We start from the raw sequence: 57,671 nt of genomic DNA on the forward strand, positions 1-57,671 counted from the left end.
CCACTGCTGCCTCCCGTAGGAGTTTGGACCGTGTCTCAGTTCCAATGTGGCCGATCACCCTCTCAGGTCGGCTACTGATCGTCGCCTTGGTAAGCCGTTACCTTACCAACTAGCTAATCAGACGCGGATCCATCCTATACCGCCGGAGCTTTGATATTTCTACCATGCGATAAAAATATGTTATCTCGTATTAGCGTACCTTTCGGTACGTTATCCGTGTGTATAGGGCAGGTTACCCACGCGTTACTCACCCGTCCGCCGCTCACTTCCGAAGAAGTTCGCTCGACTTGCATGTGTTAGGCACGCCGCCAGCGTTCATCCTGAGCCAGGATCAAACTCTCAAATAAAATTCACTTTCGTTCATTTCGCCATCGTCTATTCTCTACGAGAATATCCCGATGTTCAAAAGTTGTCCATCGCTCAGCTAATCATTATCTGAATATCTGGCTTGGTTGTTTGTGTTTAATTCTTAAATAAGAATTAGTTATATAAATTAACCTACTGTTTAATTTTCAAAGTTCATTGTTTCGACTTACTTATCTTAACAAGTTATTTCAATCTTGTCAACATTTTCTTTCGTTTTATTTTTCGTCCCTATCTCTTGGACAAGTAATACTTTACCATCATATCCTTTATTGGTCAATACCTTTTTTTATTTTCTATGTTAAATAATAAAAATTTGAATACTTAAAGATATATTTTGTAAAAATATATATAAGTATTTTAAGGAGATGAATAATATGGCCAAATTCAATCATATTAAAGATTTATACGAAGACGGATATAGATGTATATACTACGACTGTGCCCAAAATAATCATACCGTCTATTTAAAAAACTTTGATACAGAGAGTTCTGAAGTAATTGAATTAGATGATGATCAAGATTTTTCTGAATTTAAAAGCTATATTGGTGGCCTTAGAATGTCTTAAAAATAAAATAGAGAGCTAAGTGCTCTCTATTTTGTCATTACAATTTGCTTTATAAGTTTCAAAAGTTCTACTCTATTAATCTCAGAATTTGATTTTTTATTTTTATACTCTACAAAATCGATAACCTTACCTATGTTTTCTTTCATAAACTCACATCCCATTAATATTACTTACTTAATTTTAATCTAAATAATAATTCTATATATTTTCTGCTTTTCCTTCTAAATTTAATACAAATTTTGTTAAATATATTCACTATTCTATTATTACTTATCAAAATAGCATAAAATATTTCATATATACTTTTTTTTAAAATTAAATTTTAATTTATTTTATATATATTTTTACCTCTAATAAAAATTATTATCATAGATTATAAGTTTATACATAATTTATAAAATTCTTATGAAAAAATGGCATAATCTATATAAATAAATTATGCCATTCTCACTTTTACTTAAGTTGTTGTTTTATCCACTCCACTGCTACATCTAATTGTTTTCTTTCATCTTCTTCTACTATTTTAGGCTCAATTCCTTTTCCATTTATATAATCTCCATTTGGAGTAAAATATTGAGCTGTTGTTAACTTATATCCTGTTCCATCTTTTAGTTCTCTAACACTTTGAACTAATCCTTTACCAAATGTAGTAGTTCCTATAGCTATACCTTCATTATTATCAACTATTGCTGCTGTAAGTATCTCTGATGCAGATGCACTTCCTCCATTAACCAATACAGCTATTGGTAAACCTAGTTTATTTTTATCAGATTTCAAATATTCTTTATCATCTTTATTATCTTTTGTATATACTATTGTTCCTTCTCCAATTAGATCATCTGCTATATCAGCACATATGTCTAATAATCCTCCTGGGTTGTTTCTAAGATCAAGAACTAATCCTTTTATATTTTTTTCTTTTAATGATTCTAAATCTTCTTTAAATTCATCATAAGTATTTTCATTAAATGATGTTATCTTTAAATATCCCATATTATCATCTAACACTTTACTTTCAACACTCTTAGAAACTATTTCTTCTCTTTTAATTGTTAATTCGAACTCTTCTTCTCCTCTTTTCACAGTCAATTTAACATTAGTTCCAGCTTTCCCTTTTATCATACTAATAGCTTTATCGGACTCATTAGCATATACATTTTGGTCATCAACCTTTATAATTTTATCTCCTGACTTAATTCCACCCTTTTCTGCCGGAGAACCTTCAATAGGAGCTATTATTGTTATGTAATCATCATCAGATGTAGCACTTATGTAAACACCTATTCCAACAAATGACCCACTTGTCTGCTCTTTTAATTGTTCGAATTCCTCTTTCGTATAATATTGAGAGTATATATCGTCTAAACCTGAAAACATACCCTTTATAGCACCTTGTACTAAATCATCTTCTGAAACTTCTTGATAAAAGTCTTCTCCTACTATTTGTTGCAATCCAATCAACTTATTGTACTTTTTGTAACTTTCATATAAATCTTTAGATATTACAACCTTATTTCCTAATGCCAACTGAACCGTAGATGTAAGTATAGCCGTAACCACAACTAGTACAATAGAACCTATAATGGCCTTTTTTTTAGATATCATTCAACGCATCTCCTTTAAATAATCTACTATTTATTATATGACTAGCTATCCATTTTATTACCCATTTATCAATTATGTTGCCCACACCATATCTATATACTAGAATTTATGTAGGCATACAATATTAATTTGTATATCCACATTATACCATAATATAAAGGGGTAGATTTTAATGAAAAAAGATTTTCGAAAAAAGGTTATATTAGATAGAAAAAATCAAACAAAAGAATTCATTTCAAAAAACTCATCAATTATAACAGAAAAAGTATTGCAAATGGAATGTATAAAGGAAGCTAAGACTATTATGCTTTACTTAGACTTTAATAACGAAGTACAAACAGATGACTTAATCAATAAGTTAATAACTTTAAGAAAAACAGTAGCTTCTCCTATAACATTAAAAGAAGAACGAAAATTAATTCCTGCTCAAATTACAGATTTAAAAAATGGAATTAAATTTGGTGCTTATAATATAAGAGAACCTAAACCAGAATATTCCCCTACTATAGATATTAAAAACTTAGATATTGTTATAGTCCCAGCTGTTGCTTATGATAAAAACTGTTATAGACTCGGATATGGAGGTGGATTTTATGATAGATTTTTAGAAAATTTAAGACCAGATGCAAAAACAATAGGTATTGCATTTGATATGCAGATTTTTGATGAAATACCCAGAGAGCCACATGATGCTCAACTAGATTTTATAGTAACAGAATCTAAGATAATAACAGCTTATAACTAATTTATACTTAAAAATAGTAAAGCTGTAGCGATATATATAACTACAGCTTTACTAAATAACTAAATACCATTTACTTTATCTCGTTTTATATTATCTTTTTCACTTTTTAGATACTTACGTTCCTTATTATTCTCTTCTTCCTTATCTAATTTTCTATACTTATCCAAAACTTTATTAACTTCTAAATCTATTTCTTCTTTATTTTTATTTGTAAGTATTTCTAACCCTTCATCAATACTTGAAATAGCATATATATTAAATACACCTTCTTTTACAGCTTCTACTACTTCATCTTTTAATACTAAATTTCTTACATTTTGTATAGGTATTATTACCCCTTGTTTTCCTGTAAGACCTTTTATTTTACAAACATCAAAAAAACCTTCTATTTTTTCATTAACCCCACCTATAGGCTGTATCTCACCTTTTTGACTAACTGATCCAGTTACGGCTATATACTGTTTTATTGGTATATTTGCTATACTCGATATTACAGAATAGAGTTCTGTACTAGATGCACTATCTCCATCTATTCCGTTATAGTTTTGTTCAAATGTTATAGATGTTGATATTGATAACGGTCTTTCTTTTCCATATCTAGCACCTAAATAACCACTTAAAATTAATACACCTTTATCATGTATACTTCCGCTTTTCTTTATTTCTCTCTCTATATTTATAATACCTCTTCTACCTCTATATGTAGAAGCTGTTATTTTAGAAGGTTTTCCAAATGAATATTCTCCAGTACCCATTACTGCAAGTCCATTTATCTGACCAATCTTTTCACCTTCTAAGTCAATTAATAATGTTCCTTCTTTAAACATCTCATTTAATTTTTCTTCATATTTATTGTTTCTATATCTTCTTTGATTTATAGCTTTATCTACATCATCTCTTGTTACATATGGTTTATCATCATCTGTAACGGCATCTGATTCATATATCATATCTATTATTTTATTAAACCTAGCACTTAGTTTTTCTTTATCATCACTTATCCTTGTACTATATTCTATCAATCTCTCTACAGCTGATTTATCAAAATGTTTTAAATTTGATTCCTTGCATATATTTGATATAAGTTGAATAGTCTTATAAATATTTTCTTTATTTTTATATATTTCAACATCAAAATCGGCCATTATTTTAAATAAATTTCTAAAATCATCCTCATATGAATAAAGCATACTATAGTAATAATAATTTCCAATCAATATTACTTTTAAGTCTAAATCTATAGGTTCTGGTTTCAATGTTGATGTAACTAAATATCCATACTGTTTATTTAAAGATTCTATAGTTATCTTTCCTGTTTTAAGTGTTCTCTTTAAGCACTCCCAAGAAAAAGCATTAGATAATAAATCTCTTGCATTTATTATTAAAAATCCACCATTAGCTTTATGTAATGCTCCTGGTTTTATCTCCATAAAGCTGGTAGTTAGTGATCCCATTTCATTTTTATACTCTATAGAACCAGTTAAATTATAATAAGTCGGATTACTTTCTACTATAATTTTACAATCTTTACACTCACTATTATCTATAAATAAATTAACCTTATACTTATTTAAAAATTTCTCATCCTTTTTACTTGATACTATGCCAAATAAAGCCATAGCATTTTTCTTTTCATCTTCAGACTCCTTTTTAAATTTAGATATATTATTTACAATATCATTACATAAAGCATTTATATAATTACTTACCTTTTCATCATCTCCATATTTTTCTAACAAATATTGACCATAAAATCCAACTAAGCTTCTCCCAACATTTCTATCTAGTTCATTACATTTATTTTTATACATATCTTCAGATAACTTTATTTTATCTATATATTCTTTACTATCCTGATTTAATTTTAATCCTCGCTCTCTTAAATCTCGTACTTGTGATGCTGTAAGGTTTCCTAGTTCAGATTCATCTAAAACACTCCCATCTTCTTTAGTAGGAATACTCATTAAACCTCTTTCTGTTATTTGAAATTTAAATCCTCTCGGTTTTGCAAATTCATTTAATTCTTCAACTATATTATGTATATTATTTTCAAGCTCTGTCATTAGAAGCCTATTATGGCTTTCATATTCTTTAGAATCAAATATTTTAGGTATCTCAACTTTTAATTTATCAATAATATCATCCACATCATTCTTAAATTCTCTTCCTATACCAGCTTTAAAAGATAATGCTACTGGTTCATTCGCATTTTTAAAATTATTTACATATATCCAATCTTTAAGATTGTCATTAAGTTTAACATTTTTTTTTATTAAAGATTTTGCATAACTCGTTCTTCCTATTCCACTATCTCCTGCTATATATATGTTATATCCCTTATGTTTCATTTTTAGTCCAAATTCGATAGAACTAACAGCTCTTTCTTGTCCTATAATACCACCTATTGGTTGTACATCTTCTGTCGTGTTAAAATCCATATCATCTAAGCAACATTTATACTTTAATTTATCTATATCTACTTTATATTTATCTATATTTATCATATGTTCACCTCAAAGTTATATTTGAAATATATTTTTCCCTACTTCTTATTAAATAACCAAAATAAGCGATTGTTTTCATATAATTTTCACTAAAAACAATCGCTTATTAATATTCCATATTATTTAATTCATAAACTATGTAAGTAATATTTACTTTTCTTCTTCAAGAGAGTTTAATTCTATTCTATCTGGCAAGTCAGTTAAGTTCGTCTCAGCTATAACAAAAGGATATGATTTCATCTTGTCTTTATAAGTTGCACTAACCTTCATTATATTTTTATCTTCTTCTTTAACTATACTTATTTTATCTATCTGTATTCCCTCTTCTTTCCCTTGTGCTCTAGTTACTATAACATATATTTTATTGTCCAATTTTACCGCTAAAGCTCTTTCTTCATTTGTATATTTATCCATTATATTTAATATTTTTTCTGGAATAGCATCCCTTTGTAGCATAGTATAGTCTACTGGTGTAGAATCTTCCATGAACATTTTAGGTAAAACTAAAAAGCCTCCAATAACTAAAAATAATAATACTACCCCTATAATTACACCCTTCATGTTAAACTTTATATTCACAATATCACCCCCATATATTTTAATATATGAAAGTAATCCAAGCATTAGAAGATTATTATTATAATAAATTTACAATAAAAAAGACTTTGCATATAATTTTATATACAAAGTCTTTTTTATTATTTTAAAGAATCCTTTACTGATTCTACTATATCTTTTGATGTTAATCCATATTTCTTTAATAATTCAGATGGTGTTCCAGACTCTCCAAATACATCTTTAACCCCAACTCTTTTTACCTTAACTGGATATTCTTCAGATACTACCTCACTTACTGCAGACCCTAATCCACCCATTATACTATGTTCTTCAGCAGTTATTATCGCCTTAGTTTCTTTAGCTGCTGATATTATCAATTCTTTATCTATAGGTTTAATTGTAGACATATTTATTACTCTAACATTTATACCTTCAGACTTTAGCTCTTCATGAGCTAATATCGCTTCATTAACCATAATACCGCAAGCTATTATTGTAGCATCATTTCCTTCTCTAAGAACTGTTCCTTTTCCTATTTCAAACTTATAATCCTCATTGAATAAAGTTGGAACTGCACTTCTTCCAAGACGAACATACATTGGTCCATTAAACTTAGCCGCTTCTAATATAACCTTCTCTGTTTCTATTCCATCAGCAGGAACAACTACAGTCATATTAGGTATTGCTCTCATTATAGCTATATCTTCTATACTTTCATGAGATGCTCCATCTTCTCCTACTGTTATACCAGCATGAGTAGCACATATTTTCACGTTTAATTTAGGATAGCATACTGAGTTTCTTATAACTTCAAATGCTCTACCTGTAGCAAACATTGCAAATGTACTTGCAAAAGGAATTTTTCCAGCTGTAGCTAAACCACAAGCTGCTCCTATTAAATTTTGCTCTGCTATCCCCATGTTGAAAAATCTATTTGGGAATGTTTTAGAAAAATCATTTGTCTTTGTTGATTTAGATAAATCCGCATCTAAAACAACAACATTATCATATATTTCCCCTAACTTTAATAATGTTTTTCCATATGCATCTCTAGTAGCAATCTTACTCATGGAAAGCACCTCCTAATTCCTCTAAAGCAATTCTTAAATGTTCATCACTAGGAGCATTTCCATGCCATCCAGCTTGGTTCTCCATAAATGATACACCTTTTCCTTTTATAGTTTTAGCAACTATCATAGTCGGTTGACCTACAGTTGATTTAGCCATATCAAGTGCAGCAAATATTTGATCAAAATCGTGTCCATCTATTTCTATAACATTCCATCCAAAAGCTTTGAACTTGTCTACTATAGATCCTAGACTCATTACATTATCAGTGTTTCCATCTATTTGAAGTCCATTATAATCTAAAAAGGCTACCATATTATCTAATTTATAATGAGCAGCACTCATTGCAGCTTCCCAAATTATCCCTTCTTGACACTCCCCATCTCCAAGTAATGCATATACTCTCCATGGAGCATTGTCTAATTTAGATGCCATAGCCATTCCACATGCTACTGAGAATCCTTGACCTAATGATCCTGTTGACATTTCAATACCTGGAGTTCCCTTCATATCTGGATGTCCTTGTAACATTCTTCCTGTTTTTCTTAAACCCTTTAACTCTTCTCTATCAAAATATCCTTTTTGAGCTAAAGTTGCATATAAAACTGGAGCAGCGTGTCCTTTAGATAAAACAAATCTATCTCTATCTTCCATCTTTGGATTCGTTGAATCTATATTCATTTCATCAAAGTAAAGTGCAGTCAATATTTCAACTGCTGATAAAGATCCTCCTGGATGTCCTGATTTTGCTCCGTGTATCATAGAGACTATATCTGTTCTTATTCTACGCGTAATTTCATTTAATCCTTTATGGTCTCTCATGTAATTACCTCCCTGGTTTGTAAACATTTTTATACCAATCTCATATTATTATACCACTTCTCACCAATTTTTTACTCTATTTTTAAAATAAAATCTATGTTTATATAATAAATTTATTTTTTACTTGGTGCTAAAAAACTAATTATCTCATATAAATAAAAAAAATTATTGATATTTAAACTAATATCAATAATTTTAAATATTAAATAGCCCTAAACTTATTTGAAGACCATTATCTACTTTTAACATTACGTTATTATCTAGACAACCTATTTTTTCTCTTATTCTCTTTTTATCAATAGTTCTTATTTGTTCTAAGAGAATTACAGAGTCCTTGTTAAGCCCATATTCATTGGCACTTATCTCTATATGAGTCGGTAATTTAGCTTTATTGATTTGAGATGTAATTGCAGCTATAATAACTGTCGGGCTATATTTATTCCCTATATCATTTTGTATTATCAAAACCGGCCTCACTCCGCCTTGTTCTGAACCTACAACTGGGCTTAAATCTGCATAATACAAGTCTCCTCTTTTTATTTCTAAGTTTGAATTACTCAACTTTAGCTATATTCCCTTCAGAATCGACATCAGAAGATACTTCATTCGTCATACCTAGTTCAGCTAATGATAAGTTTATTTGACCCATTTCTTTATAACCCTTAATCATACACTCTTTTAAGTCAATTTTTTTCTTTTGAGTTATATAGAATTGAAAAGCAGCTTTTGCAAAATCTTCTCTATTACTATTTTCCATCTGAACAATATGATCTACTTCAGATATAAGAGAGTCAGGTAAAGTAAACACAATTTTTTCCTTGCTCTTATTATGCACAAAATCGCCTCCCAGAGTATCCTATCCCTTTTATTTTACCAAATAACTGGTTGAATGTAAAATTGCATTTCTTTCCATATATACACGTTCAATACGCCTTGATATCATACATAGAATCTCATAATTTATGGTATCTATATCTTTCGCAATTGCTTCTACCGTTGCATCGCCTTCTCCAAATATTATAACCTCATCACCAATTTTTATGTCTATATCTTTATCTATTTTTACCATACATTGATCCATACATATTCTTCCTACTACATCAAAAGCAATATTTTTTATATATACCTTAGGATTTCTTTGTATTCTAGTAAACCCGTCGGCATATCCAATAGGTATAGTTGCTATTTTTTCTTTTCCATTGGTTTTATATTTCCATCCGTAACTTATTCCAACTCCAGAATCCACTTCTTTCAAATATGCAATTCTAGATTTTAACTTCATAGATGGTTTAAGTTCTATATTTTTTTTATTAACTTCATCAGATGGGTAATGTCCATATAGTATTATTCCACATCTAACCATATTAAATTCTAAATCAAGCAACTCCATTATAGCGGCACTATTAGAAGTATGTTTTATAGGTATATTTACATTCCTTTTATCAAGCTCATTTACAATATAGTTATATCTTTTTGCTTGAAGATAAGTATACTCTTTATCTTCTTCATCAGCTTTTGCAAAGTGAGTATATATTCCTTCTATTCTTATATACCTCATCTTACTAATAGATTCGATTTCACTAATAGATATTTCATCAGGTTTAAATCCTATACGCGACATACCCGTATCTATCTTTATATGAATGTTCGCTTGTATATCCATACTTTTAGCTATCTCATTTATTTTTTTAGCCATATCTAAGGAATACACAGTCATATAGATTTTATTTTTTAAAGCAAAATCTATACACTCTTCTGGAATATATCCTAAGCAAAGTATAGGTAGCTTTATATCATTTTGTCTAAGCTCTATACCTTCTTCTAATCTAGCAACCGCTAAGTAATCTACCTTCTCTCTTTGTAATAATTTTGCAACTTCCACTGCACCATGACCATATGCATTAGCTTTAACTACTCCACAAATTTTAGTATCTTCATTTAATATTTTTTTTATATTATTTAAGTTAAATTTTATGTTATCTAGATTTATCTCCGCCCATGTAGGGGCAATAGTTTGTTTACTCATACCTTCGTCCCCTTATTTTTTATATTCGAAATTTTTATACTCAACTGTAAATCTAATATTTCCTTCTTTGTCTATAATTTCCATTTTATCAGGGTTTTTATCCTTTAAATTTATATAAAGTTTTTGTTTATTAAAGTATTTATCGTCTCCTTTTATTTTACTTTCTAACTCTAAATACTCATTTGACATATTAATAGCTAACTCTTCATTATTTTCAGATTGTAAATAACTTTTTATAAAATCACCTATAAATAAATATTGCATATTTTTACTTTTGTTTGGAAAATCTATAGAATCATTAACATCTACATTTTTAATAGTAATTTTTTTATCGTTATATTCTATAGTTTGGCCTTTCAAATTTTTAGGAGATATTATTTCTAACCTATAATTATCTGGTTTATTATAACTTTCCTTTATAGTATAACTACTCTCACCTTTGTTTCCTACAACTTTAAGTTCAGCTGTACATGTATAAGATTCTATCTTTAAAACTTGCTCTTGAAACTTCTCATAGATTTCTTCCTTTGTATACTCTTTATCTTGGCAACCTATGCAACTTATAAGTACACAACCTGTTAATAAAATTAATGTCATCCATTTGCGTCTCACAAAATCACTCCTATTAAAGTTTATTCATTATACATGGCTCTTATTATATCGTATCTGCAAATTATTCCTTTTAATTTATTTTCTTTATCAACTACAGGCACTCTATTGATAGATTTATTTATCATTAGATTTGCTATATTATCGAAAGTATCATCCTCATTTACAGTTATTATATTAGTAGACATTAAATCTTCTACTTTATATGCTGAAATTTCCTTTAAATCTTTTTCCATCTTATTAAAATTATCTAAAAAGATGATACCTTCTAATACGTTTATAAAAGGAGTAGAGTGTGCCTTTTTCTCTTTTTTAATTATATCTGTCTCAGAAATAACACCGATTACTTTGTTATCATCATCAACTACTGGCATTCCTCCAATTTTACCCGATATAAGTATATTTGCCACTTTAGATATAGTATCACCCTTTTTTGCAACAATTACATCAGTTGTCATAATATCTTTTGCTTTTTTATTATTCATCTTATCACTCCTTAGCTATAACAATAGCATTTGCCACTGCATATTTTTCACTATGAGATATTGATACTTTTATTTCTAAAACATTATAATCTATGCAAATCTGCTGTAAATTATTATATGTTTTTACTATAGGTTTTCCTAAAGAATCTCTAACTATTTCAATATCTTTAAATTTAAAATTTCTAATTCCAGTACCTATAGATTTACTTACTGCTTCCTTAGCTGAAAAATTGCCAGCAATAGTTTCCATCTTTAAATTTTTACTTTTGAAATACTCTATTTCTTTATCTGTAAATAATCTATCTAAGAATTTATCATTCTTATCGATAGCTTCTTTAATTCTATCTATTTCAACTATATCCACACCAATACCTAATATGTTCATAATGTCCTCCAAACCTCATCTTAATATTATTGTATTACGATTATATTATTATATACAAATACTTATATTAAAAATTTAAATCCGTTCATTCATTATACGATAAATTATATTTGTTTTATTTATAAATAAAAAGAACCACAGTATATAAGTTTTATTATTAGTGTGGTTCAAGATTATATACTTTTATAAAAACAAAAAACTACTACTGATTATGAGAATTTAACTTACTGGGATGTAATAATTCTCATGTCAGTAGTAGCTTTATATTATAACCACTCGGCCGATTCAGTTAATATAGTAGTTTTTTCTTTATCTACTGTAATAAATCCACCTGATATTTTAGCTTCTTTAAAATTTCCATTCTTCTTAACACGAAGAGTACCTTCAACTAATCCTGCTACAAATGGTCTATGATTTTTTAATATCCCTCTATCACCTTGTGTAGTTCTTGTTATAACCATTTCTACATTATCATGATAGAATATTTTCTCAGGAGTTACAACTTCTAGTGAAAATTCACTTGCCATAGTTATCTACTCTCCTTCGCCTTTGCAACAGCCTCTTCTATAGTTCCTACGAATAAGAATGCTGATTCTGGTAAATTATCATGCTTACCTTCAAGTATCTCCTTGAAACCTCTAACAGTTTCTTTTACTGGTACATAAGTACCTGGTATACCTGTAAATTGCTCTGCAACCGTAAATGATTGAGAAAGGAATCTTTGTATCTTTCTAGCACGAGCAACTATTACCTTATCTTCATCAGATAATTCATCCATACCAAGTATCGCTATTATATCTTGAAGTTCATTGTATCTTTGAAGTATTGATTGTACTCCTCTTGCAACTTCATAATGATCTTTACCTACTATACCTGGATCAAGAACTCTTGAAGTAGACTCTAATGGATCAACTGCTGGATATATACCAAGTGATGCTATTTGTCTTGATAAAACTGTCTTAGCATCTAAGTGTGTGAATGTTGTAGCTGGTGCTGGGTCAGTTAAGTCATCCGCTGGTACATAAACTGCTTGAACAGATGTTATAGACCCCTTCTTAGTTGATGTTATTCTTTCTTGTAAGTTACCCATTTCTGTAGCAAGTGTTGGTTGATATCCAACTGCTGATGGCATACGTCCAAGAAGTGCTGAAACTTCTGAACCTGCTTGTGTGAAACGGAATATATTATCTACGAATAATAAAACATCTTGACCTTGCTCATCTCTAAAGTGTTCAGCCATTGTAAGACCACTAAGTGCAACCCTCATTCTTGCTCCTGGTGGCTCATTCATTTGTCCGAATACTAGAGCTGTTTTATTTATAACCCCAGAGTCAGCCATTTCATGGTAAAGGTCATTACCTTCTCTTGTTCTTTCTCCAACACCTGCGAATACTGATATACCACCGTGTTGCTTAGCTATATTGTTGATAAGCTCTTGTATAAGAACTGTTTTACCAACTCCAGCTCCTCCGAACAGACCTATTTTACCACCTTTTAAGTATGGGCATAATAAGTCAACAACTTTTATACCTGTTTCAAGTATTTCTGCACTACTTTCTATTTCATCAAAGCTTGGCGCTTGTCTATGTATAGGAAGCTCCGGTGCATCTTTTGGTGCCGGTTTATTATCAACTGGTTGACCTAAAACATTGAATATTCTTCCTAAAGTAGCATCTCCAACAGGAACACTTATAGGTTTTCCTGTATCTACAGCTTCCATACCTCTTACTAATCCATCTGTAGCACTCATGGCAATACATCTAACTGTATCATCACCTATATGTTGTGCAACTTCTGCAACTATTTCTTTATCTCCTAACTTTATAACTAACGCGTTTAATAAGTTAGGTAGGCTATTTTCACTATCAAACTTAACATCAAGTACAACCCCTACGATTGATACTATTTTACCTACATTTGCCATTTCCTAACCTCCTTATTTTAGAGCTTCAACTCCACCTACTATCTCTGTTATTTCTTGAGTTACTGCTGATTGTCTCGCTCTGTTGTATTTCAACTCTAAATCAGATAGCATTTCATCTGCATTGTCTGTAGCTGATTCCATTGCCGTTCTTCTAGCACCATTTTCAGATGCAAAAGATTCTATAACTCCACCATATATCGTTCCAGAGATATACTTAGGTATTATATAGCCTAAAACAGCTTCTGCTGATGGCAAATACTGTACACTACCTTTTCTTACAGTTTTTTCTTTGTCATTTGTTTCATTATCAAATACTAATGGCAGTAATTTTACTATCTTTACATTTTGAACTAAAGGAGATACAAATTCTGTATAAGACATATATACTTCATCAATTTCTCCTTTTTGATATAATTCCATTACATTATTTGATATTTTTAAAGCGTCTTCATATTCACAATGTTCAACACTTCCTACTGATGAAACTAAATCATATCCTCTTTTTTCAAAGAATTCATGTGATTTTTTTCCTATAGAAATAACTTTTTCTTGTTTGCCATCCATATGAGCAACTGTAGCCTTTAATACATTTGAATTGTATCCTCCAGCTAATCCTCTATCTCCTGCAACAACTATATAACATCTATTTTTAACGTCTCTTTGTTTTAAAAAGTCACTTTTTATACCTCTACTACCTTGAGATATATCTTTTACAGTATTATATAATGTTGTAAAGTACGGTCTTGAACTTTCAGCTCTTTCCTTAGCTTTTCTTAACTTAGACGATGCAACAAGTTCCATCGCCTTAGTTATTTGCTTAGTACTTCCAACACTAATCATACGAGTCTTGATTTCTTTAATACCTGCTCCTGCCAATTAAATTACCTCCTTTTAAAAAAGGATTACGCTTCAACTACAAACTTTTTCTTAAATTGATTTATAGCGTTTGTTAAGTCAGAAGAGAAATCTTCTCCAGCTAATATCTTTGTAGAAACATCTGGGTAGTTATTATCTACGAAAGAATATAGTTCTTTTTCAAATCTAGATATATTATTTACTGGTATATCTTCTAAGAAGTTATTTATAACAGCAAATATTATCATAACTTGATGTTCAACCTTTATCGGATCATGTTCTCCTTGTTTTAGAACTTCAACGATTCTTTCACCTTGAGCAAGTCTCTTTTTAGTATCTTCATCTAAGTCAGAACCAAATTGAGAGAATGCTGCAAGTTCTCTATATTGAGAGTATGCAAGTTTTAATGTACCTGCAACTTTTTTCATTGCTTTTATTTGTGCACTACCACCAACCCTTGAAACAGATATACCAGGGTCAACTGCTGGTCTTATTCCTGAGTAGAATAATTCAGGTTGTAAGTATATTTGTCCATCTGTTATAGATATAACGTTAGTTGGTATATATGCAGAAACGTCTCCTGCTTGAGTTTCTATAACTGGTAAAGCAGTCATAGATCCTCCACCTAAATCATCAGAAAGCTTAGCTGCTCTTTCAAGTAGTCTTGAATGTAAGTAGAATACATCCCCTGGATAAGCTTCACGACCTGGTGGTCTTCTAAGTAATAATGACATTTCTCTATATGCAACTGCTTGCTTACTTAAGTCATCATATACTATAAGTACATGTTTTCCATTGAACATGAACTCTTCACCCATTGCAGCTCCTGCATAAGGTGCTAAGTATTGAAGTGGTGCAGATTCAGATGCTGTAGCTGAAACTACTATTGTATAATCCATAGCTCCACCTTTTTCAAGAGTAGAAACTAATTGAGCAACTGTAGAACGTTTTTGTCCTATTGCTACGTATATACATATAACATCTTTACCTTTTTGATTTAATATTGTATCTATAAGTATAGAAGTTTTACCTGTTTGTCTATCTCCTATTACAAGCTCTCTTTGACCTCTACCTATTGGTATCATTGAGTCTATAGCTTTTATACCAGTTTGTAATGGTTCACAAACTGATTTTCTTTCCATTATACCAGGAGCTGGAGATTCAACAGGTCTAGTTTTATTAGTGTTTATAGGTCCTTTACCATCTATAGGTAATCCTAATGGACTTACAACTCTACCTATCATAGCTTCACCAACTGGAACTTCAACTATTTTTCCAGTTCTCTTAACTATGTCACCTTCTTTTATTCCTGTATCATCACCAAATATAACGGCACCAACTACACCTTCTTCAAGGTTAAGAGCCATACCATATACTTGACCTGGGAACTCTAAAAGTTCACTTGACATAACTTTATCTAATCCATATACAGTTGCGATACCATCTCCTACTTTTAATACGCTACCTGTATCTGTTAATTCAATTTTATTTTCATAATTTTTTATTTGTTGCTTTATTATAGAACTTATTTCTTCGGGTCTTAAGTTCATGGGTTCACCGCCCTCCTAAGATATTACTTGAGATAGTTGTTCTTTAACTTTATTTAAACGAGTTTTTACAGTTCCATCTATTTCTTCATTTCCAAGTCTTACTAAGACTCCACCTAAAATAGATTTATCAACTTGATTCTCTAAAGTAACATTTTTATTATATTTTTGAGAAAGCTTTTCTTCTAGCTTTTTAATTTCTTCTTTACTCATTTGAATTGCAGTTATTGCAACTCCCTCTAACACGTTATTCTTTTCATTTAATAGCTCTTTATACGAAGAAGCTATATCTTTTACAAATGAAATTCTATTTTTTTCTACAAGTATCTTTAAAAAGTTTTTAACATTGATATTTATTTTATTTTCAAATATATTTTCAATAATACTTATCTTTTCATTCTTTGAAATTACAGGAGATTTTAAAATTGAAAATAATTCAGAGTTACTTTCAAATAAATTCACAATTTCGCTTAATTCTGTATAAAGCTTATCTGTTAATTTTTCTTCTTCTCCTACTTGAAATAAGGCTTCAGCATATCTACTTGCTATTACATTTATCATTTAGATTCGCCCACCTCTTTTATAAAATCATTGATTAACTCTTCATGCTTATTTTTATCTATATCTTTTTCAATAACTTTAGATGCAGCAAGTAAAGCTATGTTAGAGATATCATCTTTAATTTCATTCATAACTTTTTGTCTTTCTTGTTCAATATCCTTAGTAGCCTTCTCTTTTATGCTAGTCGCTTCAGATTTAGCTTCATATATTATTTCTGTAGACTTTTGCTCTGCTCTTAAAGTTGCTTGTCTTATTATTTCTTGACCTTCATCTTTGGCACGACTTACTTTTTCTTCGTACTCTGTTTTTAAAGCTATACCTTGATTTTTAGCTAATTCACCTTTTGCTAAATTATCTTGTATATCTTTTTCTCTCGCCTCAATTATTCCTAATACAGGCTTAAATAATAGTTTTCTTAATAAGATGAATACTAAACCTGTATTTATAAGTTGAAATACAAGGTCACTCGTTATTCCTATCAAGTCCTTATCTGCCATTTTTCAATTCCTCCTTTCTGCTAATCAGAATTTTTAATTAGGAGATGGTTAACCATCTCCTAATTAAAAATGTAAAATCATATCTTCTGCTTGAAGATTTACCTTATAACCATGGATTAGCAAATATAAGAATTATAGCTATAACTAGCCCATATATACCTGTAGACTCTGCTACCGCACATCCTAAAAGCATTGTAGACATTATGTCACCTTTTGCTTCTGGTTGATTTCCTACTGCTTCAGTACCTTTACCAGCTGCGAATCCTTGTCCTATCCCTGGTCCTATCCCTGCTATAGCAGCTAAACCTGCACCTACTGCACACCCTGCTGCTATTATTGCTTGTGCCATTGTATAATCTTGCATTATAAATACCTCCTAAAATTATCCTTTATTATTTTTTATTTTTAAATAAAACTTTTTAATAAAACTTTATTGTTGTTAATTAAGCTTCTGCTGCATTTCCAACAAATACCATAGTTAACATTACAAATATGAATGCTTGTAATACACCTGAGAATAAATCAAAGTACAGATGTAGTGGAACTGGTATAGCAAATTGGAACACTGATATTGTTATACCAGGTATTAAACCTGATAAAAATCCTAAGAATTGATATACAAGAGACATTATAACTGCCCCACCTAATATATTACCGAATGGACGGAATGATAATGAAATAGGTCTTGCTATTTCACTGACAATGTTCATAGGTAACATTATAGCAACCGGCTCAGCTAATCCCTTGAAATATGCTATTCCTTTTGCCTTAACTCCACTATAGTAAATTAGAAATACTGTTATTAATGAAAATGCTATTGTTGTGTCTAAATCAGTTGTAGGTGATCTAAATCCTAGCAAACCTATTAGATTCGAACATACAAAAAATATAAACAAACTTCCTATGTAAGGAACCATATTAGGCATCTTTCTAACTGCTTCTTCACCCATAGTAGACTTTACTAAGTTTAAAAGAGTTGTAACGGCATACTCTAGAAATATTTGTACTTTACTAGTTGGAACTTTTTTAAGATTTCTAGTTAAAAAATATGATGTTATAGCTAATAATACTATTATTAACCAACTAGTTGTAACTGTAGTACTTATTCTGAAGTTACCAAACTCTATCCATCTTGCATAATTCATCCTATAACTCCTTTCTTTTTAATTTATTAAATAGTATATTCCTTGATAAGATTACTATCTTTGGTCCTATTAGACCTAACAGAACACCTATTAAATGTAATTTTTGAGACTTTACTGTTACAAATAGCACTATTGCTATTATAATCATTCTCACAAAATACTGACTTGATGCATAAAGTTTAGCACCATTAGGAGACATCTCAACTGACTTTTCAATAGTTTTTGCTAACATTGTAAAGTTCATCAATGCCACTATAGTACCTAGTATCAAACCAAGCATCATACTACCATTAAGCATAGACGTCAGTATTAACCCTATAGTTATTACAACATCATATATAATAACTCCTTTATTTATGTTTTTTATTTCTTCTTGTAACCTAATATCCAAATGATCACTTCCTTTTTGTGTATCCAATAACTGTTTTGTATACAGATAAAAACGCTCCACCAACACCTATCACTAAAAATATTAATGTAAATATTGGTTTGGTATTAATTAAGTTATCTATAAATCTACCAACAAAAAAAGTACCCAATATAGATATTATCATCATAATACCTAACTGACTTATTAAGGATAGCATTTTTGCAACTTCTATATATGTATTTTTCTTACCCATTAAATCTTCCTCTTTCTAATACACATTTCCATTGACTTTATCAACATTATACGACAATTATTGACATCATCAACATACTATTGCAATTCTACTATTTCTTTAACAATTTGTATCAAATTTCATCAATTGACTCAGTCAATTAAAATCGCTTTTAAAGATTTAATAGATTTTTAATTGTATAATTATCATTTTGTTAATTTTTTTGCAAATGTTTTCGTTAAATTAATTTTACCATATTTTTTACAAAATACAATTCTTTTTGCAAATTAACTATTTTTTTATAGCAATTTGTTTTATTTGTTTTATTTTTAAAACTCTTATATCCATTGTACTTAATATAATACAAGTACACATAAAAAACACTATAAAAAGGGCAGGTTTAAATTTAATTTATACCTCCCCCATATATTAAAATTATTATTTAGTACCGAATAATCTATCCCCAGCATCACCTAATCCTGGAACTATATATCCATGATCATTTAACTTTTCATCTATAGCTGCTACATATATGTCTACATCAGGATGATATTTTTTAACTTCTTCTATACCTTCTGGAGCTGCAACTAAGTTAACTAACTTTATATTATTTGCACCTTTTGCTTTTAATACATCTATAGCCGCAACAGCAGAACCACCTGTAGCTAGCATAGGATCTACAACTAACATTTCCCTCTCATTTATATCTTGAGGAAGTTTACAGTAGTACTCAACTGGCTGTAAAGTTTCAGGATCTCTGTATAACCCAACATGACCTATCTTAGCTGCTGGCATTAAACTTACTAATCCATCTACCATCCCAAGTCCTGCTCTTAGTATAGGCACTATTCCCAACTTCTTACCTTGTAAAGATTTAAATGTAGCTTTAGTTACTGGAGTTTCTACTTCTACATCTTCTAATGGTAAGTTTCTTGTTATTTCATATCCCATTAGCATTGTTATTTCTGTTAGAAGTTGTCTAAAATCCTTTGACCCTGTGTTTACATCTCTCATTAAAGTTAATTTATGTTGTATTAATGGATGATCTGTTACTATTACTTTACTCATTTTATAATGCCTCCTATTTATTATGCTTTTCTTCTATCTTATTTATCATATCAACTCTTCTAGAGTGTCTATCACCTTCAAACTCTGTATTAATCCAAGCATCTACTATTTCTATAGCAAGTCCCCTACCTAAAACTCTTTCACCTAAAGATAACATATTTGCATTGTTATGAGCTTTTGACATTTTTGCTGAAAATACATCTGATACAACTGCACATCTTATACCAGGAACTTTGTTTGCCGCTAGTGATATTCCTATACCTGTACCACAACAAACTATTCCATAATCTACATCTTTATTTACTACTGCATTGGCAACTTCTTCTCCATAGAATGGATAGTCTACTGATTCAGTGTCATTATTTGTGCCATAGTCTATACATTCTATCCCTTTTGATTCTAAATGATTCTTAATTTCTATTTTTAGGTTATATCCTCCATGATCACACCCTAATCCAATTTTCATGTTATATTATCCTCCGCATTATGTATTATGTATATTTTGTATTATGTATCAAAATAGCGAATTTATTTTTATTCAAAATTTAAAACATTCACCATTTTTTGTTCTTATGATATTATATTAAATAAAGCTAAATTTTACTAGTATTTTTCATATAGTTTTAATATTGAAACTATACTTTTATAACTTTATATCCGGCTGATTTAAGCAACCTGTTCATGATAGCTCTTCCTACCCCGCTATTAGGAAATTCTTCAGAATAAATTTTATCTACATTATTCTTATCCATTTCTATTAAAGTACTAAATAAGTTAGTTCCAACCTCATCTAAGTTATCACCTAAACCTATCACTATTCCTCTATATTTAGACTTATTTTTATTTAAACACATGACTCCAGTTCTTAATTCATTATTCGTGTTTTCTTCAATTAAATCGTTAATTTTTTTTACTACATCTTCTTCTTTTCCTGACACTATATAAACATCTGCATTAGGAGAGTAATGAGTATACTTCATTCCTGGAGCTTTCGCTTTATCATTATCTTCTTTCTTTTCTAAAGATGGATCTAAATCTACTTCTCCAATTAATTTTTCCAATTCTTCTTTTGTTATACTTCCAGGTCTAAGAATCATAGGTATTCTTTCAGTCATATCTAAAACAGTAGATTCTAGTCCAAAATCACAATCTCCTCCTAATATTATCCCACTTACTCTACCATACATCTCCTCTTTTACATGATTTCCTTTTGTAGGAGATGGTCTACCTGATATATTAGCTGAAGGTGCTGCTATCGGTACTCCAGCTTCTTTTATTATAGCTTGAGCTATTTTATGAGATGGCATCCTTATAGCAACAGTTTCTAATCCACCACTAGTAGTTTTAGGTACTATATCCTTCTTATTTAAAACTATAGTTATTGGACCTGGCCAAAAAGCATCCATTACTATTTTAGCTTTCTCACTTACATTATCCGCTAAATCATATACATCTTTCTTATCACAAATATGTACTATAAGAGGATTATCACTAGGTCTTCCTTTTGCTTCATATATTTTTTTTACAGCACTATCGTCTAATGCATTTGCTCCTAGACCATAAACTGTCTCTGTAGGAAATATTACTGTTTTTCCTTGTTTTAAAAATTTTGCTTGTTTTCTTATTTCATTAATATCTATATTATTTTCGTCAATTTCACTTATGATAGTTTTCATTTAGCATACCTACCTTTGTCTTAATTTAGATGCAATATACAATTAGTGTACCTACTAAAAATCCAATTATACAATACAGGCTTCTTGATTTAGGAAATATCTCTTCTAAAACAACATACATCATTGTACCTGCTGCTGTTGCAAGAAACACACCTATAAGAGAACTAAATATTCCTCCAAAATAAGCACCTAAAAAACTTCCTACCCCCATAGGTATTCCGGCTATTACAGTAAATAAAATCACCTTTGTAATTTTCATTTTACTTCCAACCAAACTCAATGCTGTAGCTAATCCTTCTGGTACATTATGTATTCCAATAACAATCGCTAGTGTCATTCCAAGAGATTCTTTTGACATAAATGAAGAACCTATTGCTAACCCTTCCGGTAAGTTATGTAGTAATATACTAAAAAAGATTAAATAACCAGACTTCATATCACTAGATACATCTAATTTAGATTTAATTATCATAGTTATTATTACACCTAAGAATGTAAAAATAACAGTTTGAATAACCCCCATAACTTCCATAGATTCTTTCATAAGGTCAAATACAACAACAGCAAGCATTATTCCACCAGATAACCCCATAAAAAAATCTATATATTTGTCCACTTTTTTCTTAAAAATCGCCGAGATTAAACCACCAAGGCCAGTCCCCATAACTCCTGCAAGTAAACCAATTAAAGTTATTTTTAATATCAATTCTCTATCCCCCTTGTACTGTTATATAATAATTATATACAGTACACCCCTATAACATAACTAAAGTAGCTATAGAAAAATCCCTAAATATTAGGGATTTATATTGCAGACATTTTTTCAGTTTGATCAACTGTTATAAGAGCATCTATCATTTCATCTATGTCTCCATCTAAGAATTGATCTAACTTATATAATGTTAAATTTATTCTATGATCACTTACTCTACCTTGAGGGAAGTTGTAAGTTCTTATTCTTTCAGATCTGTCTCCTGTACCTACCTGACTCTTTCTTTCAGCTGATATTTCTTTATTTTGTTCAGCTATTGCTTTATCATTAAGTCTTGCGACTAATATTTTTAAAGCTTGTTCTTTATTCTTTAATTGTGACTTACCATCTTGACAAGATACTACTTCACCTGTAGGTATATGAGTTATTCTAACTGCAGAGTCAGTAGTATTAACACTTTGCCCACCATTTCCTGATGAACGGAACACGTCTATTCTTAAATCATTTGGATTTATATTTACTTCTACTGTTTCAACCTCTGGTAATACAGCAACAGTTGCTGTTGATGTATGTATTCTTCCTCCAGATTCAGTTGCAGGTATTCTTTGAACTCTATGAACTCCTGATTCATATTTTAATCTTGAATATGCTCCTTTACCTTTTATTAAGAAAGATACTTCTTTATATCCACCAACACCAGTATCACTAGCACTTAATAATTCAATTTTCCATCTTCTTCTTTCAGCGTATCTTGAATACATTCTGAATAAATCTCCAGCAAATAGAGCTGCCTCATCTCCACCTGCTCCACCTCTAACCTCAACTATAACGTTCTTTTCATCATTAGGGTCCTTAGGTAATAATAATATTTTTAATTCAGCTTCTAATGGTTCTACTTGAGCTTCCATCTCTGATAATTCCATTTTAGCTAATTCTCTTAATTCTTCATCTGATTCTTCTTGTAATATTTCCTTAGACTCTTTTATAGTGTTTAAAACTGATTGGTACTCTCTGAATTTCATTATAATCGGCTCTAAGTCTGAATGTTCCTTCATATACTTTTGCCAAACTTTTTGATCATTGATTATCTCTGGATCACTTATCTTTTCAGTTAATTCTTTATATTTATCTTCTAGTACTGCTAATTTCTGTAACATACTTTCACCTCTTTAATTGTAGCATATCAATTTTTCATTATATCATAGTTTATAACCTATAACAACTCTCTCGATACCTTGTAAGTCTTTCTTTGTATATATTTTATTATACCCATTATCTCTCATAATTTCTGAAACAGCCTGAGCTTGATCATGCCCTACCTCATATGCAAGGATCCCATTTTCTTTTAAATACTTTCTTGACTGCTCTGTTATTTCTCTATAAAAATCTAAACCATCTTCTCCTCCTTCTAGGGCAGTATATGGTTCATAGTCTTTTACTTGTATATGTAGAGTTTCTATATCCTTCTTTGGTATATATGGTGGATTTGATACGATTACATCAAACTGAGTATCTGTATTTTCTATAGCGCTAAATAAATCTGATTTAATAAATGTTACTCTATCATCAACATTATTATTTATAGCATTTATCTTTCCAACCTCTAATGGTACATCATACATATCAAATGATGTGACATTTGAACTAGGCAAGTATTTAGCTAAACTTATAGTTATTGCACCAGATCCAGTCCCTATATCCAATATGTTTAATTGTTTTTCATCACTACAAAGCTCTATTAACTCTTCTACTAATGGTTCTGTATCTGGTCTAGGTATTAACACTCCTTCTTTTACATAAAAGTCTAATCCCATAAACTCTCTATTCCCAACTATATAAGCAATCGGTCTTCCTTTTATTCTATCTTCTACAAGATTTTTAAATAATTCTTCTTCGTCTTTAGTAACTTCTTTATTTAAATTTAATCTTATATAAAGATTATCTACATTACCAAGTGCTTTTTCTAATAATATTTCGACATCTAGTCTAGGTGTATCACTTATAGTTTCTAATTCCTTTGAGTACTTTATAATTATATCTTTTATTGTCATAACTGCTCCTTCTTACTTTACAACAGCTTTTAATGCCGCAAGTGCAACCTCTAGTTGTAAATCATCTGGTTCTTTTGTTGTAAATTTTTGTAACATCATTCCTGGATAAGCAACAAATTTAGTTAATTTATTATTATATTTCCCAAGAAATCTTATTATTTCATAAGATATTCCTGCTACTATTGGTATACATATTATTCTCATAATCACTCTTATTAATGGATTTGGCCATCCAAAAAATGAAAATAAAATTATCGATGTAGACATCACTATAAATAAAAAGTTAGTTCCACACCTAGGATGTAATGTTGTAAATTTTCTTGCATTTTCTACTGTAAGTTCTAAGTTATTCTCATAACAATATACAGCCTTATGTTCTGCTCCATGATACTGAAAAGTTCTTTCTATATCCTTATTTTTTGAAATTATAACAATATAAGCAAACAGTATCAGTATTCTAATTATTCCCTCTATTAAATTTAAAATAACCTTATTCGAAATAATATTGGAAAATAACCCTCCTAAAAATGTAGGAGTTAATACAAATAACCCTACTGATAATATTAGTGCTAATATCATAGATATTCCTACAATTACATCATTTACTTTATCCTTAAATATTCTTTTTAAAAATAAATCAAATTTATCTTCCTCTTCATCTTCATCTTCATCCATAAAAAATTCAGAAGAATAATTTAAACTATTTATACCTTCAATCATATTTTCAATCAATATAAATGTACCTCTAATAAATGGAATTTTATCTATTTTTTTTTCACTTATCCAACTTTTTATTTTATTTTTCTTTATTACAATTTCTCCATCTGCTTTTCTAACAGCTATAGCTCTTTTTTGTTTTGATTGCATCATTACGCCTTCAATTAAAGCTTGACCCCCAACAGTCTGATTACTCATAGTTCACCTCTTAACTAATTTAAAGTTTTTTCTTATAATTTATTATAATATAAAAACACCCTTTAAAGTAAATTTTATATTACTCTAAAGGGATATATTGTTAAATTAGTATTTACTTATATACTACGTGACACTTTCTACATCTAGCCTCATAACTTTCAACTGCTCCAACTTGAATGATTGGATCATCATACTTAGCAGGCTCTCCATTTATTAATCTTTGAGATCTAGTGGCTGGTTGGCCACAAACTGAGCATACAGCTTGTATCTTATCAACAAATTCAGCTACAGCTAATAATCTTGGAGTCGGTCCAAAAGGCTCACCTTTGAAATCCATATCTAAGCCAGCTGCTATAACTCTAATACCTTTATTAGCTAAATCTACAGCTATATTTACTATTTCTGCATCAAAGAACTGAACTTCATCAATTCCTACAACTTGAACTTTATCATCTATATAATCATAAATTTCACTAGCTTTATTTATAGGTGTTGCATCTATACTTTCTCCACTATGCGAAACTACGTCTTCTTTGCTATATCTATCATCTATTTTAGGTTTAAATACTAAAACATTTTGTTTTGCTATTCTAGCTCTTTTTAATCTTCTTATAAGCTCTTCACTTTTCCCGCTGTACATTGGTCCAATTACAGCTTCTATATAACCATGATTTATCGGTCTATACATTCTTAGAACCCCCTATTACAATAAAATAGGAGTTGGCTATTCCCAACTCCATTTTTATAAAAATTAGTCCATTTTGAATCTCTTCTTGAATTTGTCGATTCTTCCACCTTTTTCTATATTCTTTTGCTTTCCTGTATAGAATGGATGGCATTCTGAACATATTTCAACTTTTATTTCATCGTTAGTTGAACCAGCCATGAACTTGTTTCCACATGCACAGCTTACTTCGATAACATCGTATTTTGGTTGTATATCTTTTTGCATCATTGTCACCTCTTCTCTTAATTTTTAAAATTAATTATATTAATTTTTCATTTACATTATCAACTACACCATTATAACACAAGTTTTTTTGTGGTACAAGGAGTTTTTGAATTACTTTAAAGTGCTTTTATTGATTTAACAAACTCATCATTATTCTTTGTTCTTTTTAGTAATTCTATAACTTTATCTGTAACTTCCATAACAGAATTATTACTCATTTCTCTTCTTAATCTCCAAAGAGCTGTCTTTTCTTCTTCTGTAAGTAATAAGTCTTCTCTTCTAGTTCCTGACTTGTATATATCCACTGCTGGGAATATTCTCTTCTCAGCAAGTTTTCTATCTAAATGTAGTTCCATATTACCCGTACCTTTGAATTCTTCAAATATTACATCATCCATTCTAGATCCAGTTTCTACTAAAGCAGTTGCAAGTATTGTCAATGAACCACCTTGTCTTATATTTCTTGCTGCACCAAAGAATTTTTTCGGACCATGTAATGCTCCAGGGTCAATACCTCCTGATAAAGTTCTTCCTGTAGGAGATATTGTTAAGTTATATGCTCTAGCAAGTCTAGTTATACTATCTAGTAATATTACAACATCTTTTCCATGCTCGACTAATCTTTGTGCTCTATTTAATACCATTTCTGCAACCTTAACATGATGACTTGATACTTGATCAAAAGTAGAATAAATAACATCCCCATTAATTGATTCCTTCATGTCTGTAACTTCTTCAGGCCTTTCATCTATAAGAAGAACTATTAACTCTACATTTGGATGATTTTTAACTATGCTATTTGCTACATTTTTAAGAAGCATAGTTTTACCAGCCTTTGGTGGAGCAACTATTAATCCTCTTTGTCCTTTACCTATTGGTGATATTAAATCTATAAGTCTTGTTGCTATTTCACTTTGGCTTTTTTCTAAAGTTAGCTTTTCTTCAGGATATATTGGAGTTAGAGTTTCGAAAGACTTTCTTTGTATAGCAGTCTCTGGTTTTTCATCATTTATTTTTTGAACATATAAAAGAGCTCTAAACTTTTCACCGCTTTTAGGATGTCTAGTTATTCCCTTTACTTTATCTCCCGTTTTCATATTAAATCTTCTTATCTGAGATGGTGAAACATAAACATCATCTTCTGTAGATAAATAGTTTGAACCCCTTAAGAATCCAAATCCATCTGGTAATATTTCAAGTACTCCCATTACTTCGTCTTCCTTAGATGTATTGAATTCATCTATTATCTTTGATTCTTCAACTACTTTAGGAGTATAGTAAGACTTATTATTGCTATAACTTCTAGATTGTCTATTATCAACACCTTGAACTCTAGTATACTCATTATTTTGAGTTCTATTTTCCGTTCTTAGATTTTTAGAATCTACATATCTTCCACTACTTTGATTTTCAACTTTAGTATATGGCTTAACATAAGTTTTTTCAGATTTGTTTGCTATTTCAGAAGTATCTTGACTCTTTACATTTGTATATTTATATTCAGACTTAATTTCATCCTTTTTTTCACTCTTGATTGTATCTTTTATTACATTTTCATTTATAATTTCAACTAATTCACCTTTTTTGTATTTACTAACTGATTTTATATCTAGTTCTTTAGCTATCTCTCTTAATTGTGTTAGAGTTTTACTATTTAATTCTTCTATCGTTAAATTATTCAAGTTAAAAAAATCCTCCTCATGTATAACTTATATTTCATTTTGTTTTTTAAATTTATATTCAATCGGAAATTAAAGGTGTGAAAAAGAAAAGTTCATTAAAATAATTAAATTAATAATATCATTATTGTTATATTATGGTCAATAAATAATATTAGAATACCTATTTTAATAAATTTTATTATTTATTTACCTTCATGTTAAAATTAATACATAATAATATTATATTCTATTTTTCTTAAATATGCTACAAATTAAAAAGGTTAAGATATCTATATAAGACATCCTAACCTATAATTTTAGTCCATATTATATTTTTTCATTAAATCAACTAGTATATCATTTTTATCTAAGTTATGAATTGCATCTACAAACCTTATAGTACCTGTTTTTCCTCTCATAACTACAGATTGAGTTTTAGCTTTATTATTACCTATAGGAGTTACTCCCTTTAATAAATCTCCTTGAGTAATACCTGTAGCAGCAAAGAATAAATCATCTCCCTTTGCTAAATCATCTATATATAATACTCTATTTATATCATCATCAGAGAATCCCATCTCATAACATCTATTTATTTCTTGATCACTTAGAGGATATATTTGCCCTTGCATATCTCCTCCCATACATTTAACAGCAGCTGCTGTTATTACACCTTCTGGACCTCCACCGATTCCCATAAGCATATCTATTCCTGTATCTTCAAAACAAGTTGCTATTCCTGCTGCAACATCACCATCACTAAATACCTTTATTCTTGCTCCTAACTTTCTAGCTGCTTGAACTATATAATCATGTCTTTCTCTATCTTGAGTTATTATAGTCATTTCAGAAGTCTTCTTACCTAAAGCATTTGCAACAGATATTATATTTTCCTCTGCACTTTTATTTAAGTCTATAGCTCCTTTTGCTCTTGGCCCAACTATAATCTTTTTCATATACGTATCAGGTGCATTTAGTAAACTGCCTTTCGCACCCATAGCTATTACCGATATTGCATTAGGAAGCCCCTTAGCTATTAGAGTTGTTCCCTCCAATGGATCAACAGCTATATCTACTTCCTTACAGTCGTCAGTTTGTAAACCAACTTTCTCCCCTATATAAAGCATAGGTGCTTCATCGAGCTCACCTTCACCTATAACAACTTCGCCACTTATTTTTATAGATTCAAAAGCTCTTCTCATAGCTTCAACAGCTGCACCATCTGCACCATTTTTGTCTCCTCTTCCCATAAATTTAGAAGAAACTAAAGCCGCAGCTTCTGTTACTCTTACTAACTCCAACGCCAAATTTCTATCCATAATACGACACTCCTTAGTTATATTCACTAAAAATTATACATTATATTCATATTTTAGTAAATATACATCATTTTTTCTTTGTTTTTGTCATACTATTGTTAAAATTTTTTAAAATATATAACACACTAATCATTTTTATCAAACTAAAAGTAGCTATATATATATAATTTAAATAAAATTATATATATATAGCTACTTTTAGTTATTTATAACACTAATGCTAGAATCCAGCTATCATACCTATTACACTTACTACACTCGTAGATACTAAAGCCACTACTATTGTTATTGCTATTATTTTATTTCTTTTTTTAGTTTTTTGTGCTGACATCTATAAACCACCTCTCTAACTAAAAACTATATTTTATAGAGTTCTACTTACTTTTATTTTTTTCTACACTTAATTTATCGCTTAAGTATTTCATAAATTCATTTTTAAGTTCAGGTCTTTTTAAAGCAAAATCTACAGTAGCCTCTAAAAAACCTAACTTATCTCCAACATCATATCTTTTACCTTCAAAAACATACGCATACATAGCTTCTTTTTTACTTAATACTTTTAAAGCATCAGTTAATTGCACTTCTCCGTTTTTACCTGGAGGTAACATCTCTAATATGGTAAAAATTTCTGGAGTTATTATATATCTACCTAAAATCCCAATATTTGATGGAGCTTTATCTTTTTCTGGCTTTTCTACCAAATCCTTAACTTTATAAACTCTATCCTCAATATGTTTCGCAGATATTATACCATATTTATTAACTTCTTGTTCATCAACTTTTTGAACGCCAATTACAGTAGTTCTATATTCATTATAAATATCTATAATTTGCTTTAAACACGGAACTTTACTATCTACGATATCATCACCAAGCATTACAGCAAAAGGCTCATTTCCAATAAAACTTTTCGCACAATAAATAGCATCTCCTAGTCCTTTTGGCTCTTTTTGTCTAATATAATAAATATTACTCATATTAGATATATTTTGAACAACATCTAATAATTCTGTTTTACCTTTTTTCTCTAAATCTAGTTCAAGCTCAACAGATTTATCAAAGTGATCTTCTATAGATTTTTTATTTTTACCTGTTATAATTAAAATTTCTTCTATTCCTGAACTCACAGCTTCTTCTATTATATATTGTAACGTTGGCTTATCTACTATAGGTAGCATTTCTTTAGGTTGTGCCTTTGTTGCTGGCAAAAACCTAGTTCCTAATCCCGCTGCTGGTATTATAGCTTTTCTTATTTTTGGGGCAGACATTATATATACCTCCATATTAAAATGGGCTGTTTTAATATTAATAAAACAAGCCCTTTGTATTTTTAAATAAAATTTTATTGTTTAGCTAAGATATCTTCTAATTCTCCTACTAAGTCATCAAATCTTTTAATAGTACTTTGTATTGGTTTTGTACTAGTTAAATTTACTCCACTATCTTTTAATATGTTTATAGGATAGTCTGAACTTCCTCTCTTTAAGAAATACATATAGTTTTCAGCTCCATTTTCATTTAAAATGGATTGAGCAAATGTAACACCTGCACAACATCCTGTTGCATACTTATATACATAAAAACTATTATAAAAATGTGGTATTCTAGACCATCCAACCATAGATAGCGGATCTACCTCATAACTATTTCCATAGTATTTTTTAAGAAGTTGTCCCCATATATCGTTTAATACTAAAGCATTTACACTTTTATTATCTTCTACCATTTCATGTATAGTCTTTTCAAATTCGGCATACATAGTTTGAGTATATAAAGTGTTCTTTATCAAATCTAAGTATTCTGAAATATAATAAGCTTTTTCTTTATCATCTCTTGCACCTTTTATTAATCCCTCATAAAGTAATGCTTCATTTGTAGTTGAGGCCACCTCATGGGTAAATATAGATGGACTTGAGTTAAAGTAATTTTGATTTTTAGAGCTTAGATATTCATATATAGCATGTCCTAATTCATGAGATAATGTCGACACTGCTCCTAATGAGTTATTATAATTTAGTAAAACATAAGGATGATTGTCATATACAGATAAGCAATACCCTCCACTTACCTTGTTATCATTAGAGTAAACATCTACCCATCTTTCATTAAATGCTTTGTATACTATATCAGCGTACTCCTCACCTAATGGTGACATTGCTGAATATACCATAGTTTGTGCTTTATCATAAGTTATATTACCATCTACAGGCTCTACTATAGGAACAAACATATCATAATAGTATACCTTATCTAGGTTTAATACTTTTTTTCTTAAGTCTATATACTTATGTAAACTCTTAGTATTTTTACTTACTGTATCTATTAAACTATCATATACCTTTGTATCTATATCATCTGACTTTAAATACATATCCAATGATGATTTATATCCTCTTGCTGATGAATAAAAAATGTTTTTCTTAACTTGTCCTATTAGCAATGCTGATAGTGTATTTACATTATCATTATAAGGAATAAACTCACTTTTATATGCAGACTTTCTTTCTTCTCTATTAATAGAACCTATTTCAGTTGCATATTGACCTGGAGTAAGATTAGTTTTTTTATCCATATTTTTGAAAAGCTCATACGCATTACCTGGTAAACTCGCAAGAGCAGATGCATTATTTAATAAATTTTCCTCTTTATCTTCTAAATAATGATCTTTATTTCTTCTAATATCATTTATATACATTCCATATTTTTTATTTATCTTATTATTCCTCATAAATTTATCATAATCTTTATCTGATAACTTTAATATTTCAAGCTCTAAATCAGAGCATATAGATGAATATTCTTTATACGCTTTATTTACTTCTTCATTCATATCAAGATATTTATATGAGTTCTTATTAGTATCTTGTTTTAATTTAGGGTAAGCGCATAATTTATTTAATCTTATATCTAACTTTTCTTTTATATCTAAAGCAAAGGCTAGATGCGTTTCTGATTTCGTTACTTTGCCTATATAGTTTTTAAGTTCTTTTATATCTTTTCTAAAAGATTTTAACTCACTTTTCCACTGCTCATCGTTTTTGAATAATGATTCTAAATTCCATGTTACCTTTGTGTAATCAATCTTAGTTTTATCTGATTCAGATTCATTATCTTTTTCATCTTTTGTATACATAACAGTAAGATAGTTATCTTCTTGTGATTGCGCGGCTTCACTAGTTATGAATACACTGGAAAAAATCATCAATAAAGACATTAAAATTATTTTTGTAAACTTTATCCCCATAAAAATCCATCCTTTCACTAAGTATACTTAATATTAGGATGGCTTCTTTTAGCTATATTATTCAAAGTTTACCATTTATTCAAATTTATCTACAAAACTTATCCACATACTTATCAACATATTAACAGTTAATGATTTATTCTATAAGTTAGTTATTTCAGTTATTTATACTTATAGTTAATTATTTTATTTATTCTTTTCTACTTATTTATTCACACTTTTTAAATATTTATCAACAAATTACAACGAAAAATCGTGCAATTTTGTTGATAATTGTCCAAAATTCATAGTTAATGAAACTAAATATTTTTATTTTAATTTTGTTGAAGTTTGTCGAAGTTTGGAATTTCAACATTTATATATATTTACACTTACTTTTATAAGTTATCCACATTTTATTAACATTTACTTAACTTAATATATTTTTACTTTAATTTCTACGAAATTACCCTTGTAACTAAAACTGTCATATCATCTTCCACTTCTCCTAACTGTAATTCTAACGCTCTATCTAATATTTTATTAGCTATTTCTTTTGGATTCGTAGAATCAATTTTTTGTAAGAAGTATATTAACCAGTTATCACCAAAATTATTACTCTTACCTGCATCAATAATTCCATCTGAAACCATAATTATATAATCGCCATTATTAATTTTGGTTCTATGTCTATCCATTTTTACATCTGATAATATCCCTACAGGTAGAGATGAAGATGAAATTAAGTCAACATCACCGTTATCTCGTTTTATATAAGAAGGGCAAGCTCCCATTTTTACAGTTTCCATTACACCTTTTTTCAAATCAATCATACCTAAATCTAAAGTTGAAAACATCTCATCTGAAGATTTAAGTAATAGCATATTATTTATTGTATTTATTACTATTTCATTCTCAATTCTGGCTTCAATCATTTTTTCTAATATGTCTATAGTAACCGATGATTCATCATATGCTCTCTTTCCTTTTCCCATACCATCACTAATAGCCATTATATATTTTCCATCACTAACTTCCATATATGTATAATTATCACCAGAAAGAACATACCCATCTCTAGACATATATGCAACTTCAGTTATTGCTTTATAGACTTGAGCTTTAGTTAATTTAATTGTACAGTTTGAACCTAAAGTATGACATCCAACCTTTTGAATGGATAACTTCTCATCTAAACAATTTTCTACTATACTTTTTAGTTTTTTATCACAAAGATATCCATTACTACAAGTTCTTTTCTCTATAGTTATTTCAAAATCATCACCTTTAGTTAAATAATTTATTTTATTTATATCAATATTATTTCTTTCAAACTCATCACAAAGTCCTTTTTCTTTTTCTAAATCTATACTTATATTAGTTTCCAAATCCTTAGATAAATTCTCTATTGATTTTGATATATTCCTAATTTGATTAGCTATTAATTTTCTACTTTCTGCAAACTTAGCATTCCAATCATAATCTAATGCAAATAATTTATAATAATAATTAGCAACTTTAGCTATTACTTCAGGTTTCATGCACTCTTTTCTAAATGCATCTGGTATAACTTGAGGTGTTGCCTCACCATAATCCTCTATATTTTCAATTAACCTATACATTAATTTATAAGTATGATTAAATCTAGTTTCCCAACACATTCTTTTCATACTACAGTTTGCACATTCATCATTATGTATCATATCTATTAAGTTAGTTATATCTTTTTCTTCTATAACTTTATCTCTTTCTCTTATCTTATCGAATGTATTAGCAAGCTCACTATAAGTCTTTTGAATATCCATAAGTCTACTATTAGTAAGTTTCTTACTTCTATTTATATAATCATAAACTATTTCATTTGAACTTATATTACTTTTTACAAGCTTATCTATTTTATCAAAGAATGATTTCGGTAATAAAATTACTATTAGAGATGAAATTAATATGTCTCTTATTTCCATGATATTTGAACTTATTCCAGAAGTATAAGAGTACATAATTATCCAACTTAATATATATCCTAAAATACAAAAATATTTATTTAACCTAGTAAAAGCTCCTCCTACTAATCCTGCAAAAGAATATATCCCCATGTATACTGCTGAGGTTATATTATTTATTATAAAAGCAACTCCTACTACTACCCCACTAGTAGCACCCATAGCTGATCCTCCAACTATAGCTGCTATTAAAATTAACATGGTAGAAAGAACTGATCTAATTGATACACCGAATGCTGATATACTACCAATCCCCATTATACTAAATGTGACTAATAGACTTATAGATATTGCTTCCTCAAGTCTCACGGACGCCCGATTATTACAATTAATAATAAGAGAAACACCAAATGTAAATGTATATATAAAAATAAATAATAGAACAGCTTCCATACCTATTAGCAACAAGTCATAAATATATTTGCTACCGATTAAAGCTTGTCCAATAGAAGTTGCTAGAAGTATAAACATTCCTACTATGCTTACTTTTAAAATAGACGGAACTTTTTTTAACTGGCTACTTATAAGTAACACCGTTACTAAGGCAATCGAATATTTAAATATACTTCCTGTATCATTTCCTGATGATATTATTCCTAATAATGTAGACACAAAAACTGGATATTTATATCTATCAAACTTACTTATACATATGAAAAATGCTAAACCTAAAGGAGCTATCGAATCGATTAATATCGAACGACTTAGTAAAAACCCCATTATTATAAATACAATTGTATTAGCATCAACGAATCTACTTATTCCTAGATTATTCAAACTCATATGTTTTCGCTTTAAAGAACTTAAAGTTTTTTCCATAACAAAACCTCCTCATTTGTTTATACAAGAAATTGTAACAAAGAGGAGTTTTCTTTTTTGTCATATTAAGTTATCAGTCAATGAAAAAATTAAGACATCTTTTTTGATTTTAGACATATTAGGCCTTCCAAATTATCGTATTCACTTACCATAATCTCACTTAATTCTAATTTTTTCATTATTATATGTAAAATTTCTACACCTGCTGTTATAATATCAGCACGCTTACTTTGTAGCCCTTTTAAAGTTTTTTTATCATTTAATGTCATCTTTTTTAATTTTTGTAGAATATTTTCTATATCATTAATATTCACTATACTATTATGTATTTTTTCCATAGAATACACTTCTAATTCTTGATTCATAGCAGATAAAGATGTTATTGTTCCACCAATACCAACAAGCTTATTTATATCTTTAGATTTTAGAATACTTATAGTTCCGTTAATTTCTTTTTCAATAAACTCAATCATCATATCATATTCATAATCATCAATTACATCTGTTGTTAAAAACTTCTCAGTCATTCTTAGTGCTCCTACATTTTCACTTTTTGCAAAATCAATACCATTATCATTTCCAAGAATAAATTCTGTAGATCCTCCACCTATATCAATAACTAATGTATTATTCTCTGCATTTGCTCCCTTAATAACTCCCAAGAATCCTAAATTAGATTCCTCATTCCCACTTATAATCTCAACATCTACCCCAGCTTCTACTTTTGCTCTTTTTATAAAGTCATCACTATTTTTGCTATCTCTAAGAGCTGATGTTCCTATACAATAAATATGTTCACACAATTCTTCATCACTTATACTCTTAAATTCTTTCAAAGCATCTATATTTCTTTTCATTGCCTCTTCAGTAATAAATCCATTTTCATCAACACCCTTTCCTATTCTTGTAGTATTAACGAACTTCTTTCTATTAAAAAGTTCTCCATCTATATAATCACAAACTAAAAGTCTCATAGAATTAGTTCCAATATCAATAGCTGATAATCTCATAAAATCCCTAACCTCCTAAAATATATTCTAAATATAAAGATATTATTCCATACTTATCGTATATATTATACACTCTATAGTAACCTATAAACATATAAAAATAGACTGATGATAAATTTCTATTTATCATCAGTCTCAGCTTCTGTCATGTATACAATTTCATTAGGCTTAACCATGTTTAATCTTCTTCTTGCTACATCTTCTAAATCACTTTCATCTTGACTAGATGAGATTGCTTTAAGATTATTAATTTCTCTATCAGAATCTTCTAACTTTTTATTAAGAGTTGATATTTTTAAGCTATACTCCTTATATTTTACAAGTTGAAATCCAAATCCACCTATCATTGTAAGACCTATAAATCCTAAAAATATACATAATCCTAAGTATTGTCCAGAAAATCTCTTTTGTATTTTCATATCCTTACACCCTTTTTTTCTTCTTTAATCTACCTACAGACTTTCTCTTTACAAATTTTCTAGTAGCTAAAAACATATTAGGTATATAAAATATGATATCAAATAATAGATGTACTGAATAGATTATAACGTAATACAAATTACTCAATATATCGACTATGTAATGCACTGTTTTTTTGATTAAATTTGTTATAAAATATATTACCTTATTTAATCCTGTTAAAATAAACTTACTTATAGTTCCATAGTATATAAAAAAACCTATAAATAAGGCTACAATATGATAATATCTTAAATCAAAATTTTCTACAGCATTTATTGTTATAAATGTTAGCATTGTAACAATAAGCCAAAATAAAGTATCAAAAAACAAGGATAGAGTTCTTACTATTTTAAAATTATGTCTAAGGCTTCTATAAATATCGAATAATATTCCTACGACAATTCCACCGTAAATGGTTGCGTAAAAGGCGCTTACATCTTGTGTGAAAGGTAACATCTATTTAAATACCTTCTTAAATATATTTTCTTGAGGTTTTTTAGGTTTTGCATATACTATTGAATTTATAGTTCCATCAATACTTATTATACTTTCCTCTAAGTTTAACTTACTCATATCCAGTTCTTCGCCTTCTATAACCATCTCACCAGCAGAAGTCTTTATTTCTACTTTCTTGTCATTAAAAGAGTATATATGCTCTACCCCAGAAATAACTAAATTACTTCTATCTTTCAAGCTTATACTATGTTCCATATTATCCCCCCAGTAATATTTCAATTCATACTACTATAAATATACTTAAGGGGATGAGATTTTATTCTATTATATCGTACATTTCTTTAGCATCATTTTTTAAAACATGCTCTTTAATCTCATTTATCTTAAATTTCATTTTCTTTTCACCGAATTGTATTTCTAATATATCACCTATATTAACTTCTGAAGAAGATTTTGCAGATTTTCCATTTATAGTTACGATACCTTTATCACAAGCTTCCTTTGCAACAGTTCTTCTTTTTATTATTCTAGATACCTTTAAGTATTTATCTAATCTCATATTATACCTCCTTTGTTTCTAACCTTCTGAAACGATTTATATTTATTTTAAAAAATGCCTACAGTTATATAACTATAGGCACCTTCTATGTAATTCATATTTCTATGTATTTATTACTTGTTTATAACTTCTTTTAAAGATTTTCCAGCTTTGAATACTGGAGCTTTAGAAGCTGGTATTTCTATAACTTCTTCTGGGTTTCTTGGGTTTCTACCTTGTCTAGCAGCTCTTTCTCTAGTTTCGAAAGTACCAAATCCTACTAATTGAACTTTGTCACCTTCAACTAAAGCTTCTTCTACTGATTGCATAAATGCGTTTAATGCAGCTTCTGCTTCTTTCTTAGTTAATTCACTTTTTTCTGCCATTTTTGTTACTAATTCAGCTTTGTTCACGGTTCTTACCTCCTAAAATGTTTATAATATAGAATATTTATTATTATATTTTTACTATTCTATATATTTGGCGATTTTCCTTCTTTAAACTACTGTAATTTAGCTTTTTCCCAAAGTTTATCCATTTCTTCTAGTGTCATATCCTCTAGATTTTTATCTAAATTTATTGCACTATCTTCAATGAATTTAAATCTCTTTATAAATTTATTATTCGTAAGATTCAAAGACTCTTCTGGATCTACCTTTAAAAATCTTGCTAAGTTTACAATAGAGAACAGCAAATCTCCTAGTTCTTCCTTTATGTATTTTATATTTCCTTCTTTACATTCGTCAAGTAATTCTTTATATTCTTCTTCAATTTTTTTATATACATTGCTTATATCATCCCAATCAAAGCCTACAAGTGCCGCTTTTTTTTGTATTTTTTCAGCTTTTATAAGTGCTGGAAGATGATTTGGAATTCTAGATAAACCTTCAGTTACTGTCGATTCGCCTTTTTCTTTCTTTTTCAAATCTTCCCAAGTTTTATCAAAATTATTCATATCTACTTCAATATTTTTAAAAACATGTGGATGTCTATATATAAGCTTATTACATATACCATTTACTACTTCTGATAGATCAAAGAATCCAGTTTCTTTACCTATTTGACAATGGAAAATAACTTGTAGAAGAATGTCTCCTAATTCTTCAATAATTTCATCTATATTATCATTATCTATAGCTTGACAAAGTTCATAAGCTTCTTCAATGATATATTTTTTTAAAGTTTCATGATTTTGTTTCTTATCCCAATCACAACCATTAGGACCTCTAAGTTCTGACATTATTTCTTCTAAATCATGTACTGTATTATACATTTTTTTAGAACTTTTCGGTATGTATACACTAGTTAAGTAGTTAAATAAATTATCTCCTCTGTCTAATTCATGTAATGGTACATACTTCTTACTCTCTAGAGTCTTAACACCTGCGCCATTTACTATACATACTTCTTGATCATAATCATAACATTCCATTAATCTCAACTTAACATTAGATGCTATAAATTGATCATAGACTTGAGTTATTATCATACTCGTATTTGTATCAATATATGAATTTTCTATTTCAAAAGCATCTACTAACTTAAATCCATCAGCTGGATCTATTGCTAAGTAATTAAACATTGCATCTACAAAACTCATAGAAGCTATTACTTCAACTTCTATATTTTTTATCTTTGCAATTTCTTCTATTTGACTCACTGTTCTTTCTGCAACTCTTGGATGACCTGGCACTGCATATACTAAGTCACCTTCGTTAGATTTTTCTATAATAAACTCTGCAATTTCTCTATATACATTTTCAAAATTATCTTCATTTTCATAAAAATAATCTAAGTTGGTATATGTTATATTTTCTTTTAGTTTATCTACAGTTGGATGTTTTTCAGTTCTTAGATAAATTCTAGAACTTGATTTTAAAATATCTAATGCACCTTGGCTGATAAGAGATATATCTCCTGGTCCAAGCCCTACGATACTTATCTTGCCCATAATACCACTCCTATAGCACTTTTTATGTTTTAAGTATTTCCTTGTATTTTCAGATCTATACTTTTATTATCTTATAAGATGAAGTTTTCTTAAAACTTTATAAAGTTTTTCACCTTTTGGCATAATTAAAATTTCTTCTTTAGTTATTCCGCCTATACCTAATAATACTAGTACATATACAACTGCACCTATAACTATTGATATTACTGTAGCTAAAGAGTTTCCTAATCCAACACTATTAGTTATAAGACCATATGATAATTTAACCGCTGCGAACATAGTTACAACAGTTATTAATGGCTTTATTACAAATTCATTTATACCGAATTTTACGCCCATATATTTTTTTACAAAATGTATTTCTATTAATGAAGCTACTGCATATGCTGTAACTGTTCCTAACCCAGAACCTAATACATTAATATCAGGGTCTACAGTTAACGTATAACTTATTGCTATTTTAAATATCATACCTACACTTAGAGCTAGTACTGGTACCATTGGTTTTCCCATACCTTGAAGAATCCCATTTAAACTGAATATTAACCCTAAGAATATAATGGCTGGTGATATTGTAAATAATATAGTTCCTAAAGATGCTGGTTCTTTAGGATATAATAATTGCATTATAGGTCCAGCTAAAGATGCTATACCAAATGCACAAGGCAGTACAACTAATAAAGTAACCTTTATAGCACTTCTAGTTTCTTTTCTAGCTTTCTCTACTTTACCTAAGGCAAATGATTCTGATATAGATGGAACTAAACTCATTCCTATAGCAGAAGTTATAACCGATGGTAAGTTTACTATAGCCATTGCCATACCTGTTAATTGACCAAATAGCGATACTGCCTCTGTTCTTGTAAATCCACCTTCTACAAGTCGTCTTATAACTACTATATTATCTATCATGTTTACTAAAGGCATTACAGAAGCACCTATTGTAATAGGTATAGCTACTAATAATATTTTCTTTAATATTTTAGATACACTTTCATCTTTAAATCTTTTACTAGCTTTTATATCAGCCTTACGTTGTTTACTTTCTTTTAGGTAAACAATTATTAAATATGTAATTGATCCTATTGATCCTATTGTGGCACCTGCTATAGCACCTGCTGCTCCCATTTTAGGTCCACTTTGTTGCATAAAGTAATAAGCCATTGCTATACCTAATATAACTCTGAAAAACTGTTCAGTAACTTGAGAAATAGCAATCTTACTCATATCTCTTTTTCCTTGGAAGTATCCTCTATAAGAAGACATTGCTGGAACAAATAATAATGCAGGTGCTATTGCTAGCATTGCATAATATGCATCTGGATTTTTCATTAAATCAGTTACTATATAATCTGCTCCAAAGAATAATAAACAGAATGATAGCACACCTGTTATTAATAGAACTGTGTATGCTACTTTAAATATTTTATTGGCTCCTTTATGGTCACCTATTGCTGTTTTTTCTGATACTAGTTTAGCTAATGCTGTTGGGAAACCCGCTGTTGCTAGTGTCAAAAATAAAGTATAAACTGGATATGCTGCTTGGTAATATCCCATACCCTTTGACCCTATTAAGTTTCCAAGAGGTATTCTAAAAAATGCACCCATTATTTTAACAACTATACCTGCAACTCCAAGTATAATTGCCCCCTTTAGGAAAGAGTCTTTACTTTTGTTACTTTCCATAACTCAACCTCCATAAATTTTATAACAAATTTTAATATATCATATATTTATTAATGTATTCAAGATTTTAGTCATTAATAATTCCCACAAAGTAGAAAAGATCCTAATATTAGGATCTTTTTCTCTTTTATTGAACTTGTTTTCCTAAGAAATTAGAAGCAATCTTTAAGATTTTTTCTATTCCTTCCGGAAGTGTTTCATTATCTTTAGAAACTACTGTTATAGATCCGATACAATCCCCAGAAGTACTTACTATAGGCATTATTATCTGATTTGTATAATCTAGTGAATCATCTTTATATAGCGGTAATATTTTATTATCTTTAAGAGACTTAGTTTCTCTATTTTCTATTAATTGCTCTAATTCTTTACTTATACTTTTTTCTTTATAATCTTTTTTAGGTAATTTACATACAGCAATTATTGAGTCTAAATCCGTTACTACTATACCACAACCAAGTACTTCTCCTAAAGTCTCCGAATACTCTTGTGAAAATTCACTTAATTCTCCTATTGGAGAGTATTTTTTTAATATTACTTCTCCATCTTTTGCAGTAAATATTTCTAATGGATCTCCTTCTCTTATTCTTAATGTCTTTCTTATTTCTTTTGGAATAACTACTCTTCCAAGATCATCTATTCTTCTAACTATTCCTGTAGCTCTCATTATATTTTTAATCCCTCCATTGATAACTTTTAAGTTTATTTTTACCAATCATAAGAAAAATATGCAAAAAAGGATACGATGATAGTTTTTTGTACCTTCGATACAAATCCCTTATTAACGTATCCTTTTAGGATGGATAAAATAAATTCTAAAACTTTATATTTCTATTTTACCTAATATATCTTTGTTTATTTCTACTTTTGAATCTGATTTTAGTTTTTCAACTTGTTCATTGTACTTTTCACTAATTAAGTTTGTTTTTATCGTATCTTTTACATCTTCAAACGGTTGTTGTTCATCTACTTTGTCTGTAACTTTTATTATGTGATACCCATAACTTGTTTCTACTATATCCGATATCTCTCCAACATTTAATTTCCATGCTGCATCTTCAAATTCTTTTACCATTTTTCCTTTTGCAAAGAATCCTAATTCTCCTCCATTTTCTGCAGTTCCTGCATCTTGTGAGTATTCTTTAGCTAATGCTGAGAACTCTTCTCCAGATTTTAATTTCTCCAATACTTCTTCAGCCTTTTTCTTAGCCTCAGCTTTCTTTTTATCACTTAAAGCATTTCCCTGATCATCCATTGTTTTTATTAGTATATGTGATGCTTCTACCTCATCAGTATGGAATTCTTCTTTATTTTCGTCGTAGTATGTTTTCATTTCATCTTCTGTTATATCAATATTTTTTTCAAAGTTTGCTTTATAATTTTCACTTGCTAAATCTCTTTCAAACTGATATTTTAAGAAATTATCATCTACTCCCAATTCATCTAATTCTTTTTGATAATCTTCATTTTCTTTTATGCTTGTTTTGAAATCTTCGATTGCTTTATTTACTTCATCTTCTGTTGCAAGTAATTTTTCATCTTTAGCTTTTTGATATATTGATTCTGTATATACCATTTGGTCTAATATCATTTCTTTGAATTTTTCTCTGTATGTAACTCCATCTTCAACTTCTTGATCCCAAATAGTATCTCCATAATAAGCTTGTATAGATTGCTTATTTAATTCTAATACTATTTGATAATTTCCTACAGTTATTCCATTTCCATTTACAGTGGCTATATTCTCCTCTTTATCAATTTTACTACTGCTACACCCTATCATGCTCAATCCTAAGATTGACGACATAATTAACATCCCTAGTTTTTTCAAAATACAACATCCTCTCTTTTTGTTTTATTGTTCCTCTTTCACATCACACATTTTTTCTAAAAGTTCCTCTAGCTCTGTAACAATTTTATATCCAACCTTTTCTTTAGTTTTATATTTTGTTAGAGGAAGTAACCATATTTCATCTTTGACTTGTCTTACTTTTTCTATTTTCATTTTTTTACATAGAGATTTTATATATGATATTTTTAGTAAAGTTTGTACAGATTTTGGTAAGTCTGAGAATCTATCTTCTAACTCTTCTTCAACTTCGTGCATATCTTCTTTACTTTCAATAGATGCTATTTTTTTATACATCTCTATCTTAGTAAGCTCATCTTGTATATAAGTGTCTGGTATATATGCATTAACACTTAAATCTATTTCTACATCTATTTCTTCTACTATAGGTTCACCCTTTACTTTTCTTATAGCATCATTTAACATTTTCACGTATAAATCATACCCTATAACAGCCATATGTCCATGTTGCTGTGAACCTAATATGTTACCAGCACCTCTTATTTCAAGGTCCCTCATAGCTATTTTAAACCCTGATCCAAATTCTGTAAACTCTCTTATGGCTTTTAATCTTTTTTCTGCTATTTCACTTAATACCTTGTCCTTTTCATACATAAGATATGCATAACCTTGTCTAGAACTCCTTCCAACTCTACCTCTTAACTGATAAAGCTGAGCAAGTCCCATCTTATCTGCATCATATACTATCATAGTATTTGCATTGGATATATCCATTCCTGTCTCAATAATTGTGGTGCAAACTAAAACATCATATTCTTTATTCAAGAAACCTAGAATTATATCTTCTAAAACTTTAGATGTCATTCTACCATGTGCCACAGCTACATTTGCATCTGGTACTAATCTTTTTATTCTACTAGCCATTTCATCTATATGTTCAACTCTGTTATATACAAAGAATACTTGACCACCCCTAGCTAATTCTCTTTCAATTTCATCTTGAATTACACTATCTTTGGATTCTGTTACGTAAGTAATAACAGGATGTCTCTCTTGTGGTGGTTCTTCTATTACACTCATATCTCTTATTCCACTTAGTGACATATGAAGCGTTCTTGGTATTGGAGTTGCAGATAATGTAAGTACATCAACTGTTGATTTAATTTGCTTTAAAGATTCTTTGTGCTTAACTCCAAATCTTTGTTCTTCATCTATAACCACTAGACCTAAATTAGGTAAATTTATGTCCTTGGAAATAATTCTATGAGTTCCTATTAAAACATCTACTAATCCTTTTTTAGCATCATTTATTATTTCCTTTTGTTGTTTAGCTGTTTTAAATCTACTAAGAACTTCTACCCTTATTGGATAATTTTCAAATCTTTCCTTAAATGTATTGTAATGTTGTTGTGCAAGTATTGTTGTAGGAACAAGAACTGCAACTTGCTTTTGATCCATACAAGCTTTAAATACGGCCCTTATAGCTACCTCTGTTTTTCCATAACCAACATCACCACATATAAGTCTATCCATTACCTTACTTGATTCCATATCTTTTTTAGTTTCTTTAATAGCTTTTAGTTGATCTTCTGTCTCCTCATGAGGGAATAATGATTCAAACTCATGTTGCCATGGAGTATCTTTAGAGAATTTATATCCTTTTACTTGTTCTCTTTTAGCATAAAGCTCTATAAGGTCTTTAGTCATATCTTCAATTTCTTTTTTAACCTTTGCTTTAGCTTTGGTCCATTCGCTAGATCCAAGTTTATTAAGCTTAACTTTTTCTGCATCAGCACCTATATATTTTTGTACCTTATCCATCTGGTCTATTGGTACATATAGGTTGTCTCCACCTTGGTAGATTATCTTCATATAATCTTTCTTTATTCCATTTATAGATATTTGCTCAATGCCAGTATATCTACCTATACCACTATTTTCATGAACAACATAATCACCTACATTCAAATCTAAGAATGATTCTATCTTTTGACCTTTTTTCTTCTTCTTTTTATTCTTAGAACTTGATACCCTTTTGTGAACTCCTATCATCTCGTTATCTGTAACTACTACAAATTTTATAGATTTATATTCAAACCCGCTGCTAATTTGTGCTGGAGTTATAATAACTTGAGAAGACTTAATTTCAATATCTCTACTTTTAGATACAGTGGTTTCTAAACCTAAATCTAATAGTTCCTTATTTAACTTCTTAGCCCTATCTAAAGTGTTAGTGGCTAGTATTATCTTAAATCCATTATACTTTAATCTATTTAATTCTTCTGCTAGTACATCTAATTTAGCATTAAATGTTGGAACTTCTCTAGATTCAAAATTTATTATATTACTTATCTTAAAATCATTGACAGGCTTTGGTAATAAAGTATTTAATATTAATTTTTTATCACCCTTTATAAAATCTAAATCATTATAGTGATATAATAAATTACCTTGGCTTTTAAGAGCTAATCCTCTTTCAAGGTTTAATTTATAATTTTCTTTAAATTCATCAATATAATTTTCACATCTTTCCTTAAGCCTTGAGATATCATTTACAAAAATGACAGCATTATCATTTAGGTAAGTGAATATACTCTTGTTTTCCTCAGGATAAATATAATCTATATAATTTTCTATTCCTTCAAAATAAGTTTTAGTCTCTATATTATCTATGTTAGAAAAAACATCTTCATTAGTTAATTCACTAGTTTCTTTTTTTAATTTTTCAACAGCATTGTTAACATTCTCAGGATAAATAAATTCTCTAGAAGGTGTTATTGAAAATTTCTTAATTTTATCTATAGATTTTTGTGAAAAAACATCAAAAGTTCGTATAGAATCTATTTCATCATCAAATAGTTCCATACGAATAGGATTATTATATTCTAATGAAAATATATCTACTATTCCACCTCTTATACTAAACTGCCCAAATCCTTCAATTTTAGATACTCTTTCATAACCTAGAGATACTAATTTTTCACTTAATTCATCTAGGTTTACTCTATCCCCTATTTTAAAAGTTGATGTGTTATTAAGTAAAACTTCTTTTGGAATATACTTTCTAAGTATAGCTTCTGTAGAAGTTACTACTACTATTTTTTCTCCTTTAGCTAATCTCAATAATGTTTTAAGTTTTTTAGCTTCTTCATTTCTATCCTTTGCATCTAAGTGATAAAAATAGATATCTTGATGATTAAGATAAACTACTTTATCTTTCATATAAAAACTTAAATCCTCATAAGCTTTTTTTGCCTCTAAATCTGTACTTGCTACAAATACCGTAGGCTTATTTAATTCTTTATATATAGAGTAAGTTATATGAGGTTTTTGCACTGACAAAAGGCCATTAATTAATAATGAGCCTTTGTTATTGTTTGTGCAATTTATTACATCTTTATATTCATTGGAATTTTGCAAAGGGTAAATTAGTACGTCATTCATATATGATCCTCCCTTTTTTATCCATTATATTTATTCATAGCTAAATCAATATTTTCTCTTATCATTACATCTATTGCTTTAGCTGCTTTTTCTAGTCCTAATTCTACATCATCATTTTCTTCTTTTCTAAATCTTGAAAGAACAAAGTCTGCTAAATCTTGACCTGGTCTAGGTTTTGATACACCCACTCTTACTCTTGGGAAATCATTAGAACCTAAACACTTTGTAATAGATCTCATTCCATTATGAGTTCCACCACTTCCTTTTTTTCTTATTCTTATTTTACCAACATCTAAATCTATGTCATCATATACTACTATTATATTTTCCATATCTACTTTATAGTAATTATAGATGTCTATTAAAGTTTCTCCACTTAAATTCATATATGTTTGTGGTTTTACTAGAAGAACTTTTTCATTTCCAACTCTTCCTTCTCCTATTAATGCCTTATGTTTTATTTTCGATACACTTATGCCATATTCCTTCGCTAAAATATCTATAACATCAAATCCTACGTTATGTCTTGTTCTCTCATATTGTTTTCCTGGATTTCCTAATCCTACTACTACATACATATTTTATCCTCCTTTTATAATACTCTATTTACTATATTAAAATAGCTTATTAATAAGCTATTTCCTGTAAGTATTATTAATATTGTTGCTAATGATATAAATGGTGCAAATGGTATATTTTCTTTTATTGATTTCTTTTTTGTCAAAATCATGTATATACAATATATAAATGCTACTATGTAAGATAAAAATATCAAATATACGCTATAATTATGACCTAATGTAAGAGAGCATAATACAAATAGGCCTATATCTCCATCGCCTAGACCTTTGGTTATTTTAGCTAAAATAAATGAAATTATGAACCCTATTAATGGTGCACTTATATGTGTATTAAAATCTTTTTCCATATTCATTGAGCTTATTAAAATTACACCTTGAATAATTATACCACTAAGTACGCTTATATCATATATATAACTATTCTGATAGGCAATTATTGATATAACTAATAAAAAAGGAATTATGAATATGTATCTTATAGCATCTGGCGTTAATCCGTATTTTTGGTAAATTAATATAGATAGTGATATAGTGAGAAAATATATTATAGATGTATTATATGTAATTTTATTTATTTCTTTGCTTTTTATGTGTAAATATTTATTTGTAAAATAGGCTAAAATTGTTGATATCGTTATAGTATAAATCATACATTATTTTTTATGTATTAGTAAGTAGGATTTAGTTTTATATTTTAATTTTTAATTAATATTGATTTTTTTATACTATAAATAAAAAGAATCTCAAGTTTGAGATTCTTTTTATTTCCATACCCTTTTTGCACCAAATAACTCTTGAACATACCCATATAAAGAAACTGGTGACATTATCATTTGATAACATAATATAAATAATGCAAATCCTATGAAGTTTTTCCTTACTCTTAGATTTAAATTTTTAAATACGACATTGGCTTGATAATGATATAAAATCCAAAAACTAACTAATGTTAAAGGTAAAACTAACAACATCATAGGTCCTACAATATAATACTTTTTAAAGAATAATGCTAATATTAATCCTGGTATCCAAAAGAAAGTATAACTAAAATCCATATATGGAATAATTAAATCTATTCCAGTTAAAAACTTATAAAACATCGATGGCTGTTGCCAAGGTTTAACTTCTCTAAGACCTTCTATCATGCCTCTCGCCCATCTAGATCGTTGCTTAACAAAGTGAGATAATTTAACTGGAACATCTGTAAAAGCTACTGCCATAGGCTCAAAATATACTCTATTTCCTTCACTTAATATTTTCCAAGTTAATACAATATCTTCACCTATAGCATCTGACCATCCACCTACATTTTTTACTACTTCTGTTTTATATAATGAAAAAGCACCTTGTGCTACTAAAGTACCTTGATATAATCCCTGCATTCTTTTTACTGATGCTATACTTAAAAAGTAATCCCATTCCTGTATTTTCGCTAATAAATTTTCCCTACTATTTCTAACTAACATAGAACCTGCTACTGCACAAACATCATCTGGTGATGTTTTAACTCTAGAAACTAGATATTTTATTGCGCTTTTATGAATTATAGTATCAGCATCTAATGTCATTACATATTTTGTTTTCACATATTTTAATCCATAATTAAGAGCATTAAATTTACCTGGTTTTGATTCATGTAGTAGCATAATATCCATATTTAATTCTTTTTTAGCTCTTTCAACTTCTTTACTTGTGTTATCTGAAGAATTATTATCTATAACTATCGTATGAATTTTCCCCTTATAATCTTGATTTTTTACATATCTTAAAGTTTCAAATATTCCAATTTCTTCGTTATAAGCTGAAATTATCAAGGTTACTTCATCTCTAGGGTCTAGTACTTTTAATTTGGGTTGTTTGTCTAATATTAAACTTCCAACTAGAAATGCGTTCATGAATCCTGGTACATATGCTACCCCTGCTATTATTATAAATGCTATAAGTGGTGTTGTTATTGATGATAATTCATTTAACCATAATTTTGATACTTCATAAGAAAATATAACCCAAAGTATACTTATTAATATACTTATAAAGAATTTAGTTTTTACACTTAAATAAAAACCGTTATTTTTATTTATCGTATTATTCATCTGTATCCTCCGTTGTAAAAAATATATTTGTCTGAAATCCCCCTTGATACAGATAGCAATTTATCTAAGCAGTTTGTCTTTATTTCATATATAAAACATTTATCCTTAAATAAAACCATTATATATTTTAAGTTAACATATATCTATATGTAATTTTAACCATAAAAAAATAAGGTACCTTTATAGATACCTTATAACTATATAAATAAACTCGAATACCAATTTAATATATGATTCCCGTATAACATTGTTATTAATGCTCCTACTGAAATAAATGGACCATATGGTATCATCGAGTTATATTCTTTATTTTTTATTTTGCTATGTAGTATTGTTATTATCCCATAAATAGCACCTACATATACACTTAGTAACACTGTCAGTAATCCACCTTTTAGTCCTAGGAAAAATCCTGTCATGGCAAAGAATTTTATATCTCCTCCACCCATAACTTCTTTTTTAACTATAAATTCTATTATATATATTATTAATAACATTCCACCTCCAGATACTATAGCACCTACTATACTATCTTTTAAAGGTACTCCTATTCCAAATAACTTTAATACTAATGCTGATATTATTCCAAATATTATTATCTCATCTGGTATTATGTAATGGTCTATATCTATGAATGTTATTATTATTAATATTGATGCTAGTACTAAATAATATATAGTTTCTAGTGATATTGAAAATGTATTAAATACTACTAAGAATAAAATTCCAGTTAAAAATTCTACATATGCATATCTAGATGATATTTCTTTTTTGCAATATCTACATTTTCTACCTGATATTAAGTAGCTTAATATTGGTATTAAGTCTATAGGTTTTAGTCTTGTGTTGCACGTGGGACATTTTGATGGTGGATTTACTATTGATTCATTTTCTGGAATTCTGTATATGCATACGTTAAAAAAACTTCCAAAAACTATTCCAATTATAAATATATAAAGTTGTAGTATCAATTCCATATTTTTCTCCATTTTTAAATATATTAATTAGTATATTATACCAATTGATTTACTAGTAAAATCATAATCATTGCATCTACTAAGAGCCATTTCTCTTGATATTTTTCCACTTTTATATAACTTAATTAAATCTTGATCCATAGTTTGCATTCCAAATTTCATACCTGTTTGTATAGAGCTTTGAATTTGATGGTTTTTTCCTTCTCTTATAAGATTTCTTATTGCAGGTGTTACTGTCATCACTTCAAGAGCTGCTACTCTTCCTTCACCATCTGATGTTGGTATTAATTGTTGTGAAACAACTCCTTCTATTACAGTTGATAATTGCATTCTAATTTGTTGCTGTTGTTCTGATGGAAAACTGTCTATTATTCTATCTATAGTTTTTGCTGCCCTATTGTATGTAGTGTTGAGAATACTAAATGTCCTGTCTCTGCTGCTGTAAGGGCTATTGATATTGTTTCCGGATCACGCATTTCTCCTATTAATATTACATCTGGATCTTGACGAAGTATTGCTCTAAGTGCCGAATTAAATGATTTTGTATCATTTCCTATTTCTCTTTGATTTACTATGCTGTTTTTGTGGTTGTGTACGTATTCTATTGGATCTTCTATTGTTATTATATGTGATTGTCTATTTGTGTTTATTATATCTAGAAGGCTTGCTAGTGTTGTAGATTTACCACTTCCTGTTGGGCCTGTTACTAATACCAATCCTTTTTGTTTTTCTGTGAATGTTTTTAATGTTTGAGGTAATCCTAGTGTGTTAAAGTTTGGTATTTCTGAACTTATTGTTCTTAGTGCTATTGCGTAGTTTCCTTTTTGTTTGTAGGCATTTACTCTGAATCGTTCTCCACTTTCTAGTGATATTGAAAAATCACATTCGCCTTCTTCTTCTATTTTTCTGAAGTTTTTTTCTGAAGTAATTTGTTGTACCATGTTTTTTGTATCTTCTGATGTTAATGTGTATTCAGATAACTTTATAAATTTTCCTTTACTTCTTACAGTTGGAACGCTCCCTACTGTTATGTGTATATCTGATGATCTTAATTGTATTGATTTATTTAATAAGTCAAATATATTCATTTATTACTCCTTATTATCTTATCAAAGTATCTATTGGTTATTCTTCTCCTAATAAATAATTTTTTAATCAAAATATTAAAATTTAGTTCATATTAATTAATAAAGAACCGAAGGTAAAATATAAACCTTCGGTTCTTTATTAATTATTTATCTATTCCATTTTGATTATAGTCAATTAAAACTATTTTTATTGGCTTCGCTGTAGTCCCATCTGCTGTTCCTACTTCTGCATTTGTTAAGTTTCCAAAATCAGACTTTAACTTTTCTATTCCTGCTGCATTTATTTTGCTCGTAGTAGTTATAGAAAGAACTAAATCGCTTGGTGTAGCTGATGCACCTGATAAAACATATGAAGCTCCTAGTGGCTTTCCTAAATCATCTATTAATCCAGCAAATGCATCTGTAGATGTATTCGTTCCCACTGTAGTCTTCGGTGAGTTTCCATCAGTTGGATACGCTCCTGTATCAGCATAACTTGTTGCTGCTGCTGATTTTATAGCACTTATATCTGATTCTAATTCTGAAATTCTTGCCTTTTGTATATTATTGAATAATGCTGGTACTGCTACTACTGCTAATATACCTATAATAGCTATTACTACTAATAATTCCACTAATGTGAAACCTTTATTATTTTTCTTTTTGTTTAACATAATTTCCCTCCAAAATTTATCATAATTTTCTCACTGGAATAACCCCTTTGAAAACATAAAAAATGACTATTATGCTTTGTCTAAAACAAAATCTTAATAGCCGGTTGCACCACTTACTCTACATATTCCAGGTGCCCAAATAAAGAATATGTTTCTCCGTATCTCATTCCATTTTATACCAAAATTGTATCATTTATTACATTCTTTAGCAAGCATTTTTATACTTATTATTAAGTCGAAATTATACTTTTGTATTATTTATAATTTTACAAAATAAAATAAGATAACTTTTAAAATTAAAAGTTACCTTATCAATAAAAATTAATTTATATTTTTAAAATAAGTCAGGTAATTCCTGTGATTGTAAATTTAATTTAACATCTTTACTATTTATAATATTCCCGCTTGAATTAAATAAACTAGCTCGAATAGTTCCATCAGATATTGACTTTACACTATATGTAACTATATATTTGCCAGGATTAAAGTTTTTAAGTTCAATGTATCCAGAATCTTGATCTATAGTTATACTCACATTATTATCTCTACCTTGTATTTCGCCATTTTCATTACATTTATATACAAGCACGCTACTACTATTAACATCTATATCATTATCAAGTAATATATTTAGAATATTATTTTCATTCCTTATATCTATACTTATACCCAGTGTATAATACATATTTTTCATTATATTAACTTGCTGGCTTCCTATTGTAGAATTATTTTCATATTTACCATGAGCTATTATTTCACTGGAATCTATGACACTTACTGTCGTTCCATTAAAATAATCCTTTTTCCATAAATATCCTGATGTTTCATCTAGTGTTACATCTCCATAATTAATATATCCACTATTTTCTTCAAATACAATCTCTTGTATTGTCTTGGCTTTAACCGACACATTTATATTTACAACATCAGCTTCATACTTCCATTCACTTTTTGATCCAGTTTTATTCAACCTGTAATTAATACTAAATACGCCACCTAAATCTTCATTACTATTTATATATTCTAGTCCATCTGGAAGCACATCACTTAATCTAATATCCTTTATAGTTAATGATTCTGGTATATTACCTTTATTTTTTAATTCATTTCCGCTTATCTTGTATAGCTCTCTAAGAGTTATATCCTTAGGATCTAATTCATAATTAATATTAAGATTATCCCCCACGCTGACTTGATATACATCAGTACTCTTAGTTAAGTTAAATCTATTTTCTATAGCAAACTCTCCAAACGAGCCTGTTCTTAATATATTAAATTTATCAGACTCACTATTTTTAGTTCCAACTCTATACTCAATAGTATATGTTCCTGTAACTTCCGGAAAGTTTACATTTTGTGCACCCGTAAATGTATTATTTCCTCCTTGTATAGGGTTTTTACTATTCGATGGATAGAACCAATCTGATGGTATATTAGTGTATGAGCTTGCTCCATCTTTTTTATATTTTATTTCTAAAGCTGCGCTTCCTCCCCAGTTAAAATATTCTATATATATAGGATAATATTTATCCTTTTCTAAATAAATACTTTCATTACTATATATAGACCATGCTCCTCTTGGGGTAAAGTCATTTGCAATAACTTTTGTATTTCCATTCACAGTTAACATTGCATATATTCCATCATCTGAAATAGTTTCAAAGCTATAGTTTCCACTTTCAGGTACTTTTATATATCCCCAAGTTTTTCTTGCTTCTTTATAATTATTTGCATATGCACCTACATTATGATCTTTTACAAAATAAGTTTTAGGTTGCCATCTTATAAATTGTCCATTTACTTCTACTCTGCTAACATATGGATTTATTGCACTTCCATTTTCGAACACTTCCATGCTTATATTCGCCGTATCTGAATTAAATGCATTATTAGTATTGAAAACTAGATCTCTATTACTCCATATGCTGTTACCACTTAATGTTGGTAAGTCAGATACATCATAAGGCATCTGTGTTAGATTACCTGGTTGATCTAGTACATCACTATCAGCATACATACCAACCCAATCTGTAGTCCCTTGATTGTTATCTTTATTTACAAATCTATATTCTAAGTAGTTAAATGCTTGTCCCTCGAAGTTTATTTCTACGCTCGATCTTCCATAAAGTTTATATGTTTCATCATATCCATCATGGTCATATTTAATATTGTAGTTACTTGAATTTTGTGATGAATCATATACCTTATTTATAGTTCCAGATGAATCTTTAACTGTCATCGCAACCTTATTGCCTGAGTTTAAATTCACTATAAACACCTTAGTATGTTCATTATTATCATAATTAAGATTTACATTTTTATCATCACAGTTGATATCAAATCCTGCTAGAGAGCTTATATCTACTTCATAGTTTCCAGTTTTTAGATTTCTAAATTCAGCTTTTCCAGATTCAGATATACTTGTATGACTTAAAGTATTTCCATTATGTCTAATATATGCTTCTAAATTTGATAATGATATACGCCTTAATGATTTTGTAATTAAGTTGTTATCTTCATTAATTAAAGACTTTAAATAACTTAAGGTAAGTGTTTCTCCACTTTCATCTCTAACTTCAATATTGACTTTTCCTTCCTTACTACTCACATATATATATGTTGAAATATCCTTATATTCATTAAGTCCAACATTATATGATATATTAACTTTAATAGGTTCATTTTCAAGTATATATTTAGAAGTTATTTTAATACTAACTTGTGCATTATTATTAGAAAAACTAATATTATTAATTTCACTCTCTACTTGTAGCAATTCCTCATTATAATCTATTTTTTTTATAGATACACTATTTATTTTATTATTATCATCATATAGTTTTTGTATATTAACTGTTCCATCTATTTGATCTCCAATTAATCCATTTACTACATCTCCACTTAACTCTAGCTGAGGTGTTTTAGAAGGCTTAAAAGTATATGTTTTTGATTCTGCTTGAGCATCTTGTGTATCCTTAGCTTCAACTGTTACTATTACATTTTTACCTGTTGAAAAATAACTTGCTGGTATAGTTACATCTATTAACTCACCTTGATTAATTAACTTTTCATTTATATTATCTATTATATTTCCATTAATTTTTACAGTAACTCTCACCTTATCATTATCTAAGTCCCTAGCGGTAGTTTTAAATTGATAATCTTGAGCTTCTGGAACTTCTATAATTATTCCATCATCTATACTACTTTCTATTTCTGGATTATGATTAGCTCCTCTTTCAGCTTTTACGATTGTATTTATAAATAATCTTAATTCATCATCTGTATATCCACTACTATGGCCTGCTCCAGAAAATGTGATATTCCCTTTTGAATATGTATAATAGTTATTTCTTACATCATACTCATCTACTGCATTATTTGATGAACTTGTTGAAATAGTATACCAAGGAACCACATCTTCATCTTCTAGATTTAATTGATAATATTGATTATGAGTTTGAGCTACTTTTATATTCTCTATACTAAATGGATAGCTTGTTATTAGTGATTTATTTATTAATCTTACAGATGTTGATCTTTTCATTCCTTGTAGTCTATGATCATATCGTGTATATCCCTTTATATCTGCATTACTACTTAAATAATAATGAGGAATATTTTTTTCAACATATTTACCTGTTACCGAATCATATTCTTTGTATATATCTATTTCACTAGAGTTATATATATCTTTGAATCTAGATTGTCCTAAGTAATCCCTAAAATTATTTAAAAGACTATATGAAGCATATTGTTGATTGTTAGCATTTTTATATCCTGGTATGGTATCATGTGTAAACATTACACTTTGTCCTGTTTGAATAAATGATTTTAATTTTTCTATTGCCTTGTTATTCATATCTACTTTTCCATAACCATTATCCCTAAATCCAAGTATGATCATATTATATACACCGTTTAGCTGTATAGAATCAATCTGTGAATTAAATTGATTAATTGTTTTTTTCTCTACGGTTATATTATAATCATTTACATCTTTTAGTAAATTTTTAAAATTTGTATTTGAAGTCAAATCTAAATTACTACCTTCGTTTGGGATTATTTGTAAAACTTTAATGTTTTTTGCAGTTCCACTTAGTGATTTTAGATATACATTGCCTTTAACATATGACTTTATACCACTACTTTTTATTACCTCTATCTTCCACTCTAACAAACCAACAAAATTAGAATTCATATTATATGTAATATTATAAGAACTTCCTATATATATATTTGATTCACTTTTTACTAATTCTTGCTCTTTAAATAACCCATCTCCATCTATATCTAAATATAAATTTATACTTACTTTTTCATTGTCATTAATATTACTTTTAGATTTTATATTAAATTTCATGTTTCTATTATCTACGTTACCAACTGTAGCATTACTAGAATCACTGCTCGTATTTATAACCTCTATACCAGCTCTCTTATCTGCATCATTCTCTAAGTATTTTTTTAATATATCACTTAATCTAATACTATTTTTAGAGTTTATAAAATTAGATTTAGATTTTAAGTATGAGTTATTATTATTGTTAGTATTGAATTTTTTATACAGCATACTATTCTTTATATTGGAATTACTTTTTACTATATTGGAGTTAATATATACCAATTGTCCTTTATTAATAAAATCTATAATTTCATCTGCCTTTCTAGATGTTATATCATTTTCTGAATAATTAAGGTTAGTTCCAAGTTCACTTCCATCATCATTAATTTGTGTATAATCTCTATATGGATTTGATAATCCACTACTATTTCTACCTATGACAATCACATCGTAATATCCATTTAATTCATCTATTTTCCCAATGAACTCAGGCATTGGAATATGATCAATTAGCACATTATACGTATTTCCATCTACATTTACACTTGATTCTATATCTAATCCTGCATTGCTACTCCCTAAAGTAAATTTGTTCCCAGGCTGTACTTCAAGGATCCTAATTTTTTCATTTGAAATTCTTTCTTGAGTATTTATAATCTTCTCCAAAGCATCTGCAACATTGCCAACAAACGGTATAGTGATTATTACCAATAGTGCGACTATAAACCATTTGTATTTATAAAAACTCTTTTTCATTTAATTTTCTCCCCTCTAAATTTGTCAATATATATACATATATTTTTATCTTTATATCTGTATAATAGGGCTCTTATCTTTTATTTCTAAAATTTATAATTGTAGATATAGGATAGGTTATATCACTAAATCCACGCTTTTTATTTAATACTATATTTATTTCTATAGATTTAGATTCTTTAATGATATCTTCAATAGATTTATTATTCAATTCAGATTCTTCTACTTTAATACTAAATTCATCTATATTAGAAGATAAATTATAAATTTTATCATTTACTAATAAATTTAGCTCTTTATTATTAACCTCAAATATATAATTATTAGTATCTATACCTTCAAATGATATTGAAGATATTTTAATAAAATCATTGTCAGTATTACCATTTTCTAAGTTATCTAATTCTATTGAGTTAACACCTTTAGATTCCATAGCTAAAGGTGTTAACTTATACTGTATCATCTGAGCTTCACTTTGAAGCATTGTTTTTATCTCTGTCTTTGATATAGATTTTGTACTAGATATATATATTCCAAATGTTATACTTAAAA

General features: G+C 28.8%; 55 protein-coding genes, 1 rRNA gene, 1 pseudogene and 1 riboswitch (1 of these 58 running past the window's edge). Of the genes and pseudogenes, 2 read left to right on the plus strand and 55 right to left on the minus strand.

The features are described 5' to 3' along the window. Nucleotides 1-347 (minus strand): 16S ribosomal RNA (locus tag EIH23_RS12250); the annotation flags it as partial. 393 nt (nt 348-740) lie between these two features. Here EIH23_RS12250 and EIH23_RS12255 point away from each other — a divergent pair. Continuing rightward, the gene (locus tag EIH23_RS12255; RefSeq protein WP_122640575.1) at nt 741-932 is read left to right on the plus strand and encodes a hypothetical protein; all 192 of its coding nucleotides are present in this window, start codon (nt 741-743) and stop codon (nt 930-932) included. A gap of 453 nt (nt 933-1,385) precedes the next feature. Here the strand turns inward: EIH23_RS12255 and EIH23_RS12260 are convergent, their stop codons facing one another. Continuing rightward, nucleotides 1,386-2,537 (minus strand): S41 family peptidase, encoded by a 1,152-nt coding sequence (locus EIH23_RS12260; RefSeq protein WP_122640576.1) that lies wholly within the window; start codon nt 2,535-2,537, stop codon nt 1,386-1,388. A 172-nt stretch (nt 2,538-2,709) separates the two neighbouring features. Between EIH23_RS12260 and EIH23_RS12265 the strand changes: the two genes are divergently transcribed. After that, the gene (locus tag EIH23_RS12265) at nt 2,710-3,282 is read left to right on the plus strand and encodes a 5-formyltetrahydrofolate cyclo-ligase (RefSeq protein WP_122640577.1); all 573 of its coding nucleotides are present in this window, start codon (nt 2,710-2,712) and stop codon (nt 3,280-3,282) included. A 59-nt stretch (nt 3,283-3,341) separates the two neighbouring features. On the opposite strand, the gene EIH23_RS12270 is transcribed toward EIH23_RS12265, so the two are convergent. The 53 genes and pseudogenes from EIH23_RS12270 to EIH23_RS12530 form a co-directional block, all read right to left on the minus strand. Further along, nucleotides 3,342-5,786, minus strand: coding sequence for an ATP-binding protein (locus EIH23_RS12270; protein ID WP_122640578.1), 2,445 nt, complete (start codon nt 5,784-5,786; stop codon nt 3,342-3,344). A gap of 150 nt (nt 5,787-5,936) precedes the next feature. After that, entirely contained in the window at nt 5,937-6,365 is a 429-nt protein-coding gene (locus tag EIH23_RS12275; protein ID WP_122640579.1) for a hypothetical protein, read from the minus strand. A gap of 119 nt (nt 6,366-6,484) precedes the next feature. After that, entirely contained in the window at nt 6,485-7,414 is a 930-nt protein-coding gene (locus EIH23_RS12280; protein WP_122640580.1) for a transketolase family protein, read from the minus strand. Beyond that, complete coding sequence (locus EIH23_RS12285; protein WP_122640581.1) at nt 7,407-8,234, minus strand: transketolase; 828 nt, start codon at nt 8,232-8,234, stop codon at nt 7,407-7,409. Before EIH23_RS12285 ends, EIH23_RS12280 begins: the two co-directional genes overlap by 8 nt. 195 nt (nt 8,235-8,429) lie before the next feature. Next, nucleotides 8,430-8,795 (minus strand): type II toxin-antitoxin system PemK/MazF family toxin, encoded by a 366-nt coding sequence (locus tag EIH23_RS12290; RefSeq protein ID WP_122640582.1) that lies wholly within the window; start codon nt 8,793-8,795, stop codon nt 8,430-8,432. Next, nucleotides 8,788-9,069, minus strand: coding sequence for a ribbon-helix-helix protein, CopG family (locus EIH23_RS12295; RefSeq protein WP_122640583.1), 282 nt, complete (start codon nt 9,067-9,069; stop codon nt 8,788-8,790). Before EIH23_RS12295 ends, EIH23_RS12290 begins: the two co-directional genes overlap by 8 nt. A gap of 30 nt (nt 9,070-9,099) precedes the next feature. Continuing rightward, nucleotides 9,100-10,260 (minus strand): alanine racemase, encoded by a 1,161-nt coding sequence (alr, locus tag EIH23_RS12300; RefSeq protein WP_122640584.1) that lies wholly within the window; start codon nt 10,258-10,260, stop codon nt 9,100-9,102. Between the two features lie 12 nt (nt 10,261-10,272). Continuing rightward, nucleotides 10,273-10,872 (minus strand): germination lipoprotein GerS, encoded by a 600-nt coding sequence (gene gerS, locus EIH23_RS12305; RefSeq protein WP_122640585.1) that lies wholly within the window; start codon nt 10,870-10,872, stop codon nt 10,273-10,275. 20 nt (nt 10,873-10,892) lie between these two features. Next, nucleotides 10,893-11,354 (minus strand): CBS domain-containing protein, encoded by a 462-nt coding sequence (locus EIH23_RS12310; protein ID WP_122640587.1) that lies wholly within the window; start codon nt 11,352-11,354, stop codon nt 10,893-10,895. 4 nt (nt 11,355-11,358) lie between these two features. Continuing rightward, the gene (gene acpS / locus EIH23_RS12315) at nt 11,359-11,739 is read right to left on the minus strand and encodes a holo-ACP synthase (protein ID WP_122640588.1); all 381 of its coding nucleotides are present in this window, start codon (nt 11,737-11,739) and stop codon (nt 11,359-11,361) included. Nucleotides 11,740-12,005: 266 nt separating this feature from the next. After that, entirely contained in the window at nt 12,006-12,266 is a 261-nt protein-coding gene (atpC, locus tag EIH23_RS12320; protein WP_122640589.1) for an ATP synthase F1 subunit epsilon, read from the minus strand. Between the two features lie 2 nt (nt 12,267-12,268). Next, complete coding sequence (gene atpD, locus EIH23_RS12325; protein ID WP_122640590.1) at nt 12,269-13,663, minus strand: F0F1 ATP synthase subunit beta; 1,395 nt, start codon at nt 13,661-13,663, stop codon at nt 12,269-12,271. A 12-nt stretch (nt 13,664-13,675) separates the two neighbouring features. After that, a complete protein-coding gene (atpG, locus tag EIH23_RS12330) occupies nt 13,676-14,539 on the minus strand; it encodes an ATP synthase F1 subunit gamma (RefSeq protein ID WP_122640592.1) in 864 nt (287 codons plus the stop codon). 26 nt (nt 14,540-14,565) lie between these two features. Then, a complete protein-coding gene (gene atpA, locus EIH23_RS12335; protein WP_122640593.1) occupies nt 14,566-16,068 on the minus strand; it encodes a F0F1 ATP synthase subunit alpha in 1,503 nt (500 codons plus the stop codon). 15 nt (nt 16,069-16,083) lie between these two features. Beyond that, nucleotides 16,084-16,626, minus strand: coding sequence for a F0F1 ATP synthase subunit delta (locus EIH23_RS12340; RefSeq protein WP_122640595.1), 543 nt, complete (start codon nt 16,624-16,626; stop codon nt 16,084-16,086). Continuing rightward, complete coding sequence (gene atpF / locus EIH23_RS12345) at nt 16,623-17,123, minus strand: F0F1 ATP synthase subunit B (protein ID WP_122640597.1); 501 nt, start codon at nt 17,121-17,123, stop codon at nt 16,623-16,625. Before atpF ends, EIH23_RS12340 begins: the two co-directional genes overlap by 4 nt. 103 nt (nt 17,124-17,226) lie before the next feature. Continuing rightward, entirely contained in the window at nt 17,227-17,472 is a 246-nt protein-coding gene (gene atpE, locus EIH23_RS12350; RefSeq protein WP_122640707.1) for an ATP synthase F0 subunit C, read from the minus strand. A gap of 94 nt (nt 17,473-17,566) precedes the next feature. After that, nucleotides 17,567-18,268, minus strand: a complete 702-nt coding sequence (gene atpB, locus EIH23_RS12355) for a F0F1 ATP synthase subunit A (protein ID WP_122640599.1) — start codon at nt 18,266-18,268, stop codon at nt 17,567-17,569. A 1-nt stretch (nt 18,269) separates the two neighbouring features. After that, nucleotides 18,270-18,659, minus strand: a complete 390-nt coding sequence (locus EIH23_RS12360) for an ATP synthase subunit I (protein WP_122640601.1) — start codon at nt 18,657-18,659, stop codon at nt 18,270-18,272. 4 nt (nt 18,660-18,663) lie between these two features. Further along, on the minus strand, nt 18,664-18,891 hold the full coding sequence (locus tag EIH23_RS12365) for an AtpZ/AtpI family protein (RefSeq protein ID WP_122640603.1): 228 nt from the start codon (nt 18,889-18,891) through the stop codon (nt 18,664-18,666). Between the two features lie 417 nt (nt 18,892-19,308). Beyond that, the gene (upp, locus tag EIH23_RS12370) at nt 19,309-19,938 is read right to left on the minus strand and encodes a uracil phosphoribosyltransferase (protein ID WP_122640605.1); all 630 of its coding nucleotides are present in this window, start codon (nt 19,936-19,938) and stop codon (nt 19,309-19,311) included. Nucleotides 19,939-19,951: 13 nt separating this feature from the next. Then, a complete protein-coding gene (gene rpiB, locus EIH23_RS12375) occupies nt 19,952-20,404 on the minus strand; it encodes a ribose 5-phosphate isomerase B (protein ID WP_122640607.1) in 453 nt (150 codons plus the stop codon). Nucleotides 20,405-20,573: 169 nt separating this feature from the next. Further along, on the minus strand, nt 20,574-21,614 hold the full coding sequence (locus EIH23_RS12380; RefSeq protein WP_122640609.1) for an L-threonylcarbamoyladenylate synthase: 1,041 nt from the start codon (nt 21,612-21,614) through the stop codon (nt 20,574-20,576). A 25-nt stretch (nt 21,615-21,639) separates the two neighbouring features. Next, the gene (locus EIH23_RS12385) at nt 21,640-22,320 is read right to left on the minus strand and encodes a ZIP family metal transporter (protein ID WP_122640611.1); all 681 of its coding nucleotides are present in this window, start codon (nt 22,318-22,320) and stop codon (nt 21,640-21,642) included. Nucleotides 22,321-22,418: 98 nt separating this feature from the next. Further along, on the minus strand, nt 22,419-23,483 hold the full coding sequence (prfA, locus tag EIH23_RS12390; RefSeq protein ID WP_122640613.1) for a peptide chain release factor 1: 1,065 nt from the start codon (nt 23,481-23,483) through the stop codon (nt 22,419-22,421). 42 nt (nt 23,484-23,525) lie between these two features. Next, nucleotides 23,526-24,377, minus strand: a complete 852-nt coding sequence (prmC, locus tag EIH23_RS12395) for a peptide chain release factor N(5)-glutamine methyltransferase (protein ID WP_122640615.1) — start codon at nt 24,375-24,377, stop codon at nt 23,526-23,528. A 12-nt stretch (nt 24,378-24,389) separates the two neighbouring features. After that, entirely contained in the window at nt 24,390-25,292 is a 903-nt protein-coding gene (locus EIH23_RS12400; RefSeq protein ID WP_122640617.1) for a DUF1385 domain-containing protein, read from the minus strand. Nucleotides 25,293-25,404: 112 nt separating this feature from the next. Continuing rightward, nucleotides 25,405-25,980 (minus strand): thymidine kinase, encoded by a 576-nt coding sequence (locus EIH23_RS12405; protein WP_122640618.1) that lies wholly within the window; start codon nt 25,978-25,980, stop codon nt 25,405-25,407. A 63-nt stretch (nt 25,981-26,043) separates the two neighbouring features. Continuing rightward, nucleotides 26,044-26,244, minus strand: a complete 201-nt coding sequence (rpmE, locus tag EIH23_RS12410) for a 50S ribosomal protein L31 (protein ID WP_122640708.1) — start codon at nt 26,242-26,244, stop codon at nt 26,044-26,046. Between the two features lie 116 nt (nt 26,245-26,360). Beyond that, nucleotides 26,361-27,926, minus strand: coding sequence for a transcription termination factor Rho (rho, locus tag EIH23_RS12415; RefSeq protein WP_122640620.1), 1,566 nt, complete (start codon nt 27,924-27,926; stop codon nt 26,361-26,363). Between the two features lie 296 nt (nt 27,927-28,222). Further along, nucleotides 28,223-29,224 carry a class II fructose-bisphosphatase gene (glpX, locus tag EIH23_RS12420; RefSeq protein ID WP_122640622.1) on the minus strand — a complete coding sequence of 334 codons (1,002 nt, stop codon included), beginning with the start codon at nt 29,222-29,224 and terminating at the stop codon, nt 28,223-28,225. A gap of 374 nt (nt 29,225-29,598) precedes the next feature. Further along, a complete protein-coding gene (galU, locus tag EIH23_RS12425; RefSeq protein WP_122640624.1) occupies nt 29,599-30,492 on the minus strand; it encodes a UTP--glucose-1-phosphate uridylyltransferase GalU in 894 nt (297 codons plus the stop codon). Between the two features lie 74 nt (nt 30,493-30,566). Further along, nucleotides 30,567-32,468, minus strand: coding sequence for an oligoendopeptidase F (gene pepF / locus EIH23_RS12430; protein ID WP_122640626.1), 1,902 nt, complete (start codon nt 32,466-32,468; stop codon nt 30,567-30,569). Between the two features lie 437 nt (nt 32,469-32,905). Continuing rightward, nucleotides 32,906-35,269 carry a stage II sporulation protein E gene (gene spoIIE / locus EIH23_RS12435; protein ID WP_122640628.1) on the minus strand — a complete coding sequence of 788 codons (2,364 nt, stop codon included), beginning with the start codon at nt 35,267-35,269 and terminating at the stop codon, nt 32,906-32,908. A gap of 89 nt (nt 35,270-35,358) precedes the next feature. Beyond that, a complete protein-coding gene (locus tag EIH23_RS12440; protein ID WP_122640630.1) occupies nt 35,359-36,279 on the minus strand; it encodes a Ppx/GppA phosphatase family protein in 921 nt (306 codons plus the stop codon). A 119-nt stretch (nt 36,280-36,398) separates the two neighbouring features. Beyond that, nucleotides 36,399-36,698, minus strand: coding sequence for an FtsB family cell division protein (locus EIH23_RS12445; protein ID WP_122640631.1), 300 nt, complete (start codon nt 36,696-36,698; stop codon nt 36,399-36,401). A gap of 4 nt (nt 36,699-36,702) precedes the next feature. After that, complete coding sequence (yabQ, locus tag EIH23_RS12450) at nt 36,703-37,197, minus strand: spore cortex biosynthesis protein YabQ (RefSeq protein WP_122640632.1); 495 nt, start codon at nt 37,195-37,197, stop codon at nt 36,703-36,705. After that, the gene (gene yabP / locus EIH23_RS12455; RefSeq protein ID WP_122640633.1) at nt 37,198-37,452 is read right to left on the minus strand and encodes a sporulation protein YabP; all 255 of its coding nucleotides are present in this window, start codon (nt 37,450-37,452) and stop codon (nt 37,198-37,200) included. Between the two features lie 61 nt (nt 37,453-37,513). Beyond that, entirely contained in the window at nt 37,514-37,756 is a 243-nt protein-coding gene (locus tag EIH23_RS12460) for an RNA-binding S4 domain-containing protein (protein WP_122640634.1), read from the minus strand. A gap of 113 nt (nt 37,757-37,869) precedes the next feature. Beyond that, complete coding sequence (locus tag EIH23_RS12465; RefSeq protein WP_122640635.1) at nt 37,870-38,148, minus strand: HU family DNA-binding protein; 279 nt, start codon at nt 38,146-38,148, stop codon at nt 37,870-37,872. A gap of 89 nt (nt 38,149-38,237) precedes the next feature. Then, nucleotides 38,238-39,686, minus strand: coding sequence for a nucleoside triphosphate pyrophosphohydrolase (gene mazG, locus EIH23_RS12470; protein WP_122640637.1), 1,449 nt, complete (start codon nt 39,684-39,686; stop codon nt 38,238-38,240). A gap of 66 nt (nt 39,687-39,752) precedes the next feature. Further along, entirely contained in the window at nt 39,753-41,372 is a 1,620-nt protein-coding gene (locus EIH23_RS12475) for a putative polysaccharide biosynthesis protein (protein ID WP_122640639.1), read from the minus strand. Between the two features lie 127 nt (nt 41,373-41,499). Beyond that, entirely contained in the window at nt 41,500-42,039 is a 540-nt protein-coding gene (locus EIH23_RS12480) for a stage V sporulation T C-terminal domain-containing protein (protein WP_122640641.1), read from the minus strand. Between the two features lie 156 nt (nt 42,040-42,195). Next, a complete protein-coding gene (locus tag EIH23_RS12485) occupies nt 42,196-43,188 on the minus strand; it encodes a peptidylprolyl isomerase (protein WP_279265929.1) in 993 nt (330 codons plus the stop codon). A gap of 39 nt (nt 43,189-43,227) precedes the next feature. Further along, the gene (mfd, locus tag EIH23_RS12490) at nt 43,228-46,626 is read right to left on the minus strand and encodes a transcription-repair coupling factor (protein WP_122640644.1); all 3,399 of its coding nucleotides are present in this window, start codon (nt 46,624-46,626) and stop codon (nt 43,228-43,230) included. A gap of 17 nt (nt 46,627-46,643) precedes the next feature. After that, complete coding sequence (pth, locus tag EIH23_RS12495; protein ID WP_122640646.1) at nt 46,644-47,204, minus strand: aminoacyl-tRNA hydrolase; 561 nt, start codon at nt 47,202-47,204, stop codon at nt 46,644-46,646. Nucleotides 47,205-47,218: 14 nt separating this feature from the next. Further along, complete coding sequence (locus EIH23_RS12500) at nt 47,219-47,857, minus strand: prepilin peptidase (protein WP_122640648.1); 639 nt, start codon at nt 47,855-47,857, stop codon at nt 47,219-47,221. 111 nt (nt 47,858-47,968) lie between these two features. Continuing rightward, nucleotides 47,969-49,300: a glycosyltransferase family 2 protein gene (locus EIH23_RS12505; protein WP_122640649.1), complete on the minus strand. Its 1,332-nt coding sequence runs from the start codon at nt 49,298-49,300 to the stop codon at nt 47,969-47,971. Between the two features lie 197 nt (nt 49,301-49,497). Continuing rightward, nucleotides 49,498-50,277 (minus strand): prepilin peptidase, encoded by a 780-nt coding sequence (locus EIH23_RS12510; RefSeq protein WP_122640651.1) that lies wholly within the window; start codon nt 50,275-50,277, stop codon nt 49,498-49,500. A 27-nt stretch (nt 50,278-50,304) separates the two neighbouring features. Then, nucleotides 50,305-51,365 (minus strand): annotated as a pseudogene (locus EIH23_RS12515) (type IV pilus twitching motility protein PilT). 143 nt (nt 51,366-51,508) lie between these two features. Beyond that, nucleotides 51,509-52,018, minus strand: coding sequence for a type II secretion system protein (locus EIH23_RS12520; RefSeq protein ID WP_122640653.1), 510 nt, complete (start codon nt 52,016-52,018; stop codon nt 51,509-51,511). 89 nt (nt 52,019-52,107) lie between these two features. After that, a riboswitch (cyclic di-GMP riboswitch) is annotated at nt 52,108-52,191 on the minus strand. A 161-nt stretch (nt 52,192-52,352) separates the two neighbouring features. Next, on the minus strand, nt 52,353-57,119 hold the full coding sequence (locus tag EIH23_RS12525; protein ID WP_122640654.1) for a DUF5057 domain-containing protein: 4,767 nt from the start codon (nt 57,117-57,119) through the stop codon (nt 52,353-52,355). 73 nt (nt 57,120-57,192) lie between these two features. Next, a protein-coding gene (locus EIH23_RS12530) for a prepilin-type N-terminal cleavage/methylation domain-containing protein (protein WP_122640656.1) crosses the window boundary here: on the minus strand, nt 57,193-57,671 show its 3' portion. The gene runs 67 nt beyond the window's last position; only the last 479 of its 546 coding nucleotides appear in the window; the start codon falls outside the window, past its right edge; its stop codon occupies nt 57,193-57,195.

The sequence above is a fragment of the Romboutsia sp. Marseille-P6047 genome (assembly GCF_900604535.1).
In the GTDB taxonomy this organism is placed as follows: Bacteria; Bacillota; Clostridia; order Peptostreptococcales; family Peptostreptococcaceae; genus Romboutsia_E.

Coding starts and splice junctions, on each gene's coding strand:
- EIH23_RS12255 (WP_122640575.1), top strand. CDS start 741: ATGGCCAAATTCAATCATATTAAAGATTTATACGAAGACGGATATAGA.
- EIH23_RS12260 (WP_122640576.1), bottom strand. CDS start 2,537: ATGATATCTAAAAAAAAGGCCATTATAGGTTCTATTGTACTAGTTGTG.
- EIH23_RS12265 (WP_122640577.1), top strand. CDS start 2,710: ATGAAAAAAGATTTTCGAAAAAAGGTTATATTAGATAGAAAAAATCAA.
- EIH23_RS12270 (WP_122640578.1), bottom strand. CDS start 5,786: ATGATAAATATAGATAAATATAAAGTAGATATAGATAAATTAAAGTAT.
- EIH23_RS12280 (WP_122640580.1), bottom strand. CDS start 7,414: ATGAGTAAGATTGCTACTAGAGATGCATATGGAAAAACATTATTAAAG.
- EIH23_RS12285 (WP_122640581.1), bottom strand. CDS start 8,234: ATGAGAGACCATAAAGGATTAAATGAAATTACGCGTAGAATAAGAACA.
- alr (WP_122640584.1), bottom strand. CDS start 10,260: ATGAGTAAACAAACTATTGCCCCTACATGGGCGGAGATAAATCTAGAT.
- EIH23_RS12310 (WP_122640587.1), bottom strand. CDS start 11,354: ATGAATAATAAAAAAGCAAAAGATATTATGACAACTGATGTAATTGTT.
- acpS (WP_122640588.1), bottom strand. CDS start 11,739: ATGAACATATTAGGTATTGGTGTGGATATAGTTGAAATAGATAGAATT.
- atpC (WP_122640589.1), bottom strand. CDS start 12,266: ATGGCAAGTGAATTTTCACTAGAAGTTGTAACTCCTGAGAAAATATTC.
- atpD (WP_122640590.1), bottom strand. CDS start 13,663: ATGGCAAATGTAGGTAAAATAGTATCAATCGTAGGGGTTGTACTTGAT.
- atpA (WP_122640593.1), bottom strand. CDS start 16,068: ATGAACTTAAGACCCGAAGAAATAAGTTCTATAATAAAGCAACAAATA.
- EIH23_RS12340 (WP_122640595.1), bottom strand. CDS start 16,626: ATGATAAATGTAATAGCAAGTAGATATGCTGAAGCCTTATTTCAAGTA.
- atpF (WP_122640597.1), bottom strand. CDS start 17,123: ATGGCAGATAAGGACTTGATAGGAATAACGAGTGACCTTGTATTTCAA.
- atpE (WP_122640707.1), bottom strand. CDS start 17,472: ATGGCACAAGCAATAATAGCAGCAGGGTGTGCAGTAGGTGCAGGTTTA.
- atpB (WP_122640599.1), bottom strand. CDS start 18,268: ATGAATTATGCAAGATGGATAGAGTTTGGTAACTTCAGAATAAGTACT.
- EIH23_RS12365 (WP_122640603.1), bottom strand. CDS start 18,891: ATGGGTAAGAAAAATACATATATAGAAGTTGCAAAAATGCTATCCTTA.
- upp (WP_122640605.1), bottom strand. CDS start 19,938: ATGAGTAAAGTAATAGTAACAGATCATCCATTAATACAACATAAATTA.
- rpiB (WP_122640607.1), bottom strand. CDS start 20,404: ATGAAAATTGGATTAGGGTGTGATCATGGAGGATATAACCTAAAAATA.
- EIH23_RS12380 (WP_122640609.1), bottom strand. CDS start 21,614: ATGAAAACTATCATAAGTGAAATTGACGAAAATAATATAGATATTAAT.
- prfA (WP_122640613.1), bottom strand. CDS start 23,483: ATGTTACAGAAATTAGCAGTACTAGAAGATAAATATAAAGAATTAACT.
- prmC (WP_122640615.1), bottom strand. CDS start 24,377: ATGACAATAAAAGATATAATTATAAAGTACTCAAAGGAATTAGAAACT.
- EIH23_RS12400 (WP_122640617.1), bottom strand. CDS start 25,292: ATGAGTAATCAGACTGTTGGGGGTCAAGCTTTAATTGAAGGCGTAATG.
- EIH23_RS12405 (WP_122640618.1), bottom strand. CDS start 25,980: ATGTATAGACCGATAAATCATGGTTATATAGAAGCTGTAATTGGACCA.
- rpmE (WP_122640708.1), bottom strand. CDS start 26,244: ATGCAAAAAGATATACAACCAAAATACGATGTTATCGAAGTAAGCTGT.
- glpX (WP_122640622.1), bottom strand. CDS start 29,224: ATGGATAGAAATTTGGCGTTGGAGTTAGTAAGAGTAACAGAAGCTGCG.
- galU (WP_122640624.1), bottom strand. CDS start 30,492: ATGTCTGCCCCAAAAATAAGAAAAGCTATAATACCAGCAGCGGGATTA.
- pepF (WP_122640626.1), bottom strand. CDS start 32,468: ATGGGGATAAAGTTTACAAAAATAATTTTAATGTCTTTATTGATGATT.
- spoIIE (WP_122640628.1), bottom strand. CDS start 35,269: ATGGAAAAAACTTTAAGTTCTTTAAAGCGAAAACATATGAGTTTGAAT.
- EIH23_RS12440 (WP_122640630.1), bottom strand. CDS start 36,279: ATGAGATTATCAGCTATTGATATTGGAACTAATTCTATGAGACTTTTA.
- EIH23_RS12445 (WP_122640631.1), bottom strand. CDS start 36,698: ATGAAAATACAAAAGAGATTTTCTGGACAATACTTAGGATTATGTATA.
- yabQ (WP_122640632.1), bottom strand. CDS start 37,197: ATGTTACCTTTCACACAAGATGTAAGCGCCTTTTACGCAACCATTTAC.
- yabP (WP_122640633.1), bottom strand. CDS start 37,452: ATGGAACATAGTATAAGCTTGAAAGATAGAAGTAATTTAGTTATTTCT.
- EIH23_RS12460 (WP_122640634.1), bottom strand. CDS start 37,756: ATGAGATTAGATAAATACTTAAAGGTATCTAGAATAATAAAAAGAAGA.
- mazG (WP_122640637.1), bottom strand. CDS start 39,686: ATGGGCAAGATAAGTATCGTAGGGCTTGGACCAGGAGATATATCTCTT.
- EIH23_RS12475 (WP_122640639.1), bottom strand. CDS start 41,372: ATGGAAAGTAACAAAAGTAAAGACTCTTTCCTAAAGGGGGCAATTATA.
- EIH23_RS12480 (WP_122640641.1), bottom strand. CDS start 42,039: ATGAGAGCTACAGGAATAGTTAGAAGAATAGATGATCTTGGAAGAGTA.
- EIH23_RS12485 (WP_279265929.1), bottom strand. CDS start 43,188: ATGTTAATTATGTCGTCAATCTTAGGATTGAGCATGATAGGGTGTAGC.
- mfd (WP_122640644.1), bottom strand. CDS start 46,626: ATGAATGACGTACTAATTTACCCTTTGCAAAATTCCAATGAATATAAA.
- pth (WP_122640646.1), bottom strand. CDS start 47,204: ATGTATGTAGTAGTAGGATTAGGAAATCCAGGAAAACAATATGAGAGA.
- EIH23_RS12500 (WP_122640648.1), bottom strand. CDS start 47,857: ATGATTTATACTATAACGATATCAACAATTTTAGCCTATTTTACAAAT.
- EIH23_RS12505 (WP_122640649.1), bottom strand. CDS start 49,300: ATGAATAATACGATAAATAAAAATAACGGTTTTTATTTAAGTGTAAAA.
- EIH23_RS12510 (WP_122640651.1), bottom strand. CDS start 50,277: ATGGAATTGATACTACAACTTTATATATTTATAATTGGAATAGTTTTT.
- EIH23_RS12520 (WP_122640653.1), bottom strand. CDS start 52,018: ATGTTAAACAAAAAGAAAAATAATAAAGGTTTCACATTAGTGGAATTA.
- EIH23_RS12525 (WP_122640654.1), bottom strand. CDS start 57,119: ATGAAAAAGAGTTTTTATAAATACAAATGGTTTATAGTCGCACTATTG.